We start from the raw sequence: 57,247 nt of genomic DNA, 5'->3' as shown, positions 1-57,247 counted from the left end.
ACAGATGCCCTTCATGCCCGACTCGGCGCCGTCGGCCTTGGCCGCGAGGTCGGCCACCTGGGTCCAGGTGGGGCGATCGGGCATGGTGAGGCCCTTCGCCTCGAACACGTCCTTGCGGTACATCAGGAAGGACGACTCGCCGTAGAAGGGCTGTCCGTAGAGCTTGCCGTCGTCCGCGGTGAGGGACTGGCGCATGGGCTTGAGGACGTCCTGCTCGTCGTACGCCGGGTCCTTCGCGACGTACGAGTCCATCTCGTGCAGCCAGTCGTTCTTGGCGTAGATCGGTATCTCGTAGTTGGAGAGCGTCGCGACGTCGTACTGGCCGGCCTGGTTGGCGAAGTCCTGGCTGATCTTGTCGCGGACGTCGTTCTCCGGCAGCACGGTGAAGTTCACCTTGATGCCGGTCTCCTTGGTGAAGTGGGCGGCGGTGAGCTTCTGCAGCTCCACCATCTGCGGGTTGTTGACCATGAGGACATTGATGGAGTTGCCACCGGAGCCCGCTCCGCCCGCTCCGGCCCAGCAACCGGAGAGCAGCGGGGCGAGCAGCGTCCCTGCGGCGACCGCGACGAGCGTCGCGCGCGGCCTCCGTCGGCTCTGGGTTCGCATGGATCGCTCCTGGATTTTTCAGTACATATGGGATGGCGCGGGGAGTGTGGTGCCTCTGTAGTGGGTCAGTTGGCTTTTCGAACTCTTTGGGGGGACTGGGGTGCGGTCTCTGTTTCAGACCCGGATGACCTGGGGGCCCTGCATCGAGTAGCGGTGGGCCTCGGACGTGGGGAGGAAGGTGCTGGTGACGATCGCCTCCAGCGCACTGATCTCCGCGAACCGGCAGAAGCTCACGGCACCGAACTTGGTGTGCACCCCCGCGAACACCGTGCGCCGGGCGGCCCGGATGGCCTGTGACTTGACCTCGCTGACGGCCGGGTCGGGGGTGGTGAGGCCGTGTTCGCGCGAGATGCCGTTGGCTCCGATGAACGCCAGGTCGATGACGAACCCGGCGAGCATCTTCGTCGTCCAGTGGTCGACGGTCGCGAGGGTGCCGGGCCTGACCCGGCCGCCGAGCAGCAGCACCGTCGTGTTGTCGGCCTCGGCGAGCGCTCCCGCGGTGGCCAGGGACGCGGTGACCACGGTCAGCGGCCGGTCCCGGGGCAGTGATTCGGCGATGAGCTGCGGGGTGAACCCCTCGTCGACGAAGACCGTCTCGGCGTCCCCGAGCAGCTCGGCCGCGGCGGACGCGATCCGGCGCTTCTCGGGCACATGGCTGGTGGCGCGGAAGGCGAGCGTCGTCTCGAAGCCGGCGCTCTCCACCGGATAGGCGCCGCCGTGCGTACGGCGGACGAGTCCGTGGTCCTCCAGGGCGCGCAGATCCCGTCGTACGGTCTCCTTGGCGACGCCCAGCTCGGCGGCGAGCTCGTTCACGTCGACGGCGCCGGTGCGGCGGGCGCTCTTCACGATCTCCCGCTGACGTTCTTCCGCGCTCATGCCCGACACCCGCTCTCCGTGCTCACTGCCCGTTCGGGCCCGGTGGGGCCCATGGGGGAAGTTCTACAGCGGGTGCGCGCCACTGACCAGGTCTGTTGCGAGCCCGATGGCGCCCGTATGTGACCGTAACGAGCGACGGCTGCCCGTGCCGGACCTGCGATGGAGCGGAATTCGGGCAGTGGGCATGCCCGAAAGGCGGGGCGGGCGGGCCCGTTCGGTGCCCGCTCGCCCTGTGAGGCGGTCCTTGCGTGGTGGCCGGACGTGCCGGCGGTGGCCTGTGTGGCCGAACGGGATCCTTGGTCCGGGCGCGAGGGTCAGTACGGCCAGACCGGCGGGTTGGTCACGAAGTGGCCGCCCAGACGGGTGTGGTCCGGGTTCCGCGGGTCCAGCTCGCCCTGCTCGGCGATCAGCTTCTCGGCGTACTGCTCGGAGTCGTCCTGCGGCTCGTAGCCGAGCCCCCGGGCGGTGGTCAGGTCCCACCACAGGCGGGTGTTCGCGGAGGAGCCGTAGACGACGGTGTGCTCGACGTCCTCGGCGGTCAGGGCCGCGTGGAAGAGGCGGGCGCCGTCGCCGGGGCTCATCCAGACGGACAGCATGCGCACACTGGTCGGCTCCATGAAGCAGGAGCCGATCCGCACGGAGACGGTCTCCAGGCCGTGCTTGTCCCAGTAGAACTGCGCCAGGTCCTCGCCGAACGACTTCGACAGGCCGTAGAAGGTGTCCGGGCGGCGCGGGGTGTCGATGGGGATGAGCGTCTCCGGGGCGTGCGGCGCCTCGCCCTCGGGGTGCGGGGCATAGCCGACCGCGTGGTTGGAGGAGGCGAAGACGATGCGCGGGACACCCTCCTCGCGCGCCGCCTCGTACAGGTTGTACGTGCCCTGGATGTTCGCCTGGAGGATCTTCTCGAAGGTGGACTCCAGGGATATGCCCGCGAGGTGGATGATCGCGTCCACGCCCCGCACGGCCTCGCGCAGGGCCTCCTTGTCGCCGAGGTCCGCGGTGACCGCGCCCGGCTCGCCGTCGATCGGGAGCAGATCGAGGAGCCGCAGCTCGTAGCCGTAGGCGGGCAGCAGTCCTCGCATCAGGGTGCCGAGACCGCCGGCGGCGCCGGTGAGCAGAACGGTGCGGGGAGCGGGCATCCTCGGGTCTCCTTGAATCGGCAGCCGTCATCGTGTACGGCATTCACATCCGTGGACACGCTATGGATCGTCGACGGACCGCGTCAAGTGTCGCGCGCAGTGGTGGGATCCGCTCCCCTTCCGTGCTCTTTCTGCTCCCTTGTTGCTCCCGCAATGCATGTTGCCCCGCTTGACCGCCCCCAAGAGGGCGCCTTAGCGTGGAAGTGTTCAGGGATATGGACATGGATCAGAAACGTGCACGAGCCGGCGTGTGCGTGCATGCTCATGCTCTAGGGAGAGCCCGTGACGTCAGCCCCCCTTGCCAGTCGACTCAGTATCCCGAGCGGGCCGCTGTTCTTCCCCGTCACCGCGTACGACCGCGACGGAGCCGTCGACCTCGGCGTCTACCGCGAGCACGTCCGGCGGGGCGTCGAGGCCGGGGCCGCCGCCGTCTTCGCCTGCTGCGGAACCGGGGAGTTCCACGCGCTCACGCCCGAGGAGTTCCAGGAGTGCGTACGGGCGGCCGTCGAGGAGACGGCGGGCCGCGTCCCTGTCGTCGCGGGCGCCGGGTACGGGACCGCGCTCGCCGTGCGGTACGCGCGGCTCGCCGAGGAGGCGGGCGCGGACGGGCTGCTCGCCATGCCGCCCTATCTCGTCGTCGCCGGGCAGGAGGGGCTGCTGCGGCACTACACGGAACTGGCCGCAGCCACCTCGCTCGACGTCATCGTGTACCAGCGGGACAACGCCGTGTTCACGCCTGACACCGTCGTCTCGCTGGCCCGCGCCGAGGGGATCATCGGCTTCAAGGACGGGCTCGGCGACCTCGACCTGATGCAGCGCATCGTGAGCGCCGTGCGGTCCGAGTACCGGGGCGACTTCCTCTACTTCAACGGGCTGCCGACCGCCGAGCTCACCGGTCTCGCCTACCGCGGCATCGGCATCACGCTGTACTCCTCCGCCGTCTTCTGCTTCGCGCCCGAGATCGGCCTCGCCTTCCACCAGGCCCTGGGCTCCGGCGACGACGCCACCGTGAACCGGCTCCTCGACGGCTTCTACCGGCCGCTCGTCGAACTGCGCGCACAGGGCCGCGGGTACGCCGTCTCGCTGGTCAAGGCGGGCGTACGGCTGCGGGGGCTCGACGTGGGCGAGGTACGGCCGCCGCTGCACGAGCCTTCCGAGGACCACGTCAAGCAGCTCGCCCAGCTCATCGAGCGGGGCTACGCGCTTCTGGAGGAGAGCAAGTGAAGGCGTCGACCTTCGTCTATCCGTGGGACGTCAACGGCGACCCCGACGCGGCGGCCCGCATCGCCGGGCTCGGCGTGCGGCAGGCGACGCTCGCCTCCGCGTACCACTCCACGCGCGCCCTGACCCCCCGCCACCCCAGGCACCGCATCGTCACCGCACAGCACGCCTCCGTGCTCTACCCGACGGACGCCGCACGGTGGCAGGGCCGCAGGCTCCGGCCGTACGCCGCCGGGGACTGGGCGCCCGGGGACGCGTACGGGGAGGCCGCGTCGGCTCTCGCGGGGGCGGGGCTCGACGTGCACACCTGGGTGGTGCTCGCGCACAACTCCCGTATGGGCGTGGAGTTTCCGGACACCTCGGTGGTCAACGCCTATGGGGACCGCTATGCGTGGGCGCCCTGCGTCGCGCAGCCCGACACGCGCGCGTACCTCGTCGATCTGGCCGTCGAGGCGGCGATCAGGCCCGGCGCCTCGGGCACGGAGCTGGAGTCCCTCGGCTGGTACGGGCTCCCGCATCTGCACGCCCACGACAAGACGGCGGGCGTGGCACTCGGGGACGCCGGCACGTACCTGATGTCGCTGTGCTTCTGCCCCTCCTGTCGGGACGGCTGTACGCGACTGGGGCTCGACCCCGACGAGTTGGCCGCCTCGGTCCGGCGCGCCCTGGAGCCCGTGTGGCGGGGCGAGGCTCCCGTCGAGGGCTGGGAGGACGTGGAGAAACTGCTCGGCGCCGAGCTCGCGACGGCCACGCGCGCGTGGCGGGACTCGGTCGCCCGGTCCCTCCAGACGGAGGCCGTCCTCGCCGTACGCGAGGCCGCGCCGGAGGGGTTCCAGATCCTGCTGCACGCGGACCCGGTCTCCTACCGCGTCGGTGCGAACGTCGGTGTGGACCCCGGGCACATCCTGTCGGTCGCCGACGGAGTGGTCGTCCCGTGCGCCGCCGGGCCCGAGCCGCTGATCCCCTTCGCCGGGCAGGGAGTTGACGGGGCCGTACTGGCCGCCAACTTCACCGTGGTGAGCGGAATGGGCGGCCGTCCCGCGACGCTCGTCGAGGACGTGACACGGGCCGTCGAGCTGGGAGCCACCGAAGTGCGGCTGTATCACGCGGGGTTGGCGTCCGACGAGGACCTGTCGCTCGTGACGGAGGCGCTCGCGCGGCTCGGCTGAGTTCGGAGCAGGGGCACGACCGTCACGAGCCGTACGAGCCCGAGCACCGCCAACAGCACCCGGTGGTCGACGAGTTCGACCAGACCCGCGCCCAGTGCGAGGCCCACCGCGGTCGGGGCGAACAGCAGTGTGCTGGCGGTCGCCGTCGTACGGCCCAGCAGGGCGTCCGGTGTCTCGCGCTGGACCGCGGTGAGTGCCGCGATCAGTACGCAGGGGAGTCCGACGCCGACCGCCGCGGCCGAGGCGAGGACCACCGCGTCGTAGGGGAGCGCGCGGGCCGTCACGGCCACGGCGGTGAGCGCGATGCCGTATCCGGCGAACCGGCGTTCGCCCAGGCAGCGCAGGAGCGGGCCCGCGGCCAGCCCGACCGCCACCGAGCCGACGCCCTGGGCGACGTACAGGACACCCACGTACGCGGGGGAGTGGCCGAGGCCTTCCACCACCGCGTAGATCAACGCGCCGTTGACACCCGAGAAGAGCATGGTCGTGCCGCCCGCGAGGACCAGCGGGCGCAGGGTCGCGTGGCCCCACAAGTAGCGGGCGCCTTCCGCGGTTTGGGCGCGCCAGCCGCCCGGGGTGGAGGCCGTGAGCGGCTTGGGCTCGTGGACGCGCAGGAGCGTGTAGAGGCCCGCGGCCAGGGCGAACGTGACCGCGTCCAGGAGTGCGACGCGGGCGCCCCCGTACGCCGCGTACAGGCCCGCTCCGGCGAGCGGGGCGAGGAGTTTCATGCCCTCGTTGGCCGTCATGCGCAGGCCGTTGAAGTCGCCGAGGAACTGCTTGTCGACTGCCGTGGCCACCAGGGCCGACTCCGCCGCGTCGTGGACGACACCGGCCGCTCCGTAGACGAGGAGCACGGCGAAGAGGATCCACAGGGTGCCGGGGGAGTCGACGGCGAAGAGGAGCAACAGGAGTGCGGCCAGGCCCAGGTTCGTCCACACCAGCAGGGGCCGGCGGCGGGTGCGGTCCGCGAGGGTGCCGAGGGCCGGGCCGATCAGCGTGGGCGCCCAGAGAGCGAAGACGCAGAGGGCGGCCAGGCCGTCCGAGCCCGTCAGATCCTTCACCCAGATCCCGGACACCAGCCACATCGCCGACGAGCCGAACCCGGAGACCACGACTCCACCGAGATACAGACCCGCGTTGCGGTCTCGCAGGACACGGGTCACCGCCCATGTCCGCGTCCATGTCCTTGTCGTCATGCCTGGTCATCGTGGGGCTAAGGCCCAGGGCCGGGCATCGGGCAGGTGCCTTAGCGCGGACGCCGCGGGAGCGGCAGCGGGGTCGTCGGGATGAGGAGAAGCCCCGCCGGAGCCCCGCCGGGCCCTCGCACGGCTCCCGCCGGGCCCCCACCCGGTTCAGACGGTGAGGACGATCTTGCCCCGGGGATGGCCCTTCTCCAGATGGCGGAGGGCGTCGGCGGCCTCGGCGAGGGGGTACGTGCGGTCGATGGGCGGGGTGATCCTGTCCTGCTCGGCGAGGTCCTTGAGGGTCAGCAGGTCCTCGCGGCGCGCGACCGAGATGAGGTTGCGGAGGTTCTGGCCGACGAACGGTGAGAGCGTGACGGCCCGCAGGCCGCGGCTCATCCCGCCGAAGAAACTGGTCCCGCCCTCCCCGCCGACGATGACGAGGGTGCCGCGCGGAGTGAGGGCGCGGCGGAGGACGGGCAGGGGGCGAAGGCCCGCGTTGTCGACGATGACGTCGTAGCGGTGCGGGCCGTCGGTGATGTCCTCGCGGGTGTAGTCGATGACGTGCGAGGCCCCCTGGGAGCGTACGAAGTCCGCGCCCGTGGGGCCGCAGACGCCGGTGACCTCGGCGCCGTACATCGCGGCGAGCTGGACGGCGTAGCAGCCGACACCGCCGGAGGCGCCGATGACGAGGACCTTCTGGCCCGGCCGCGGACGGCCCTTGCCGCTGAGGGCCTGGAGGGCGGTCATGCCGGAGACGGGGAGGGCGACGGCCTGTTCGAAGGTGAGGTTGGCCGGTTTGGGGGCGATCTTCGCGGCCTTGGCGCGCGCGTACTGGGCGAACGAGCCCTCGCAGTTGCCGAAGACCTCGTCGCCCGGCTTGAACTCGATCACCTTCGCGCCGACAGCCTCGACCCGTCCGGCGCCGTCCCAGCCCCGTACCGGGTTCTTGGGCTTACGAAGTCCGAGGGCGACGCGCGCCACATACGGCCGGCCCGTCATGAGGTGCCACACCTCGGGGCCGACACCGGCCGCGCGGACCTCGACGAGCACCTCGTCGTCGCCGGGCACGGGGCGGTCGATGTCGCGCAGTTCCAGGAGGTCCGCGGATCCGTAGGCATCCTGAACGATCGCCTTCATGGTGTGGCTCCCCTTCGCGGTCCCAGAGTCCGGGTATCCCGGTTGCACCGAGCATCTCGACGGCTCGAACGCCTGACCAGACTCCTGGGCACGATCTTGGCGGCGGCAGCGATGAGTTTTCGTACGGCCGACGGTCTACCCCCTGAAGACCCCCCGACGAGAGGAGCCCGGCATGGGCGACGGCGGCACCACTCCCAGCATCCTTGACCTGGGGCCGCAGGCCCTGATCGTGGCGCGCCTCGCGGAGGAGGTGGGCGAGGAACAGCTGGACGCCGTGACGCCGTGTCCGGAGTACGCGGTGCGCCATCTGCTCGGGCATCTGGCCGGGCTGGCCACGGCCTTCCGGGACGCCGGGCGCAAGGACTTCGGCGCCACCACGGACACCGACCCCACCTCCCGGCTGCCGGACGTGACGCCCGGCTGGCGCGCCGAACTGCCCAAGGTGCTCGGCGAGTTGGCCGAGGCCTGGCGCGATCCGGCCGCGTGGACGGGCGAGACCCGGGCGGGCGGTGTGGACCTGCCCGGCGAGATCGCGGGCATCGTCGCCGCCGACGAACTCGTCGTGCACGGCTGGGACCTGGCCCGGGCGACCGGCCGGCCGTACGCCCCCGACGCGGCGGCCCTGAACGCGGCGTACGCGATGCTCGCCCCGACCGCGGGCGACCCCGACCGCGGCATCTTCGGCCCGGCCGTGCCCGTACCGGAGGGGGCGCCCCTGCTGGACCGGGTGATCGGGCTGAGCGGGCGGGACCCGGGGTGGGGGGCTGGTGGCTGAGTGCGCATACCGTTCATGTGCTGGCCCCCTGCGCCGTCGTCACCTCCAGGGTGAGACTGACCGGGTACTCAGAACTGATTTCCGTCACTTCCATGACGGCGCTGAGTCCTTCATCGGTTTTCACACAGAGGTGGGAACCCGGCGGCAATTCGTCAAGCGGGACGCTGCCCCGCAGATTATTCTGTTCTTTTTCCAACAGTGTTGCGCAGAGTGTCGGGTTAATGGCCGATTCGGACTCGACGAGGAGAATTCGAGGCTCATTGTCCGGAGTGTGCAGTCGCTCCGGCTCCAGAATTAGATCTGCCAGCCTGCCGGGGTTGCTCCGGATCTGAGGTTGGGTTCCATGTCCTGGATCCCCGGTGTCGATGTCGAGCTTGTCTTTATCGGCGGTAAAAGGGTTGTTGGATTCCTGCAACGTGAAGCGCTGGGCGTCAAGTGGTGACTTGTCCGGTTCAGGGCTTCGCGACGCGGAAGGGGATGCGGAATTCGATTTACGCACCAACTTTTCAATGCTTGGCGGAGCATCCACGCCGGCAGAGTCGTACAGCCAGTCGTTGGGATCCCGCTTTTCTCTGTCTGCGGAATGGGCAAGGAAAAAAATGAGCGCGATGAGTGCCCCAATGACAAAGACTGCGAAAGAAATACCCTGAGTGACCCTTTCTAAGCGGGCGAGCGGGCTGTCTCCGGAGTCCGTCTGGGCGGCGGATGGGGGGCCGTATTTCACACCCCTGGCGACCTGTGCGCCGTTCGGTGGTAAACGGGAATCCCGATCGCGCTCCTCGCTCCGGACTCTCTTGATGACTCGTTGCAGCTCTTTGGCCACCTCCACCCAAGCCTTCGCTGTGGCGTTTCCTCGCTCCGTCACGGGTTTATCGGAGGGGAACCATTGGATCTCACAGAGTGGGGATTCGTCGGCCAGGCAGAACGATGCCACCTTCACCGGAAGGATTTCACATGCGCCCGCTGCGTGACGCCTCAGCGCGTGCGGTACTTCCTCTTCCATGCAGAAGCGGGAGGCGATGAACTCAGGAGTCAGCAGAAGAACGATTACGTCTGCGCTCTCCAGATTCTTGAACAGTTTCTCCTTCCATGGCTGCCCGGGGGCGATTCCACGGTCGTCGAAGTATTCAATGCCATGCCGCACCATATCTGCGATGCTCGTCCGGAATTTCTCCCGATGGCGCTCATCTGCGCGCGCATAGAAGACTGCGATGCGAACGGGGTGTTCGGGCACGGTGTTTCCGGTCCTTCCCGGTGACTGAAAGCGGCCAAGCCAGGGAATACAACTCAGAGTGATCTTCAAGCATCACGCTGCGGCGAAGTGGGTGCATCACACTCGACGCCGTAGCGTACGGGACGCGGGGGGCTGCGTGGGGCCGTTGGTAGCCATTACTGGAAGTGTTGATTCCAGGAGGTCGTACGAACCGCCGGTGCGCGAACACGCGCGCGCGGCGGCCGCTGCCGAGGAACTGGGACGGGAACTCGCCGTCCAGGGCTGCCCGATCGCCGTGTACTCGGCTCGTGCCACCTTCGTCGAGGCAGCGGTCGTCGGCGGCTACGTCGCTTCGGGCCAGGCCCGACCAGGCTCGATTCACGTCCATGGCCGCTATGGACGTGACGACGGCTTTCCGGAGATCGAGGAGTTCAGAGAACTGTTTGACATTCGTCCGGAGGCGGCAGCGGATTGGGAGGTCGGCTACTACAGCTCTTTGCTCACGGTCGACGCGGTTCTGATCATCGGTGGTGGCAGGGGTGCCTTCGCCGCGGGAATGCTGGCCCTGTCGCGCCGCATAGCCTTGGCGCCGGTGGCGGCCTTCGGCGGAGCCGCCGAGAAGACCTGGCGCTGTTTCTCCAAGGAGCGCTGCTTCGCGAGCGAGGACGACCTGGCCCTCCTGGCCGCCCGATGGCATCCCGGCTCCGCCGCGGACATCGTCGCCTCGCTCATCGAGCAGCATCGCCGACGGCTCGACGAGCGTGAGGCGCTGGCCCGCAACCAGCGGCACGCCGACCGGCGTACGTCAGCGGGTCTGCTGATCGGCCTGGCCCTGCTGGTGCTCGCCCTTGCCGTCATACCGCTGTCCTACGCCCTGCAGCCCAAAACCGTCGGCAGCATCGCCACACTTGTGACTGCTCCCCTTCTCGCCGCCGTCTGCGGTGCCATCGTCCGCAATACCTTTGACGAGGAGCGCAATTGGCTGCGGACCACCGTCCTGGGAGCAGTGGCCGGAGCGATGACCTTCCTCCTGTTCGTCGCGGCGCAGTTGGTTGCGTCCCCGGACATCCTCAACGGAGAGGGCGCGCGCAGGCTCATCTTCTTCGTGCTGCCGGTGGCGTTCATCGGCGGTCTGACGTTCGATGCGGTCTTCGCGAAACTGAGGTCCGAGGATGCGACACAGACCGCGCCACTGGGCCGTTGACCGGCGGCGAAACCGTAAGCTTCCCGGTTGCTATTGACTCTCACCACCCTCGGCACCGCCTCCCCGCACCCCCGACCGGCGCTCCCTTGCAGCGGCTATCTCCTCAGTGGGGGTTCTTCGGGCGGCCCGACGAAGGCTCCCTGGGCGGAGTCTTCGAGTTCCGGGATCTGGAGGACGGGCAGGAGGCGCGGTTCGGCGGGCTCCGGCTCGCCGCGCATGCCGTCGTGCACGACACCGAGGTGTATGGGCTGCGAGCGGAGTGCGAGGGGCGGGTGCTCGTGGACTCCGGGGACAGCGGGCCGTGCGAGGGGCTCGTCGAACTCGCCCGGGGGCCGACTCGTTCCTCTGTGAGGCCGGCATCGCGAAGGCGAACAGGTTCATCTGACCCCTGAGGACGCCGGTGGGCTGGCCTGGTCCGCCAACGTGGGCGAGCTGATCGTGACCCATGTCGGCGCCACGCTCATCCAGGAAGTGGCCACCGAACGCGCCGCCGCCGTCTTCGGCGGACCCACCTCCATGGCTCGCGAAGGTGACACGAGGGCCGTCTGCGCGAGGGGTCTCCAAGCGGCCACGCCAACTTCTTTTGTCAGAAGCGTTGACGAAACTCTGGGGTGCTCCTACTTTCATCGCGTCGTACTTCGTACGTCATATATGAGACGCGATACGTGAGATCAGATACGCGAGCCCTCGATCCGTTGGGGGCTCCGTTACCCCGAGAGGCGCGCATGACCTCTGTGCCCACGCCGATCCCCTCCCGCACGCAGTTCGTGCTGGAAGGGATCAAACACCGCATCCTCACCGGGCAGTTGACCCCGGGACAGGCTCTGGTCGAGACCGAGCTCGCCGCACAGTTCGGGGTGTCCAAGACCCCGGTGCGCGAGGCGCTCAAGACCCTGGCCGGTACCGGGCTCGTCGTGATGAACCAGTACAAGGGCGTCACGGTGCGCATGGTGGACGCGGACATGGCGCGCGAGGTGTACGACGTGCGGCTGCTCCTGGAGCCGGAGGCGCTGCGGCGTTCCGTCCGGCGCGGCTCCTCCCTCGACACGGCGCGCGAGGCGCTCGAACGTGCCGACGCCGCCACCGACACCGCCCAACGCTCCCTCGCCAACCGCGAGTTCCACCGCTCCCTCTACGTCCGCTGCGGCAACCCGCTGCTCGGCCGGATGCTCGACGAGGTCCGTGACCAGGCAGCCCTGGTCTCCGCGGTCGCCTGGGCCGCCAACCCGTCCTGGGAGCGCGAGGCAACCGAGCACCGGGAGATCCTGCGGCTCGCCCTCGACGGCGACTCGGACGGCGCGGCGCGCGCCCTGCACTCGCACATCGCCTCGTTCGTGCAACGGGCCTTCCCCGAGGCCCAGGGAAAGGGTGAGCAGGAATGACCGCGACCACGACCGCGTTCGACGCCGGGCGGGCCGCTCTCGCCGACGTGGTGGCGATCCCCGTGACCCCGTTCGCCGAGGACGGCTCCATCGACCAGGAGGTCCACCGCGTCCTGCTGCGCCGGGTGCTCGACGGCGGCGTACGCATCCTCACGCCCAACGGCAACACCGGTGAGTTCTACGCACTGAGTCCCGAAGAGCGGCGCACGGTAACGGAGTTGACCATCGAGGAGGCGGGGGACCGGGCGACGATCCTGGTCGGTGTCGGGCACGACGTGCCGACCGCCGTCGCCTCCGCCCGCCACGCCCGCGAGCTCGGGGCACAGATGGTGATGGTCCATCAGCCCGTCCACCCGTACGTCTCGGAGGGCGGCTGGGTCGACTACCACCGGGCCATCGCGGAGGCGGTGCCCGAGCTGGGCGTCGTCCCGTACATCCGCAACCCGGTGCTCGCCGGCGCCCGGCTCGCCGAACTGGCCGACGCCTGCCCGAACGTCATCGGCGTGAAGTACGCCGTGCCGGACGCGGCCCGCTTCGCCGCGTTCGCGCGGGACGCGGGTCTTGAGCGCTTCGTGTGGGTGGCCGGACTCGCCGAACCGTACGCGCCCTCGTACTTCTCGGCGGGCGCGACGGGCTTCACGTCCGGGCTGGTGAACGTCGCCCCGGCCGTTTCGCTGAACATGATCGAAGCGCTTCGGTCCGGTGACTACGCGGGCGCCATGAAGGTCTGGGAGCAGATCCGCCGCTTCGAGGAGCTGCGCGCGGCCAACAACTCCGCCAACAACGTGACGGTCGTGAAGGAGGCCCTGGCCTCGCTCGGCCTGTGCCGCCGCGAGGTCCGCCCGCCGAGCAAGCAGCTCCCCGAGTCCGAACGGGCCGAGGTCGCCGCCATCGCCGCGGGGTGGTCCATATGACCGACGCCAACCCGACGACACCGGGCGCCGGCCCAACCACACCGGACGAGGGCGCCACCCCGGACGAGGGTCAAGTCCCGGACGCCCCACGGCAGTTGCGCAGCCACCAGTGGTACGGCACCGAGGGCCTCCGCTCCTTCAGCCACCGCGCCCGCACCCGCCAGCTCGGCTACCTCCCCGAGGAGCACCTCGGCAAGCCGGTCATCGCGATCCTCAACACCTGGTCCGACATCAACCCCTGCCACGTCCACCTCCGCGACCGTGCCCAGGCGGTCAAGCGGGGCGTGTGGCAGGCCGGCGGCTTCCCGCTCGAATTCCCGGTGTCGACGCTGAGCGAGACCTTCCAGAAGCCGACCCCGATGCTCTACCGCAACATGCTCGCCATGGAGACCGAGGAGCTGCTGCGCTCGTACCCGGTGGACGGGGCCGTCCTCATGGGCGGTTGCGACAAGTCCACGCCCGCGCTGCTCATGGGCGCCGCGTCCGTCGACCTGCCGGCGATCTTCGTGCCCGCCGGGCCCATGCTGCCCGGCCACTGGCGCAACGAGGTCCTCGGCTCCGGCACCGACATGTGGAAGTACTGGGACGACAAGCGCGCCGGGCTCATCGGCGACTGCGAGATGACCGAGCTGGAGAGCGGCCTCGCGCGCTCGCCCGGGCACTGCATGACCATGGGTACGGCGTCCACGCTGACCGCCGCCGCCGAGGCCCTCGGGGTCACGGTCCCGGGCGCTTCCAGCATCCCCGCCGTCGACTCCGGGCACGACCGGATGGCCGCCGCCTCGGGCCTCAGGATCGTCGAACTCGTCCGCAGGGACCGGAAGTTGTCCGACATCCTCACGGCGGACGCCTTCGAGGACGCGGTGACGACGGTCCTCGGGCTCGGCGGCTCCACCAACGCCGTGATCCACCTGATCGCCATGGCCGGACGCGCCGGAGTCCGGCTCACCCTCGACGACTTCGACCGGATCGCCCGTACGGTGCCGGTCCTGGCGAACGTACGGCCCGGCGGCCGGACGTACCTCATGGAGGACTTCCACTTCGCCGGCGGACTGCCCGGGTTCCTCTCGCGGATCACCGACCTGCTGCACCTCGACCGGCCGACCGTCTCGTACGACACCATGCGCGAACAACTCGCGTCCGCGCAGGTGCACAACGACGACGTCATCCGCACCCGCCAGAACCCGGTCGCCGCCGAGGGAGGCGTCGCCGTCCTGCGCGGCAACCTCTGCCCCGACGGCGCCGTCATCAAGCACATCGCCGCCGAGCCGCACCTGCTCAAGCACACCGGTCCCGCGGTCGTCTTCGACGACTACCGGACCATGCAACGCACCATCAACGACCCGGAGTTGGACATCACCGCCGACACCGTGCTGGTGCTGCGCAACTCCGGACCCAAGGGCGGCCCGGGCATGCCCGAGTACGGGATGCTGCCCATCCCCGACCATCTGCTGAAGCAGGGCGTCCGGGACATGCTGCGGATCTCCGACGCCCGGATGAGCGGCACGAGTTACGGCGCCTGTGTGCTGCACGTGGCGCCCGAGTCGTACATCGGCGGGCCGCTCGCCCTGGTCCGCACCGGCGACACCATCACGCTCGACGTCGAGTCGCGCGCGCTCCAACTCAACGTGGACGACGCTGAGTTGGAGCGGCGCCGGGCGGAGTGGACCGCGCCGCCCGAGCGCTACGAGCGCGGCTACGGCGCGCTCTACAACGAACAGATCACCCAGGCGGACACCGGCTGCGACTTCGCGTTCCTCGCGCGGCCGGGCAAGGTGCAGGACCCGTACGCGGGCTGAGGGACCGGCCCATCGGCGCCCTCTTCTGTCCGAGATCTCGAACGACGTATGTGAAGCGCTTCACCCAGTACTGCCCGGATAGCAAGCGCTTCCACGGAAGCGAAGAAACGAACAGAACGAGCGCACAGCACCACCCGCACACCCCCGAGAACGGAGAACAGTCATGGCCCAAGCCGCAGCCGTGGCGAAAAAGCCCGCGCCACCCCGGCGGCGCCGTGGCTCAGCGACGCCCCGCAGGCTCCCGTATCTGCTGATCGCCCCGGCGGGCCTGCTGATGCTGGGCTTCATCGCCTACCCGGTGCTCAGCGTCTTCTACTACAGCCTGCAGAACTACAACCCCACCAAGCCGTGGCGGAACGGCTTCGCGGGCTTCGACAACTTCGTGCACGCCTTCACCGAGGACCCGCAGTTCTGGGACACGCTGGTCTTCAGCGCCAAGTGGGTCGTCGTCGAGGTCGGGCTGCAGCTGCTGTTCGGTCTGGCGCTCGCGCTGATCGTCAACCAGACCTTCGTGGGCCGCTCGCTGGGCCGCGCCCTGGTCTTCTCGCCCTGGGCCGTGTCCGGCGTACTCACCTCCGCGATCTGGGTGCTCCTCTACAACTCCCAGACGGGCATCACTCGTTACCTCGCCGACATGGGCATCGGGGACTACGGCACGAGCTGGCTCTCCGACACCTCAACCGTCTTTCCGGCGGCGGTGGTCGCCGACCTCTGGCGAGGCGTTCCGTTCTTCGCGATCCTCATCCTCGCCGACCTCCAGTCCGTCTCGAAGGACCTGTACGAGGCCGCCGAGGTCGACGGCGCCAGCCGCTTCAGGCAGTTCGTGCACATCACGCTGCCGCACCTCAAGGACGCCATCATCCTCTCCACGCTGCTGCGCGCGGTCTGGGAGTTCAACAACGTCGACCTGCTCTACACCCTCACCGGCGGCGGACCCGCGGGCGAGACGACGACACTCCCGCTCTACATCGCCAACACCAGCGTCGACGCACACAACTTCGGCTACGCCTCGGCCCTGACCACGGTCGCGTTCGTGATCCTGCTCTTCTTCTCGATGGTCTATCTGCGGCTGAGCAAGTTCGGAGGCGGGGACAAGTGATCACCAAGGACATCGACACCGTCGTTCCGGCCGTGCCCGCACCGGTGGCCGACGAGCCGCCGCAGCGCCCGGGAAAGCGCAGGCGCGCCTGGGACGAGGCCCCGCGCTGGCAGATCTACGTCCCGCTCGGCATCTACCTGCTCTTCACGCTCATCCCCTTCTACTGGATCCTGCTCTTCGCCCTGCGCAAGCCCGGCTCGACCTCGCTCGTGCCCTGGCCCATGACCTTCGAGCACTTCGAGAAGGTGTGGAACGAGCGCAGCTTCGGCACGTACTTCGAGAACAGCGTCTACGTCGGCGTCGCCACGCTCTTCATGACCACGCTCGTCGCACTGGCCGGCGGCTACGCCCTCGCCCGCTTCGACTTCAAGATCAAGCGCGCCTTCATGCTGGCGCTGCTCTGCTCCCAGTTCGTGCCGGGCGCGCTGCTCCTGGTGCCGCTGTTCCAGATCTTCGCCGAGCTCCAGATGATCAACTCGCTGGGCAGCGTCATCATCGCCGAGACCGTCTTCCAGCTGCCGCTGTCGATGATCCTGATCAGCGGCTTCATCCGGAACGTGCCGTACTCGCTGGAAGAGGCCGCCTGGGTCGACGGCTGCAACCGCTTCACGGGCTTCCGGGTCGTCGTCCTGCCGCTGCTGCGCCCCGGGTTGATCGCAGTCGGTTCCTTCGCCTTCGTGCACTCCTGGAACCACTTCCTGTTCGCCCTGATGTTCCTCAGCAACCAGGACAAGCAGACGATCCCCGTCGGCCTCAACAGCCTGATGAGCGCCGACAGCGTCGACCTCGGCGCACTCGCCGCCGGCGGCATCATCGCGGCCGTGCCCGTCGTGATCGTCTTCGCCTTCATCCAGAAGTGGCTGATCACGGGCTTCAGCGCCGGGGCGGTGAAGGGATGAGACCTGTACGCACCTTCCTGCCGCGCACGACAAGAGGGCGCCGCGTCCTCCAAGTCACCCTTGCCTGCGGACTGTTGGCCGCACTGGGGGCACCGGCGAACGCCGAGTCGCGGGACATCGGCCGCGACACCCTGCCCGCGAACGACGGCTGGGCCGCCGCCGACGGAGGTACCACGGGGGGTTCCTCCGCAGACGACGCCCACGTCTTCACCGTACGGAACCGGGCCGAGCTGGTCCGCGCCCTCGACGGCGGCAGCGCGACCCCGAAGATCATCAAGATCGCGGGGACGATCGACGCCAACACCGACGACTCCGGGAAGCGGCTGGACTGCGACGACTACGCGACCGACGGCTACGGTCTGAAGAAGTACCTGGCCGCGTACGACCCGCGCACCTGGGGCGCCGCCAAGCCGTCCGGTCCGCAGGAGGAGGCCCGCCAGGCCTCGGCGGCGGCCCAGGCTTCCCGTGTGGAGCTGACCGTCGGCTCGAACACCACCATCGTCGGGCTCGGCGACAGCGCTGTACTCAAGGGCGCGAGCCTCCAGGTCCGCGACGCCGACAACGTCATCGTCCGCAACCTCGAACTCCGGGACGCCTACGACTGCTTCCCCGTCTGGCAGCCCAACACCGGCGGCCTCGGCGACTGGAAGACCGCGTACGACACGCTGTGGCTGCGCGGCGCCACCCATGTGTGGATCGACCACGTCACGGCGTCCGACAAGGGCCACCCCGACGAGGACGAGCCGACCTACTTCGGCCGCAACTACCTTCGCCACGACGGCCTGTTGGACATCACCAACGCCTCCGACCTGGTGACCGTCTCCTGGAGCCGGTTCGCCGACCACGACAAGGCGATGCTGATCGGCAACGGCGACACGGCCACCGGCGACCGGGGCAAGCTGCGTGTCACCCTGCACCACAACGAGTTCGAGTCCGTCGTCCAGCGCGCCCCGCGCGTCCGCTTCGGGCAGGTGCACGTCTACAACAACCGGTACGTCGTCCCGGCCGACGCCCACGACTACCGCTACTCGCTCGGCGTCTCCACCGAGTCGGCGGTCTACGCCGAGAACAACGCGTTCACCACGCCGGGCCACATCGAGGTCGCCGACCTGGTGAAGAGCTGGAACGGCACGGCCCTGCACCAGTCGGGCACGCTCTTCAACGGCTTCCCCGTCGATCTGCTCGCCATCTACAACGCCTACAACTCCGGCAGCGAACGCGACCTGACCGCCGACGTCGGCTGGACGCCCGCCCTGCACGGCACGGTCGACGGCGCCGCGAAGGCCGACCGCGACGTCGAGCGCGGCGCGGGAGCGGGGAGGGTCCGATGAACGCCGCCACCGGCCCGACGAGCACCGCCACAGGCCAGATGAGCACCGCCACCGGTCCCGGAACCGCTTCGATAGGGCCCATGAACTCTTCCTCAGGGTCCCTGCCCTCGCACGAGTCGCCCCTCCCCGTCGTCCTCGCGGGCGCCCGCGGTCACGGCCACTGGCACCTCGCCAACATCCGCCGCCTCCAGGACAAGGGCCTGGTCCGCCTCGCCGGGATCTGCGAGCTGACCCCGCTCACCGAGGCGGAGTTGGACGGCTTCACCGCGCCGGGTGAACTCCCGGAGCAGTCCGCCGACTTCGGCGCCCTGCTGGACTCCACGGGTGCCGCGATCGCCGTGATCTGCACGCCGATCCCCACCCACACCGACCTCGCGCTGACGGCCGCGGCCAGGGGCGTACACGTCCTGCTGGAGAAGCCGCCCGCGCCCTCGTACGCCGAGTTCCGGCGCATGGCCGACGGGGTCGCCGCGGCCGGGGTGGTCTGCCAGATCGGCTTCCAGTCGCTGGGCTCGCAGGCCGTGCCCGCGATCCGGGAGCTGATCGCGCAGGGCGCGATCGGCCGGGTGGACGGCATCGGCGGGGCCGGGGCCTGGGCGCGCGCCGAGGAGTACTACCGCCGCGCGCCCTGGGCCGGGCGGCGCCGGATGAACGGGGCCGACGTCATCGACGGGGTGCTGACCAACCCCCTCGCGCACGCCGTCGCCACCGCCCTCGCGCTCGACGGCGCCACCCGCGCCGAGGACGTCACCCGCATCGAGACCGAGCTGCTGCGCGCCAACGACATCGAGTCCGACGACACCTCCTGCGTCCGTGTCACCACTACGGCCGGCCACCGGATCACTGTCGCCGCGACCCTGTGCGCCGAGCACCCCGACGAGCCGTACGTCCTCGTGCACGGCACCAGCGGTCGGATCACCTTCTGGTACAAGCAGGACCGCGTCCTCGTCCAGCGGTCGGGACACGGCCCGCAGGAGATCACGTACGGCAGGACCGACCTGCTGGAGAACCTCGTCGAGCACCTCGAAGGCCGGGCCGACCTGCTGGTCGCGCCGGACTCGACGGGCGCCTTCATGAAGGTCGTTGAAGCGATTCGACAGGCGCCGGACCCCGTCGCGCTGCCCGCCGACGCCTGGTACCTGAAGGCCGACGAGAACCGCCGGATCGTGCACGGAGTCGACGGACTCGTCACGGCCGCCGCCGACACCCTCGCCCTCTACTCCGAGCTGGGCGCCTCGTGGGCGCTCCCGAAAGAGGTGAGTACCTGATGAACAACGAGTCGCTGGTCCTGCGTGTCGCTGGCCGCCCGGTCGGCCGTTACGTCACCCGGCCCGAGCTGCCGCCGAAGCTGTCGCCGCGTCCGTACTTCCACCCCGTCACCACCCTGGCCGGCACGGCTGTCACGGAGCTCAGCCCCGTCGACCACATCCACCACCTCGGCGTCGGTGTCGCCGTTCCCGACGTCGAGGGGTTCAACTTCTGGGGCGGTCGCACGTACGTACGCGACCAGGGGCCGACCGAGCTGGACAACCACGGGGCCCAGCGGCACTCCACGTTCCAGCTGAGCGACCCGGACGGCTTCGTGGAGGAGCTGCGCTGGGTCGCGGCGGGCGGTGAGCTGCTGCGCGAGCGGCGTACGGCCGCGGCGACCGAACTCACCGACACCGCCTGGGCGTTGGACTTCACGTTCTCGCTCACCAACACGACCGCCGGGCCCCTGTCGATCGGCAGCCCGGCGACCAACGGCAGACCGGGAGCGGCCTACGGCGGCTTTTTCTGGCGGGCCCGCAAGGAGGCCGACGCGCCCGCGGTGTTCACGGCCGGCACCGAGGGCGAGGAGACCGTGCACGGCGTACGCGCCGACTGGCTGGCGCTCGTGGGCGCCAACTGGACGCTGGTGTTCGCCGGGGCCACCGAGCAGACCCGCCGCGACCCGTGGTTCGTGCGCACCGCCGAGTACCCGGGCGTCGGCTCCTCCCTCGCCCACCAGGAACGGCTGCCGATCCCGGCCGGGGAGACCGTCGTACGCCGGGTCGTCACCGTCGTCGCCGACGGCCGCCTCGACCGGGGCGAGGCCGCGGCCCTCGTCCGCAAGGCGGTGAGCCCATGAGCGGCCAGAGCGCACCCGCCTTCACCGCCGACCTCGGCGACGGCACGTACCGCAACCCGGTCCTGAACGCCGACTGGTCCGACCCCGACCTCATCCGCGTCGGCGACGACTACTACCTGACGGCCTCCAGCTTCGGCCGGGTCCCGGGCCTGCCGCTGCTGCACTCCCGCGACCTCGTCAACTGGACGCTCGTCGGCCATGCTTTACAACTCCTCGAACCGGCGCGGGAGTTCAGGAAGCCACGGCACGACCGCGGTGTCTGGGCACCGTCGTTGCGCCACCACGACGACCGCTTCTGGCTCTTCTGGGGCGACCCCGACCACGGCATCTACCAGGTCAACGCCCCAGAGATACGCGGCCCTTGGACCCGCCCTCACCTCGTCAAGGCGGGCAAGGGGCTCATCGACGCCTGCCCCCTGTGGGACGAGGAGACCGGCGAGGCGTACCTCGTGCACGCCTGGGCCAAGTCGCGCTCCGGCGTCAAGAACCGGCTCACCGGCCACCGGATGCGTCCCGACGCGACCGGCCTGCTCGACGACGGCAAGGTGATCGTCGACGGCGACCGCATACCCGGCTGGTTCACGCTCGAAGGGCCGAAGCTGTACCGGCACGACGGCTGGTTCTGGATCTTCGCCCCGGCCGGCGGCGTCCAGACCGGCTGGCAGGGCGCGCTGCGTTCCCGCGACTTCTTCGGACCGTACGAGGAGAGGGTCGTCCTGGAGCAGGGCGACACCGACGTCAACGGCCCCCACCAGGGCGGCTGGGTGACCACCCCGTCCGGCGAGCACTGGTTCGCGCACTTCCAGGAGAAGGGCGCGTACGGGAGGGTCGTCCACCTCCAGCCGATGCGCTGGGGCACGGACGGCTGGCCGGTCCTCGGGGACGAGGGCGCCCCCGTCGCCGTACACCGCAAGCCCGACCTGCCGCGGCAGCCGCTGTCGGCGCCCGCCACCGACGACGACTTCCCCGGCGGGCGGTTCGGACGGCAGTGGCAGTGGACCGCCAACCCGCAGGACGGCTGGGCGACCCAGCACTCGGGCGACGGGCTGCGGCTGGCCTGCGTACGGACGGTCGACGCGCAGGATCTGCGCAAGTTACCGAACGTACTCACCCAGCGGCTGCCCGGGACCCCGTGCACCGTCGAGGTCGGGCTGCGGCTCGACGCCGAGGAACCGGGCGCGCGGGCCGGACTCGCCGTACTGGGCGACGCGTTCAGCTGGATCGGGCTCGAACGGGGGGCCGACGGGACGGTCCACCTCGTGCACCGGTTCGCCGAGTCGGTCGCCGAGCGGGAGAGGGACGCCGCTCATCCCCGGCTCGCGCCCGAGGGACGGGTGCGGCTGCGGATCGAGGCCGGCGCCGGGGCACGCTGCCGCTTCTCGTACGACCTCGGGACCGGCTGGGAGCACTCCGGCCAGGTCTTCGCCGCCACCCCCTGGCGCTGGGTCGGCGCCCTGCTCGGCCTTGTCGCACTCGCGCCGAACGGCGGGGGACACGCCGGGGCGGCCACGTTCACGCAGTTCCGCATCACCGCGCCACCCGCCTGATCGCTGTCACCGCTCCACCTGCCTGACCGCTTCAAGTCATCACCGTTGTAAGCCTGTTGGGAGCCGCAATGACGCACTTCCGTAGCAGCAAGCGCTTGCCCGTACCGGGGCCAGGGCTTGGCCCCGGCCGGGTCCTGATCACGGTCACCGCCCTGGTGGCCGCACTGGGGCTCGGGGTCGTCGCCCCGGCCGAGGCGGTGTCCGAGAGTGCCGGCCGGACCGCCGAGGCCCACGGTTTCGCGTCCCTGGAGGGCGGTACGACGGGAGGCGCCGGCGGCAAGGTCGTCACCGTGACCACCCAGGCCGACCTGGAGCGCTACGCGGCGGCCGAGGAGCCGTACGTCATCAGGGTCGCCGGGACTATCAAGGTCGAGCCGTTCGGCGCGAACGTCGTCGTGGCCTCGGACAAGACCATCATCGGCGTCGGCACGGCCGGGGAACTCGTCCAGGGCGAGCTGCACCTCACGCCCGGCACCCACAACGTGGTCATCCGCAACCTGACGATCCGTGACTCGTACGTCGAGGGCAACTGGGACTGCAAGGACACCGACTTCGACGGCATCCAGATGGACACCGTCCACCACGTCTGGGTCGACCACAACCGCTTCTCGCGGATCTGCGACGGGCAGCTCGACATCCGCAAGGACAGCGAGTACGTCACCGTCTCGTACAACCGCTTCGAGAACAACAACAAGACCTTCGGCATCGGCTGGACGCCGAACGTGAAGACGCAGATCACCATCGACCACAACTGGTTCCGCGGCACGAAGCAGCGCAACCCGTCGGCGGACAACTGCGCCTACGCACACCTCTACAACAACTACATGACCGCCCAGGCGGACCCCGGCGACCCCGTATGGACGTACGGCAACTGGTCGCGCGGCAAGACAAAGATGGTCATCGAGAACAGCTACTACCAGGACGTCCAGCACCCCTATCAGGCCGACACCACGGCCGAGTTGGTGCAGCACGGGTCGATCCTGAAGAACACCAGCGGACGGCAGGAGACGTGGGGCACGGCCTTCGACCCGCGGGACTTCTACGACTACCGGCTCGACCCGGCGGCGGCCGTTCCCGCGCTCGTGTCCAAGTTCTCCGGTCCGCAGAAGCGACTCGGTGCCCACACCGTCGCAGACCGTTCCGCCGCCGGGACCGGCAACCGGGCGCCCCGCGCCCGCCATTGACCCCCACAGCTTCACAACGTCACAGCGACACAACCCTCGTTGGATCCAGAAGAAGAGAGCCGATGATGAAGACCAGCATTCACAGGAGCAGCAGAGGCGGGCGCCGCTCGGTAGCCGCCGTCGCCCTGAGCGCGGTGCTCGCGCTGACCGCCACCGCCTGCGGTGACGACGGCAGCGGGTCGGCCGGTGACAAGGGTGCCGACGGCAGCGGCAAGGGCGAGATCGTCTTCTGGGACAACAACGGCGGTATCCGGACCGAGGTCTGGAAGAAGATCATCGCCGACTTCGAGAAGGCGAACCCGGACATCGACGTCAAGTACGTCGGGATCGCCGCCACCGAGTACCAGTCCAAGGTCGACACCGCCCTCCAGGGCGGCGGGCTGCCGGACGTCGGCGGTGTCGGCGCTGCGATGCTCGCCGGGTTCGCCGCCCAGAACGCGCTGGAGCCGCTGGACGACCGCCTCGGCAAGTCCTCCCTCAACGGCAAGCTCAACGAGGACATGGTCAAGTCGCTGAAGGCCGCCGGTGGCCGGGACGACACGCTGTACTCGATCCCGACCTCCGCCAACAACGGCGTCCTCTATTACCGCACCGACCTGTTCAAGCAGGCGGGCCTGGACGAGCCGACCACCTGGGAAAACTTCTACGAGGCCGCCGACAAGCTCACCGACAAGGGCAAGAACGAGTTCGGCTACACCATCCGCGGTGGCGCCGGCTCCATCGCCCAGGCCCTCGACGCGATGTACGGCCAGTCCGGCATCACGTCCTTCTGGGACGCCGGCAACGAGAAGACCACGGTCAACGACCCGAAGAACGTGGCGGCCCTGGAGAAGTACGTGGGCCTCTTCAAGAAGGTCACTCCGGCCGCCGACCTCAACAACGACTTCACCAAGATGGTCGCCCAGTGGGACTCCGGAACGATCGGAATGCTGAACCACAACCTGGGCTCCTACCAGGACCATGTGAAGGCGCTCGGCGTCGACAAGTTCCGCGGTATTCCGCAGCCGGTCGGACCCGGTGGCAAGCGGGTCCAGGTCTCCAACCCCGTTGACGGGCTGGGCATGTTCAAGAGCTCCAAGAACAAGGACGCCGCCTGGAAGTTCATCGACTTCGCCACCTCGAAGGCGGAGAACTCCATGTTCAACGAGGCCGCTGGGCAGGTGCCGTCGAACAACGACGCCGCGAAGGACGCGTGGGTTTCGAAGGCCGAGCCCACGAAGCTTGCCGCCGAGGCGCTGAGTGACGGGTCCACGACCATCGTTCAGCTGCCGTACTACCTGCCCGACTGGAACACCATTTCCAAGACGGACAACGAGCCGGCGTTCCAGAAGGTCATGAACGGGTCCATGAGCGCCAAGGACTTCCTGAACACCCTGGCCGATCAGCTCAACGAGGCTCAGACGGAGTGGAACGAGCAGAAGGGGTAGCCCTTCTGCTCGTTCCTTCGCAGGGGTCGATCGTGGGGTGCTGCGGGGCCGTTGTGCTGGTCGCGCAGTTCCCCGCGCCCCTGATGGGGCGCGATTTGGGCGCCACCTCCTGCACCAACCGCAGCTTTTCCATGTCCGAAAGGCACATCGTCGTGTCACTCACCCGCAGACAGGTCACCACCGCGGCGCTTGCCGCCGTTCCCCTCGCCGTCGCGGCGACGGGGCCCGCTGCCGCCGCCTCCCCGCAGGGGCGGCCCCACGGACGCACGCGCACTCTCTATATCGCCGGTGATTCCACCGCCGCCCAGAAATACGCCGATGCCGCGCCCGAGACCGGTTGGGGCATGGCCCTTCCGTTCTTTCTGCGGGAGCCGTTGGCTGTCGCCAACCATGCTGTGAACGGGCGTAGTTCGAAGAGTTTCATCGACGAAGGACGTCTCGACGTCGTTCTCGCCGCGATCCGGCCCGGTGATCTCCTTCTCGTCCAGTTCGGGCACAACGACTCCAAGGTCGCCGATCCCACGCGGTACACCGAGCCGTGGACGACGTATCAGGACTGTCTCCGTCAGTACGTCGACGGGGCACGGGCGCGGGGGGCGCGGCCGGTGCTGGCCACGTCCGTGGAGCGGCGGAAGTTCGACGCCGACGGGAATGCCGTGGGGACCCATGGCGACTATCCCGCGGCCGTTCGGGCCCTCTCCCAGGAGGAGGGGGTGGCGTTGCTCGATATTCAGGCGCTGTCGATTGCCCTCTGGCAGCGGCTCGGTGTCGAGGAGACCAAGAAGTACTTCAACTGGACCGATGTCGAGCAGGACAACACGCATTTCAATCCGCCGGGGGCCATTGCTGTGGCTCGGATGGTGGCGGGGGAGTTGCTGCGTCGGCGGGTTCTGGCTCGTCGGGATGTTCGGCGGCTTGACGAAGTGATTCCTGAGTCGTGGATCAGTTGGCCTGAGTCGTAGTGCCGCAGCCGAAGGTTCGTTTGTAGCCGTCCGTCCGTTGTGGCTGGTCGCGCCCACGCGGCGGAGCCGCAAATCGATACAGCCCCGCGCCCCTAAAAACGTAGGCCCTCCCCCTGTTTGGAAGGAACCCCGCACTCATGCGTACCCGTATGTGGCATGCCCATGTCATGACATCCTTTGTTGGATGCACCGCCCTCGTCCTCGGTGTCACCGGGACCGTCGCCCATGCCCAGGCCGCCGAAGCCCCTCAGGCCGCTCAGGGTCGTGACCTCGGGCGCGAGACCCTCGCCGTCGGTGACGGCTGGGGGTCCGAGGGGACCGGCACCACGGGCGGTGCCGCCGCCACCGCCGAGCACGTCTACACCGTCACCAACTGGGCAGAGTTCAAGGCCGCGTTGAAGGCCGGTGGGGACGCGCCGAAGATCATCAAGGTCAAGGGGGTCATCGATCCGGTGGCCGAGGGGTGTGCTTCCTTCGCGGCGCCGGGGTACGACTTCGACGCGTATCTGGAGAAGTACTCGCCGGAGAACTGGGGGCTCGACAAGGACCTGTCCGGGGAGCCCGCCGACAGCCCGGAGGGCCTGCGGGCCGCCTCCGCCGCCAGCCAGGACAAGGCGATCAAGGCGAACGTGCCGGCCAACACCACGATCGTCGGGGTCGGCAAGAACGCCGGGATCAGAGGCGGCAGCCTGCAGATCAAGGGCGTCGACAACGTCATCCTGCGCAACCTCACCATCGAGGCCCCGCTGGACTGCTTCCCGCAGTGGGACCCGACCGACACCGACACCGGTGCCTGGAACTCCGAGTACGACGCGGTCGTCGTCTACGGCTCCACCCATGTGTGGGTCGACCACAACACCCTGACCGACGGCCGCTACCCGGACAGCACCCTGCCGACGTACTACGGCCAGACCTACCAGCAGCACGACGGTCTGCTCGACGTCGTGCGCGGCGCCAACTACGTGACGGTGTCCTGGAATTCGGTCGAGGACCACGACAAGACGATGCTGATCGGCAACAGCGACAGCGCCGGCTCGACCGACACCGGCAAGCTCAAGGTCACGCTCCACCACAACCGCTTCGAGGGCATCGTCGAGCGTGCCCCGCGCGTGCGATTCGGGCAGGTCGACGCGTACAACAACCACTTCGTGGTGGCGAAGGGGCAGTCGTACGGATACACCTTCGGCATCGGCGCCTCCTCGCAGCTGTACGCCTCGGACAACGCGTTCTCGCTGCCCGCCGGTGTCAGCGCCGCCAAGACCCTGAAGAAGTGGAACGAGGCGCCGCTCACCGCCGAGAACAACTACGTCAACGGGAAGTTGACCGATCTCATCGCCGTCCACAACGCGGAGATCCCGGGGGAGACCCTCCAGTCGGGGGCCGGGTGGACCCCGACCCTGCGGACGAAGGTCGACTCGCCGCGGGCCGTGCCCGGCATCGTCGGCGGCCGTGCCGGTGCGGGTGCCGGAAAGGTCTGCTGACCATGACCCTTCCGGTACCGGTCAGTAGACGGTCGTTCGTCGTCGCGAGTGTGGGAGCCGCGCTCGCGCTGGGGGTCTCCTCCCAGGCCCAGGCGCGTGGGCGGGCCCCCTTCGGGCGGTACGGTTCGCCGTCGGCCCGGTTGGACGAGCGCACCCTGTACGTCCACCCCGGCGGCCTCGGCGACCACACCACCGTCCAGGCCGCCGTGAACGCCGCGAGCGGCAGCGGGTACACGCTCGTCATCGCCCCGGGTACGTACCGTGAGACGACCGCCGTGAGTGCCGCCCGTACGGAGATGACCTGGATCGGGGCCTCCGGCGAGGCGCGGGACGTCGTGGTCGTGTACGACAACGCGGCCGGTACTCCGAAGCCCGGCGGTGGCACGTACGGTACGACCGGGTCGGCGACCACCCTCGTGCAGGCCGACGGGTTCACCGCGCGGGACCTCACCTTCGCCAACGACTGGCTGCGCGCCGAGCACCCCGGGATCAGCGGCACCCAGGCCGTCGCCATCAAGGTGCAGGGCGACCGGTCGGTGTTCCTGCGCTGCCGGTTCCTCGGCCACCAGGACACCCTGTACGCCGACTCGATGGCGCTCGGCACCTTCGCCCGGCAGTACTACCGGGACTGTTACGCCGAGGGTGACGTGGACTTCGTGTTCGGGCGGGCCACGGCCGTCTACGAGAACTGCCACTTCCGGACGCTGACCAGGGACGACCTGACCAGCGCCCCGTACGGGTTCGTGTTCGCGCCTTCCACCGCGGGCGTCAACCCGCGTGGCTACCTGGTGACCGGTGGCCGGATCTCCAGCGAGGCACCGGACGCCTACTACAAGCTGGCCCGCCCATGGGTGCCCAGCTCCGACACCACCGCACGGCCCATGCTCACCGTGCGCGGGACCCGTATGAGCGCTGGCATCGACGCCGTGGCGCCCTACACCAACATGTCGTCGGGCTTCCCGTGGCAGGACCAGCGGTTCGCCGAGTACCGGAACACGGGACCTGGTGCCGTGGTCTCCGTGCCGGAGAACCGGCCCCAGCTCACCTCTGCGGAGGCCCGGTCGCACACCCGGGAGGCCTACCTCGGCGACTGGACCCCGTGGAAGGGGTGCTGACATGCGCCGGCGCACACTGCTCACCGGGATCGCCGGTGGCCTGGTGGCCGTCGGCACGACCCCCGCCTTCGCGGAGGCCCGCCGCCGCGTCCTGCACGTCCGCCCCGGCGGCTCCGTCCAGGACGCGGTGGACGCCGTGGAGGGGGAGGGCTGGACGATCGTCGTGCACCCGGGTACGTATCGCGAGGTCGTCAACATCCCTGCGGAGAAAGGGGAGTTGACGCTTCGCGGTGCGGCCCGCGATCCGCGGGCCGCCGTGGTCGTCTTCGACAACGCCAACGGCACCCCCAGGCCCGGCGGCGGCACCTACGGCACCGCGGGCTCCGCCACCCTCACCTCGGCGGCGCCCGGCCTGACCGTGCGGGACCTCACCCTGGCCAACGACTGGCTGCGCGCCGACCACCCCGACATCACGGGCACCCAGGCCGTGGCGGCGTACGTCACCGGGGACCGGTCGCACTTCGAGCGCGTGCGGTTCCTCGGTCACCAGGACACGCTGTTCGCGGACACCACCGCGCTCGACGCCTTCGACCGGCAGTACTACCGGGACTGCTATGCCGAGGGTGACGTGGACTTCGTGTTCGGGCGGGCACGGGCGGTCTTCGAGCGGTGCCATTTCCACACGCTCGACCGGGAGGTGGACTTCAGGCCCGAGGGCATGGTGTTCGCCCCGGCCACGGCCCGCGCGAATCCGTACGGCTTCCTCGCCGAGCGGTGCCGGATCACCTCGGGTGCCGAGGACGCCGCGTACAGGATCGCCCGGCCGTGGGTGCCCTCGTACGAGACGACCGCCTGGCCCTCGCTCGTCGTGCGGGACACCTGGCTGGGGCCCGGCATCGACGCCGTGGAGCCCTACATCAACATGCGCGAGGCGTATCCGTGGCAGACCATGCGCTTCCGCGAGCACGCCAACTCCGGTCCTGGCGCAGTGATTTCGGTGCCGGAGAACCGGCCGCAGCTCACGGAGGCGGAGGCGCGATCGCACACCCGGGAGGCGTATCTCGGGGACTGGAGGCCTTATGAGTGCCGGTCCTGAGTGGCCCCCCGGCATGAGTGCCGGTCCTGAGTAGCCCCTGGCCCCAGCAGGACGGGGTTCCCGCATGGCTGAACCCCGCCCTGTGACCTGCAATCTCCCCACACCACTCGACGAAAGGTCCCCACACCCATGTCCCGTCGAACCGCTCTGTCCTTAGGCGCAGTTCTCGCCCTCGGTGCCGGACTCGCCGTGATCCCCACCCAGGCCCACGCCGCCACCGTGGTCGTCAGCAACTCCACCGACCTGTCCAACGCCATCAAGAACGCCACCGCGGGCACCACGATCCAGGTGCGCGCCGGCACCTACTACCCGACGGCGACCCTCCAGTCGACCGCCAACGGCACGTCGTCCAGCCGTATCTACCTCCAGCCGTACGGCTCCGAGACCGTGAAGATCGACGGCTCGAACCTTCCCGACGGGGACTGGATCTTCAAGCTGACCGCCGACTACTGGACCGTCTCGGGGATCACCTTCCAGAACTCCCCGGACAGCGCGGTCGTCTGCCAGTCCTGCGCCTCGACCGTCTGGGACAACATCAAGACGATCAACGGCGGTGACTCCGGCTTCACGCTCACCGGGGACAGCACCACCAACAACACCGTCCGGAACATCGACAGTTACGGCCACTACGACGCCGCCACCCACGGCGAGAACGCGGACGGCATCGCCATCAAGTTCGGCTCGGGCAGCGGCAACCTCGTCACCGGGGCGCGCCTCTACAACAACTCGGACGACGGACTGGACTTCTGGTCGTTCTCGTCGCCGGTCACCGTCGAGCACACCTGGGCCATGGGCAACGGAAAGAACCGGTGGTCGGACTCGGCGTTCGCGGGTGACGGCAACGGCTACAAGCTCGGTGGCGACGGCGAGGTCGTCGCCCATGTCGTCAACAACTCCGCGGCCTGGGACAACGCGGGCAACGGCTTCACCGAGAACAGCAACAAGGGCGCCATCGTCATCAACCGCACCACCGCCTACGCCAACGCCAAGTGGGGCTACTACTTCGCCACCGGCGCCGCCAGGCTCGGCAAGAACCTGGCGGTGAGCAACAGCGGCGGCTCGGTGAGCAAGGGCGCGTCGGTCGTCTCGTCCGGCAACAACTGGGACTCGGGCATCTCGACGCCCGCCTTCCGGTCCACCAGCGCGACGACCACGTACAACGCCCGCCAGTCGAACGGCGCGCTGCCCGTGACCACGTTCCTGACCACGGGCAGCACCACCATCGGCGCGACGATGGACTGAGACCGACCGGGACTGCGCCTCTCAGTCCCTTCGTACCGGCCTGATCGACTCCAGGGTCGGCACCACCGGCAGAATCGTGCCGTCGGCCGCGAACTTCATGCGATCGATGGTCGTCTCCCTGTGTGTGCCGTCCCCGCCGGCCAGCCCCGGCCCGTTCAGGCCGAACCGGTGGTAGACCATGTACCAGTCGTCCGTGCCGGGCGCGTTGACCACCGAGTGGTGGCCCGTGGCGAGGATGCCGTACTCCGGCCGCTTGGACAGGATCGTGCCCTGCTTGGTCCACGGGCCGAGCGGGGACGGGCCGGTCGCGTAGGCGACGTGGTAGTTCTCGCTGCGGGTGTCGTCCTCGGACCACATGAAGTAGTACGTGCCCTTGCGCTTGACCACGAAGGACCCCTCCCGGAAGTTGTCCGGGGTGATGTCCTGGATCTTCGACGCGTCGAACGACACCATGTCGTCGTTCAGCGGGACGACGTACCCGTGGCCGTTGCCCCAGTAGAGGTACGACGTCCCGTCGTCGTCCGTGAAGACCGCCGGGTCGATCATCTGGCCCTGCAGCGAACCGCCCTTCGCCACCAGGGGTTTGCCGAGGGCGTCCTTGAACGGGCCGGCGGGGGAGTCGGCCACGGCCACGCCGATCTGCTGCTCGGCGCAGAAGTAGAAGTAGTACTTGCCGTCGCGCTCGGCGATCGCGGGCGCCCAGGCATTCTTGTCCGCCCAGGACACATCAGGACCCAGGTCGAGGATCTCGCCGTGGTCCTTCCAGTGGACCAGATCCTTCGAGGAGAAGGCCTTGAACTTCGTGCCGCTCCAGCCGGGGAAGCCGTCGGTGGTCGGGTAGATCCAGTAACGGCCGTCCAGGTACTGGATGTCGGGGTCCGCGTACAGCCCCGGCAGGACCGGGCTGCGGGTGGGCACGGCCTCGACGGTCCAGGTGCGGGTCGTGCCGTCGGCCGCCGTCACCTGGTACTTCTGCGGCTTGCGGAAGTCGCGGCGCGTGCCGGACGCCGGGCTCACCGTGGCGCCCTCGCCGAGCCAGAGTTTCGGCGCGATCCGCGAGAGGTTCTCGCCCGGCTTCATCGGCAGCACGACCTTCGAGGCCGCCTCGGTGACGATCGCGTACCCCTTCTGGTCCTTCACCGTCGCGTCCACGACCGAGGTGCCGTCGGCTGGATAGGCGGCGAGCAGCCGGTCGTACTCCGCCTGCGTGACGGGCATGACCGTGCCGTGCCGCGGGCTCGCGGGCAGCTGGTAGTTCTCCGACATCGTCCACCGGCCCGAGTCGAGATCGGTCGTCTCGAAGGGCACGTAGCCGCGACCGCCGTACTCGTCGATGAACAGGTACCACTTCTCCTCGGTGTTGGACTTGAAGACCGTCGGCCCCTCACCGCGGTCGATCGAGCCACTGCCGATGCAGTCCGACACGAAGTCGTACGAGGTGTCCGTGAGGGAGGTCGACTTCTCCGCGGTGATGAACTTCGAGCAGGGGCTGGAGGACGTGGGGTCCCGCTCGTCCTTGGTGTATCGGTAGTAAGTGCCCTTGTTCTTCACGACGGTCGAGTCGATCACCGAGTAGCCGGGGTCGTCCCAGACCTTCGGCTCGCTGAAGGTACGGAAGTCCTTCGTCGTCGCGTACATCATCTTGTTGTACGTGGAGCCGGTGTGGTCCGGGTCGTCGTCGGCGTACAGCTTGGACGCCCAGAAGACGACGAACTCGCCGAGCTTGTCGTCCCAATAGGCCTCCGGCGCCCAGGTGTTGCCCGCGCTGTCGGGGGAGACCCTCACCAGGCGCTGGTCGGTCCAGTGGACCAGGTCGGTGGACTCCCAGACCATGATGGACCTGCTGCCGTGGCGCTGGACGTCGTCCCAACTGCCGCTGGAGTTCTGGTACATGCGCAGATCGGTCGCGATCATGAAGAACTTGTCGCCCTTGGGGGAGCGGATCACGAACGGGTCGCGCAGGCCCTTCTCGCCGGTCGTGGACGTGAGGACCGGCTTGCCGCTGTTCAACTCCCGCCAGTGCAGCGGGTCGTTGCCGCGGCTGAGGGCGTAGCGGATCTGCTCACCGTCCGCCGTGCCCTCGCCGGTGAAGTAGGCGAAGAGATAGCCGGCGTACTTCTGTTTGGTCACGTGAGGTGCTCCGGATGGGGCTTCGGGCGGGGCCTGGGGCTGGGCCGCCGGGCTCGGTGGGGCGGCGAGCAGGCTCAGGAGGAGGGCGAGGAGGGGGATCAGGAGCGTTCGCACGGTGCGGGGGCGCATGACACATCCTGTGGGGGTCTGGTGGATTCTGTTGGGATGGACTGCCCTCGGAGTGTCACCAGTGGCGGACGGGGCCGTCAATCGGTGGAAGCGGCCCCGGGGCGAGCGAAAGTTTCGATTCGTTTCGCGCTGGCCCGGCAACCTTTTGAGGGCAGGCGGCGACCAGGGATCAGAGGCGGGGCCGAGTAAAGAAAGCGGCCCCGGCCCCGCCTCTCTCCCCGTTCCCCAGGAAAGGAACGTCCCCGTGCGTCTCGGCACCGGACGGCACCGCAGGACCGGCACCCTCTCCGTCGCCACGGCGGTGGTCGTCGCCTCCGGGGCGGGAGGCGTCTACCTCGGCCTCGCGCCCGACGGGGCGAGCGCCGCCGGCACGACGGTGACCGTGTCGACCTCGGCGCAGCTGGAGTCCGCCGTCAGGAACGCCACGGCAGGCACCACCATCGAGGTGCGCGGCGGCACGTACTATCCGACGCGGACCCTCAAGTCGGCCGCGAACGGCACGAGTTCGGCCCGGATCACGCTCCGGGCGCACGACGGCGAGAAGGTACGGATCGACGGGGCGAAGCTGACCGCCGGATCCCCGCTCGCCGGTATCGACGGCGACCACTGGACCGTCCAGGACATCACCTGGCAGAACTCGCCGGCCCTCGGCTTCGTCGCCACCTCGTCCGTCGGCGGCGTCTTCAAGAACCTGGTCACCGCGGACAACGGCGACTCCGGATTCACACTGCGCGGGGACGGTACGACGGACAACCTCGTCCAGAACCTGCGCAGTTACGGCAACTACGACGCGGCGGGGCACGGCCGGAACGCGGATGGCATCGGGGTGAAGTTCGGTTCCGGCACGGGCAACAGGATCATCGGAGCCCGGCTCTACGACAACTCCGACGACGGCCTGGACCTCTGGCAGTTCTCCAGCCCGGTCACCGTGGAGCACTCGGTGGCGTACGGGAACGGGAAGAACCGCTGGAAGGACCGTGCCTTCGAAGGCGGCGGCCACGGGTTCGAACTCGGCGGAGGAGGCGCTTCGGTCGCTCATGTCCTCGACGACAACGAGGCCCACGGCAACAGCTCCGCCGGGTTCTACGTCCCTGGCGCGCGAGACGGGCTCTGAGTTCAGGACAGCAGGTCCAAGCAGTCGAAGGACGTGCCCGGACTCAGGAATGCCGAGCCCGTCGATCCGCTGACCACGTTCAGCTTGAGGACGTTGTACTGACTCGTGTCCGACTTCCAGGCGGTCGCCGGGATGTTGTAGGTGAACGTGTGGTTGTTGCCCCGGTACGAGCCCGTGGTGAGGGACCGTGTCGAGGGCTGTGACGGAGCGGCCGGGATCGCCGACACCCAGTCGTTGACCGTCACGCGCGGGCGGCCGTTGATGTACGCGGTCGTCACCCCGACGCGCAGGGTGTGCGCGGCTGCCGCCTGCGTGGCCGTCAGCTTGAAGTAGACGAGGATGCCGTCGTTGACGTCCTTCCAGATGTAGCAGGGGAAGGACGCGGCCTCGCCGCCGCTGCCGATGGTGACGTTGCCCGTCCACTTCGAGGCACGGCCGTCGGACGGATGCGCGTACGTCATCAGGTCGGCGTTCTTGAACTCGCCGGGCGTGCCGTCCCAGTCGCCGAGCCGCCAGATGGTGCCCGCGGTGCTCGGGTCACCGCTGATCGTGATGCTGTTGAGGGCCGTCGTACCGCCCGCCGTGACCGTCACCTCCCGGGTGTGGACGGCGAGTTCGCCCTTGTGGACCATCAGTGTGTACGTGCCCGGGAGCATCCCCGGGCACGAGAAGGCACCCGTGCCGGCGGCGGCCTTCGCCCAGTACTGGGCCGCGGAGTTGGCGAAGCCCACGGTGTACGCGTACTCCGCGTCCATGCCCTTGAGGCCGACGCCCGCCACCTTGCCGCGCCCCGCCTTGCCCACCCAGCCGGTGATGCCCAGACCGTCCACCCAGGACGTGTCGAGGTTGGCGTGGAACAGCGAGGAGGAGGGCGCGCCGCCGTCCGTGAAGCTCAGCACGTACGGGCCCTGCAGCCCGTACCGCTCGGGCTCCGTCTGCGACTGGTTGTAGTGCAGGATCTCGTACAGAGCCGCGCTGGTGGAGTTGGTGTGCCGCAGGAGCGAACGGTAGAACGGGCCGCCGGAGGCCTTCTCGTGGTTGGAACGCACCAGCCACAGCGCGGCCGAACCGGTCGTGAAGCCGATGTGCTCGTAGTCCATGACGCGCTTGCCCGAGTAGTGCTTGGAGTGCGTCGTGCCGTCCGAGCGGGAGAAGACGTCCGAGGCCTCGATGGTCGTGTCGGACGAAGTCCAGGCGTCGGCACCCGAGTTGGGGAAGATGCCGGGCTTGATCCGGACGATGAACCGGGTCGCCGTGAAGGACGAGTCCGCCTTGTCGGTCCACAGGTAGACGTTGTTCTGGCCGCTGCGGGCCGCTATCCACTGGGTGATCGATCCGTGGGCGACCTTCACCAGGATCGTCGTGCCGACCTGCTTGATGGTGACGGTGGACGCGCCGAGCCCGGTCTCGACATGCGAGTGCTTGCCCTCGAAGCCCTCGTACTCCTTGCCCTTGTAGACCAGCGAGTTGAGGTCGCCGGTCGACTTGGACACCTTGAGGACGAGTGAGGCGCCCGTGTCGATCACGTAGTTGGAGCCGTCGTCCGTGTACCCGAACGTCGCGGCCGACGCCGAGGACAACAGCCCGGTGCCGGTCACGACGGCCGCGCCGGTGCCGGCCACGCCCACGGCGGACGAGGCGAGCAGCCGACGACGGGTGAGGTGCTTCTTGTGCGTGCTCAAGTGCGGAGCTCCTGGTCGTACGTCACTGGTAGGTGAGGTCGGAGGTGGTGTAGTTGCAGTGCGTGCCGTCGGGCCCCGAGCCGTTCGTCGGCGGCTCGGCACCGGTGTTGTTGCCGATGTACTTCTGGCACGGGACGATCTTCTTGCCGCTGTCGCCGATGATCGTGATGCCCCGAAGGGCCGCGGTGTCGCCGTAGTTGGTGTTGATGCCGACCAGCCGCGAACCGGGCGCGGTCACCTCGATGGTGTTGAAGATCGAGGTGCGCTTGTACTGCGTCGAGCAGTTGCCGCAGGAGCGGTACAGGGTCTTGAAGTCCTGGGCGGCGAACTTGGAGACGACGAGCTTGCCGCCGCCGTTGTGCTGGAAGACCTTGTCCGCGGCCTTCTTCGCACCACCGCCGTACACGGTGTAGGTGGCCGAGTTGCCGCCCCGGAAGGTGGCCGCGTCCTCGCCGACGTCCTCCCACCAGACGTTCTGCAGATTGCAGCTGCCCTGGCAGTGGATGCCGTCGGCGCCGGGCTTGCCGATGATGACGTTCTTCAGCGTCGCGCCGTCGGCGAGCCGGAAGATCGGGTCCTGGCCCTCCTCCTGGCCGTCACCGGCCAGATCGCCGCTGCCGTAGTAGCGCTTCATACCGCCGTCCCGGGTCCCCGACACGGGGATCGTCGCGGAGACGGCCTCGCTGCCGTTGGCGGTCGGCCAGGTGGTGGCGGCGCTCGCCGACGACGACATCATCGTGCTGGTGACGATGGCGGCCCCGGTCAGGGCGAACGCGGAGAGCCCGCCGACGACGGCACGCCTCCGGCCGGCCCTGCGACGGTGACGGTGACGTGCAGGGCGTTCCGGTTCCACGCGTGAAGTCATGTCCCGGTTCCTTCAGGTGGGGGGAGAGTGACCTTGCGTCTCCTGGTCGCCACCCGGAGGGCGGGGGTTGCCGCCCGGCGGAACTTTTTTACGAGTCGTCGTCTACGCGCCGTCGTTTACGGGTCGCTGTCTACGAGTCGCCGTCGTCGTCGGACGCGTCGCGCGCGAAGTCGCCCGCCACGCCCAGCTGTTGGTCCCCGGCCTGCGCGCCGACCGCGTACGTGTCGTCACCGGCGTCGCGCCCGCCGCGGTCGTGGTCGTACTGGCCCGCGAACACCCACTCGCCCGGCCACACCGTGCGGCCCGACTTGAGCACCCACGTGTAGACGAGGAAGCCGTCCTTCTCGGCGACCGTCACCGTGAAGTCGTCCTCGGGCGCCGAGCGCCAGGCACCCGCCGACGTGACCCCGCCGGTCTGCTTGACCTTCAACACGACGGTGAGCGCGGTGAGTTGCTTGCTCGTCTTCAGGGTCACATTGCTCTGCGCCCAGAACTCGTTGCTGTGCGGGTCGACCGAGCCGTCCGACCACAGCGGGCCGTCCTCGTCGTCCGCCTTCGCGGGCGGGTCGACCGGAGCGGTCCGAGTCGGCCCGGCCGTCGGGGAGTTCGGCGTGCTCGGCCTGTCCGGCGGGGGCGACGACTTGACCGGGTCCGGCGGGACCGGGGCACGGCTCGTCGCCTCCGGCGAGGGGTCGGGGGTGGGCGAGACCGCGACCGTCTGGTCGGCCGCCTTGTCGTCCTTCACCGCGGACGCGACCGCGTAGCCGCCCACCGCGAGCACACCGGCGGCGGCAGCCGTGGCACCGACGACACGGAACCAGCCGAGCGGGGACGACCTCGGTGAGGGGTACCGGGCACTCTCCGTGCCGGCCATGCCGCGTTCGACACGGGCCAGGATGCGCGCGCGGTCGGGCTCATGCGCCTCGGCCGCGTCCCGCAGCGTGGCGCGCAGCTCCTCGTGCACGTCCTTCATCGTTCCCTCCCTTCGGCTCCGGTGGCACGCAGTACCGCCGCGTGCATCCGCCGCGGAGCCTCCTGGGACCCCAGCAAGCGCTGCAGCTCCGCCATCCCCTTCGACGTCTGGCTCTTCACCGTACCGACCGAGATTCCGAGGGCGAGCGCGGTGTCCTTCTCCGAGAGGTCGAAAGCATGCCGCAGAACCACGCACGCCCGCTTGCGGAACGGCAGTCTGCGCAGGGCCTCCTGGACATCGACCATGCCCGGTATGTCGGGGTTTTCGGTCTTGTCCTCGCGCTGCGACCAGAACAGCGTGATCCGTCTGCGCTCACGCACCGCGCTGCGGATCCGGCTCCTGGCCAGATTGGCGACCACGCCACGCGCGTACGCCACCGGGTGGTCCGCCGCGCGCACCCGGTCCCAGCGGTGCCACAGCGCGAGCAGCGCGTCCGCCGCGAGATCGTCGGCGGCGTCCGACTCGCCGGTCAACAGATGGGCCAGGCGGGCCAGTTCGGCGTAGTGGCGCTCGAAGAAATCGTGGAACTCCACGGAGGCGGCGTCGTCGACGACAGTGCCCACGGGCGACCTCTCCCTGTCGGTTCCTGCGCGGTTCGCCTGACGGCTCTCACGGGGGTACGTGCGTATACGGCCCCTGCGTTGCGGGTGTGAAGGAACGGTGTCCTGTGGGGCGAGATCCGAGAGAGTATCAGGCGCTCGTACAGCGCTTCGAACATCGTATGGCGGGCCGAACTCGATTCCGTAACACGGGGAAAACCTGAAAACGGTTCAACGAGGGAACAATCCAGCCAGCATCCGCACTCTGAACACGCAGGTAACGAGGAGCATCCGCCATGTCCGAAACTGAGAAGGTGGCAGACCGGCCGAGCGTCGGACCACCCCCGGCGAACAGCGTCGACCGGTACTTCAAGATCTCCGCCAGGGGCTCCACCTTCGCCCGTGAGGTACGCGGCGGCTTCGCCACGTTCTTCACGATGGCCTACATCCTTGTCCTGAACCCCATCATCCTGGGAAGCGCCAAGGACAAGTTCGGTGACCAGCTCGACACCGTCCAGCTGGTCACCGCCACCGCACTGGTGGCCGCCGTGATGACGATCATCATGGGCGTCGGCGGCAACCTGCCGCTCGCGCTCGCCGCCGGGCTCGGCCTCAACGCCGTCGTGGCCTTCCAGATCGCCCCGCTGATGAGCTGGGACGACGCGATGGGCCTGATCGTCCTTGAGGGCCTGCTGATCTGTGTCCTGGTGGTGACGGGTCTGCGCGAGGCCGTCATGCACGCGATACCGCAGCCGCTCAAGCAGGCGATCAGCGTCGGCATCGGCCTGTTCATCGCCTTCATCGGCTTCGTCGACGCCGGGTTCGTCACCCGCATACCCGACGTCGCGAACACCACGGTCCCGGTGCAGCTCGGCGGCACCGGCGCGCTGGCCGGCTGGCCGGTCCTCGTCTTCTGCCTCGGCGTGCTGCTGACCATCGGACTGCTCGCCCGCAAGGTCAAGGGCGCGATCCTGATCAGCATCGTGACCATGACGATCGTCGCGATCATCATCAACGAGATCGCGGACATCAAGAGCTGGGGCCTGACCACACCGAAGATCCCCGACGACATCGTGGCCTCGCCCGACTTCGGGCTGCTCGGCGACTTCAGCCTGTTCGGCGCCTTCGGTGAGGCCAGCGTGATCACCGTCGTGCTGCTGGTCTTCACGCTGATCCTGTCGGACTTCTTCGACACCATGGGCACGGTCGTCGGCATCAGCGCCGAGGCCGGACTCCTGGACGAGGAGGGCAAGGTCCCCAACCTCGGCCGAGTCCTGCTCATCGACGGCGCCGCGGCGGTCGCGGGCGGCGCGGCCTCCGCCTCCTCCTCGACCTCGTACATCGAGTCGGCGGCGGGCGTCGGCGAGGGTGCGCGCACGGGCTTCGCGAACCTGGTCACCGGCGGGCTCTTCGCCCTCGCCCTGTTCATGACCCCGCTGCTGACGATCGTCCCGCTCCAGGCGGCGGCGCCCGCGCTCGTCGCGGTCGGCTTCCTGATGATGACCCAGGTCAAGCACATCGACTGGGACCGCTACGAGATTGCCATCCCGGCGTTCCTGACGATCGCCGTGATGCCCTTCACCTACTCGATCACCAACGGCATCGGCGCGGGCTTCCTCGCCTACGTCCTGATCAAGACGGTCCTCGGCAAGGCGAAGGAGGTCCACTGGCTGCTGTGGGGAACGTCGGTGCTGTTCCTGATCTACTTCGCGATCGACCCGATCGAGCAGATCCTGGGCGTGAAGTAACGGTCACCCCAACGACTGCGCAGTTCCCCGCGCCCCTGATAAGGGGCGCGGGGAACTGCGCAGTCTTTTAGGGGCGCGGGGAACGGCGCGGCCAGCCTCCACCGGCCCGCAGCCGACCAACCGACCGGAACCGTCAGTCCTGAAGCGCGGCCCGCATCATCGCCTTCGCAACAGGCGCGGCCAGACCATTGCCGCTGACCTCAGACCGTGCCGCATCCGACTGCTCGACCAGCACAGCCACAGCAACTTCCTTGCCGCTGGAGTCGTCCTTCGCATAGGACGTGAACCACGCGTACGGCGTCTTGCTGTTGTTCTCGCCGTGCTGAGCCGTACCGGTCTTGCCGCCCACCGTCGCCCCGGAGATCTGCGCGTTCGTCCCCGTGCCCTCCTCGACGACCGTCTGCATCGCCGACTGCAACTGCTCGGCCGTGGACGAGCTGACGATCTCCTTCGAGTCCGTCGAGTCGTCGTAGTTCTCCAGCACGTTGCCGTCCGAGTCGCTGATCTGCGACACCATGTGCGGCGAGACCAGCTTCCCGCCGTTGGCGATGGTGGCCGACACCATGGCCATCTGCAACGGCGTCGCGGTCACGTCGAACTGGCCGATGCCCGTCAGCGCGGTGGACGACTTCTCCATGTCCGACGGATACACGCTCTCGTACGCCCGCACGGGCACGTCCTGCGACTTGTCGTTGAAGCCGAACTTCTCGGCCATCGCCTTCAGCTTGTCCTGGCCCAGGTCGACGGCCATCTTCGCGAAGACGTTGTTGCACGAGTACTGGAGGGCGACCCGGATCGTCGCGTTCTCACAGGGCGCGGACTTGCTCTCGTTCGCCAGGACCCTGGTCGTGCCCGGCAGCGTGTACGGGTTCTCGCTGTCGGTCTTCGTGTCCACCGAGGAGTACAGGCCGTCCTCCAGCGCGGCGGCCGCGACGACCAGCTTGAACGTCGAGCCCGGCGGCAGCGGCTGGCGCAGCGCCCGGTTCGTCATCGGCTTCTCGGGGTCCTTCGTCAGCTTCGTCCACGCGTCGGAGTCGCCGGCGCTGATCACCGAGGGGTCGTACGACGGGGTGGACACGACGCCGAGGATCTTGCCCGTCTTCGGGTCGATCGCGACGGCAGCGCCCTTCTTGTCGCCGAGCGCCTCGTACGCCGCCTTCTGCACGGCCGGGTCGATCGTGGTGACCACGTCACCCGGGTCGGCGCGCTTGCCGGTGACCGTGTCGAGGGGGTTCTTCAGGCGGTTGTCCGTGCCGTCGAGCAGGTCCTGGTAGATGCCCTCCAGCTGCGTCGCCCCGAACACCTGCGAGCTGTAGCCCGTGACCGCCGAGTAGAGGCTGCCGTCGGTGTACGTGCGCTTGTACTTGAGGTCGCCGCCCTTCGTCTGCGCGGAACCGGTGATCGCGTCCCCGGCCACGATGATGTTCCCGAGCGGGTACGCGTACTGCTCGATCGCGTTCCGTCGGTTGTCCTTGCTGTCCGCGAGCGCCTGGCCTTCGTAGAACTGCACCCAGGTCGCCCGGACAAGCAGGGCGAGGACGAGCAGCAGGGTGAAGACGGAGGCGCGCCTGATCGTTTTGTTCATCCCATATGGACGACGACCAGGACGGACCCGATCGTTCCCACCCACCCGGATTTTTCATACGTCCTTCATGAAGCCGGCCTCGTACGCCGCGATCACCGCCTGTGTACGGTCCCGGGTCGCCGTCTTCGCCAGGACGGCCGCCACGTGCGTCTTCACCGTCGCGGGCCCGACCCCCATGCGACCGGCGATCTCGGCGTTGGTGAGCCCGGCGGCCATCAGCCGCAGGACCTCGCTCTCCCGGCCGGTGAGCCTCGCCACCCAGGCCGGCGGTGCCGTCTTCGCCCGCCCGTACTCGGTGGCGAGCGCCCGCACCGCCGCCGGGAACAGCAGGCAGTCGCTGTGCGCGACCAGCCGTACAGCCTGGACCAGTGCATCGGCGTCGGCCCGCTTGAGCAGGAACCCGGACGCCCCGGCGCGCAGCGCCTCGTACACGTACGCGTCGTTCTCGAAGGTCGTCACCACGACGATGCGTGGGGGATCGGGAAGCGTCGCCAGGATCTGCTCGGTGGCGCGGATGCCGTCGATCTCGGGCATGCGGACATCCATGAGGACGACGTCCGGTGCCAGCTCGCGGACGACGGACACCGCCTCGGCGCCGGTGGCCGCCTCGCCGACGACCTCCAGACCGGGCTCGGCCGTCAGGATCGCGCGCAGCGCGGTGCGCACCATGCGCTCGTCGTCGGCGAGGACGATCCGGATGGTCATACGGGTCCTTCCAGGGGGAGTCGTACGTGCAGCCGCCACACCCCGTCCACCGGCCCGCACTCCGCGGTGCCGCCCAGCAGCCGGGCCCGGTCGGCGATGCCGCGCAGACCGTGGCCGCCGCCGGGACGGGGGACCACGGCCGTCGGCGCGGGATTCTCGGCGGTGATGGCCAGCTCCCTGCCGTCGGGGACCACCCTGATCCGGAGCGTCACGGAGGTACCGGGCCCGGCGTGCTTGAGGGCGTTGCTCAGGGCCTCCTGCACGATGCGGTACGCCTCCCGGGAGACGAGCGGGGGCAGCGCCTCGGGGCCGGCCTCCACGGCGGCGGCCACGCGCAGCCCGCCCGCGCGGGTGCGACGGAGCAGACCGTCGAGGTCGGCGGCGAGGGTGGGCGAAGGAGCGGGGGTCGTGCCGGGGAAGCCCGGCGCGCCGCCGGGGGAGTCGGCATCGCGCAACACCCCCAGTACGGCGTCGAGTTCGCCCACCGTGCGCCGCGTGGTGTCCTCGATCACGGCAAGCGCCTCGCGCACGAACTCCGGGTCGCTGTCCAGGACCCGGCGGGCCGCACTCGCCTGCAGCGTGACGGCGCTCAGCGCGTGGCCGACGGAGTCGTGCAGCTCGCGAGCCAGCCGGTTGCGTACGGCGAGGTCGGCGGCGTGGGCCTCCGCGGCGGCGAGCCGGTCCTCGGGCGTGGGCCCGAGCAGCTCCGGCGCCCAGCGGGCCAGCAGCGCGCCCGCGCCCGCCGCGCAGCCGGCGAGAGCCGCCAGCGTCGCCGCGCCCGCGACCGGGGAGAGCGCCAACACCCAGGTGTGGTCGAGGAGTTCGGGCAGATCGGGCCGTGAGTCGCGCAGCCCCACGTAGAGCGGCAGCACGATCAGCACCACCGCGAAGGGCGGCGTCGCGAGGGACATCCCGGCGATGACTCCGCCGAACCCGAGGTGCAGCGTGAACCACACCGCCGTACGCCCCTTCGCCTGCCGGGTGCGCGCGGGTCCGTCGGCGAGGCGGTCGCCGTCGACCCCGCACAGGGCCCGGACCACGGCCACCGACATCGGCCGGGTCAGCGGGAACAGCCCGGTGATCGCGGCGAGCGGCAGCCCGGCACCGAAGGCGAGCAGCTGGTGGGGCAGCGAACTGAACAGGTTCTGGGAGTTGGTGAACGGGCCGACGATCAGCTCGCCGACGAAGACGTACGGCATGGCGAGCGCGCCGCCGAGGATCAGATGGATCCACCGGCGCCGCGTCCGCCTCCCGAACAGGATCCGGGCGAGTGCGATCACGTCGGCCGCTCGGCGACGGCGCACACCATCCGGCGAAACGTCTGCGTCATGTCCCCCAGGCTCCCGCCCCACTCCGCCGGACCACGTCCTGCGCGACGACGATCCGCCTCCGCCGCACGGGGGAGGGAGGAGGACGCGATGTCAGCCCCGACGGTGCCCCGGCGGAGCTCATCCCTCCAACGTCAGCACAACCTCGTCGATCTCCTCGCCCCGCGCGTTCGCGAACCCCCTGTCCTGCGCGGAGACGCGGAACCCGCACTTCTCCAACACCCGCAACGAGCCCATGTTGTCGGCCGCCGCCCGAGCGAACAACGGACGCTCGGGCACGGCAGCGAGGAGCGCCCGCAAGGCACCCGTGGCGATCCCGCGCCCCCAGTACGCCCTGTCGATCCAGTACGTCACTTCGCGCTCTTCGGGCGGGCCGTACACCGCCGCGTTGCCGACCACGTCACCGTCGACGAGGACCGTACGGTTGACGACGTCGGGCAGGCTGCGGATCCGCTTCCAGTGGGCGTCGAAGGCGTCCCGGTCGGTCGGGTCCTTCGCGGTGAACGCGGCCATCCGCACCGACTCGGGATCCATCATCTGCCGGAAGAACACCGGCAGATCGCTGTCGTGGATCTCGCGGAGCACGACCTCCGGGTGGGACATGTCAGAGCCTCCGGGTGGCGAGCGTCAGTCGGTCCCGCGCGTCGAACAGCGCGTCCTTCACCATCTGCTCGTGCGCGGGCGTCAGCCGTGCCACCGGCACCGAGCAGCTGATGGCGTCCCGCGCGGGCGTCCGGTAGGGGATCGCGACGCCGAAGCAGCGCAGCCCCAGCGTGTTCTCCTCGCGGTCCACCGCGAAGCCCTGCTCCCGCACCTGGTGCAGCTCCTCGATGAGCTTCTCCCGGTCGGTGATCGTGTGCTCCGTCAGCGCGGGGAGCGTCTCCGGGAGCAGCTTCCGTACCTGCTCGTCGGTGTGCGTGGCGAGCAGCGCCTTGCCGAGCGACGTGGAGTGCGCGGGCAGCCGGCGGCCGACGCGCGTGAAGGGGCGGAGGTAGTGCTGGGACTGGCGGGTCGCGAGGTACACGACGTTCGTGCCGTCGAGGCGCGCCAGGTGGATGGTCTCCGTGGTGTCGTCGGAGAGCCGGTCCAGCGTCGGCCGGGCCGCGGCCACGACCTCGTCGCCGTCGATGTACGACGTACCGACGAGCAGGGCCCGTACGCCGATGCCGTACCGCGTGCCCGTCGCGTCCGTCTCGACCCAGCCGAGCTCGACGAGGGTGCGCAGCAGCATGTAGAGACTCGACTTGGGGTACCCGACGGCCTCCTGCACGGCGGCCAGGGAGTGCATGCCCGGGCGTCCGGCGAAGTACTCGAGCAATTCAACCGTCCGCACCGCGGACTTGACTTGCGCCCCGCCGCCCGTCTCGACTGCCGACATCGCCTTGACCCCCTAGTTGGCCGGGAAATAGTCTCCACAGCATATTCACCACCAGAGACAGCGTTCAGCATATCGAACGCCGCTGGTGAGTGGCACATGTACTGCGGCATTACATCTGGAGGGACCCGCGGTGGCAGCAGCACCAGTCTGGAGTGTCGACCCCCGAACCGGGAAGCAGCGCGAGCAGGTTGCGGTGGAAGCCACAGCCCAGGAGGTGGACGCGGCCGTCCGCGCGGCCCACGCCGCCCGGGGAGCACTCGCCGACCGCACCGTCCGCGCGGCCTTCCTGCGCTCCGCGGCCGACCAGCTCGAAGGCGCCAAGGAGTACCTGGTCGAGGCAGCGGACGCGGAGACCGCGCTCGGCCCGGTCCGGCTGACCGGCGAGCTCGCCCGCACCTGCTACCAGCTGCGGGCCTTCGCGGACATCGTCGACGAGGGCGAGTTCCTCGGGGTCGTGATCAACCACCCCGACGACACCGCGACCCCGCCGATCCCGGACCTGCGCCGCTACAAGGTGCCGCTGGGTGTCGTCGCCGTCTACTCGGCCTCGAACTTCCCCTTCGCCTTCTCCGTGCCCGGCGGCGACACCGCGAGCGCGCTCGCCGCGGGCTGCCCGGTCGTCGTCAAGGCGCACCCGGACCACCCGGGCCTGTCCGAGCTGGTCGCGTCCGTCCTGCGCCGGGCCGCCGCCCTGCACGACATCCCGGACGGCGTCCTCGGCCTGGTGCACGGCTTCGACGCGGGCGTCGAGCTGGTCAGGCACCCGCTGGTCACGGCCGCCGGATTTACCGGTTCGGTACGCGGCGGACGCGCCCTCTTCGACGCGGCTGCCGCCCGGCCCGCGCCGATCCCCTTCCACGGCGAGCTGGGCTCCCTGAACCCCGTCGTCATCACCGAGGCCGCGGCTGCCGAGCGCGCCGAGGCGATCGGTACGGGACTCGCGGGCTCCATGACGCTGGGCGTCGGCCAGTTCTGCGTGAAGCCAGGCCTGGTGCTGGCGCCGGCCGGTGCGTCCGGTGACCGCCTGATCAAGTCCCTCACGGACGCGGTGAGCGACACGGACGCGGGCGTTCTCCTGGACCATCGCATGCGCGACAACTTCGTCGCGGGGGTCGCCGAGCGGGCCGAACTCCCCGACGTGGACGCCCCGGTGACCCCGGGCGCGGGCAGCGAGCACACGGTGAGCCCCGGCTTCCTGACGGTTCCGGCCGAGCGGCTCGCCGCCGAGGGGGAGTACGACCTGCTCCTTGAGGAGTGCTTCGGGCCGGTCACCGTCGTCGCGCGCTACGAGGACGAGGCCGAGGCGAACGCGGTGCTCGCGCGGCTGCCCGGCAACCTCACCGCCACCGTCCATCTCTCCACGGAGGAGACCGCGGGCGAGGGGCGTGGCGCGGAGATCCTCGCCGAGCTGACGCCGCTCGCGGGACGGGTCCTGGTCAACGCGTGGCCGACCGGTGTCGCGGTCGCGCCCGCCCAGCACCACGGGGGGCCGTACCCGGCGACCACCTCCACGTCCACGTCGGTCGGCGGTACGGCCATCGAGCGGTGGCTGCGGCCGGTGGCGTACCAGAACACACCGGAGGCGTTGCTGCCGGCGGAGCTCCGCGACGACAACCCGCTGGGGCTGCCGCGGCGGTACGACGGCCGCTTGGAGCGGTAGCGCTCCGCTTGGAGCGCCGTCGGGCCCGTGGTCGGTTTGCGACTGCGGGCCCGCTGGGGCTGCCGCGGCCACGCGGCGGAGCCGCACATCGATACAGGCCCGCGCCCCTGATGGGGCGCTCCCACTCGCCGCGCCCCATGACAGGACCACGCATCAATACGGCCTCGCAGGATCGTGCCACCTGGGACAATCTCTCAATGGACTTGGAACTTCCTGAACTTCCCTTTTCCCTCCGGACGTACGGGCCCGACGGGCACTGGTCGTACGAGGACGGGGTGCTCACCGGGTGGGCCGGAGCGCGGCAGGACCGGTTCGTGCCGCCGACCGACGAGGGGCTGGACCCCGCGTCCGACGCGCCCCGGCTGCTCGGGTCGCCTGAGGGGGACTTCCAGCTCATCGCCCGGGTCACGGTCGGTTTCGCCGGGGCCTTCGACGCGGGTGTGCTGTACGCGCATGTGGGCGAGCGGGCCTGGGCCAAGCTCTGCCTGGAGAACTCGCCGGACGTGCCCACCGTCTGCACGGTCGTCACCCGGGGCCACTCCGACGACGCCAACTCCTTCACGGTGGACGGCAGTTCGGTCTGGCTGAGGATCAGCCGCACCGGCCGCGCCTTCGCCTTCCACGCGTCCAAGGACGGCAAGCGCTGGACCTTCGTCCGCCTCTTCACCCTGGCCGACGAGAAGGAGACCGGCGCCGCCCTGATCGGCTTCATGACCCAGTCCCCGATGGGCGAGGGCTGCGTGGTCACCTACGACCACATCGAATTCCGCCCGGACTGGCCGGCGGACCTGAGAGACGGCACCTGAGCCTCGGCCGGCGGGGTCGTACCGGCGGGCGCCCGGTGTCATGCTGCCGGGCATGACCACCGACACGTACCGGACCCTGCCGGACGGCCGCCCCCTCCCGCTCATGACCGGGGCGGAGCGGCCCATGCTGGAGAGCTGGCTCGCGTTCCACCGGGCCACCCTGGAGTCGAAGTGCGTGGGGCTGGACGACGGCCAGGTGCGGCTGGCGTCCGCCGCGCCGTCGGAGCTGACGCTGCTCGGGTTGGTGCAGCACCTCGCCGAGGTGGAGCGGAACTGGTTCCAGTCGGTGTTCGCGGGACTCGACGTGCCGACGCTGTACGAGGACGGCGCCGGCGGGTACGCCCTCGACCCGGAGCGCGGGCTCGACGAAGCGCTGGCGGACTGGCGCCGCGAGGTCGAGCGCGGGCGGGAGCTGTCCGCCGGGCGCTCGCTGGACGACACCGGCCGAATCGCCGCGGGGCCGATGGCCGGGCTTGAGGTCAGTCTGCGCTGGATCCTTGTCCATCTGATCGAGGAGTACGCGCGGCACAACGGTCACGCGGACATCGTCAGGGAGCGGATCGACGGGGCAACAGGCGCCTGACCAGCGGGGCGGTGGATGATCGGGGAATTCCGGTCCGGCTTATCCGGGGCTATTTCTGAGCGCTTTTCCGGGGCCTTATTCAGTGCAGCTCCCCGTATTCTTCTGCCCGCTTTCCCGGAACCTAAACGCTAAGATTTCGCGAACACCAACCTCTTAATTCGGGCAGATCTCGTGGTGATTACGCGGCTGTGACGGAACACACAGAGCGCCCGGTTTCTCCCATATTTTCATGACAAAGCGGCAGCTTCGGGTCGGTGCTACGCGGCGTCCGCGCCCGCGTGATAACACAGCAGGCGCGTCGACGTAACCCCCTCCGACGATGCAATTTGAACTTTCGCTGGGTAAATTCAATCCGCATGACCGCCGCACAAGCAGACCTGCAAGCGGAATTCCTGGAAATGCCGGAAGGGCTGCGGATCGACCGTCCGCACGTGGTGGACGGAGCCGCACTCTGGCGCATTGCCAAGGACTCCGGGAACCTCGACCTGAACTCCTCCTACAGCTACCTGCTGTGGTGCCGTGACTTCGCCGGCACCTCCGCGGTGGCGCGCACGGCCGACGGCGAGCCGGTCGCCTTCGTCACCGGTTACATCCGGCCGGAGCGCCCGCACACGCTTCTCGTGTGGCAGGTGGCCGTCGACGCGGACCAGCGCGGACGCGGCCTCGCCGCAGCGCTCCTCGACGGACTGACCCTGCGGATCGCCCGCACACACGAGCTGACCACCGTCGAGACCACCATCACCCCGGGCAACACCGCCTCCGAGCGGCTGTTCACGTCGTACGCCGGACGCCACGGAGCGACCGTCGAGCGCGAGGTCCTGTTCGACACAGCGCACTTCCCCGACGGACCGCACGACCCAGAGGTGCTGTACCGCATCGGCCCCCTGTCGCACTGACGAACCCCCCACGCCTTGAGGAGCAACTCCGTGAGCATCACCCAGCCCGACCTGAGCGTCTTCGAGACCCTGGAGTCGGAGGTGCGCAGCTACTGCCGCGCCTGGCCCACCGTCTTCGACCGCGCGCAGGGCAGCCGCATGTTCGACGAGGACGGCCATGAGTACCTCGACTTCTTCGCCGGCGCCGGATCACTCAACTACGGCCACAACAACCCCGTACTGAAACGCGCCCTCATCGACTACCTGGAACGCGACGGCGTCACGCACGGTCTCGACATGTCGACGACCGCGAAGCGCGGCTTCCTGGAGTCGTTCCAGAACCTGGTGCTGCGGCCCCGCGACCTGCCGTACAAGGTCATGTTCCCGGGCCCGACCGGCACCAACGCCGTCGAGTCCGCGCTGAAGCTGGCCCGCAAGGTCAAGGGCCGGGAGTCCATCGTCTCCTTCACCAACGCCTTCCACGGCATGTCGCTCGGCTCGCTCGCCGTGACCGGCAACGCCTTCAAGCGGGCCGGCGCCGGTATCCCGCTCGTGCACGGCACGCCGATGCCCTTCGACAACTACTTCGAGGGCCAGGTCGAGGACTTCCTCTGGTTCGAGCGGCTCCTGGAGGACCAGGGCTCCGGCCTCAACAAGCCCGCCGCGGTGATCGTCGAGACCGTGCAGGGCGAGGGCGGCATCAACGTCGCCCGCCCGGAGTGGCTGCGCGCCCTCGCCGAGCTGTGCGAGCGCCAGGACATGCTGCTGATCGTCGACGACATCCAGATGGGCTGCGGCCGGACCGGGGCGTTCTTCTCCTTCGAGGAGGCGGGCATCACCCCCGACATCGTCACCGTCTCCAAGTCCATCAGCGGCTACGGACTGCCCATGTCCCTGTGCCTGTTCAAGCCCGAGCTGGACATCTGGGAGCCGGGCGAGCACAACGGCACGTTCCGCGGCAACAACCCCGCGTTCGTGACGGCCGCCGCCGCCCTCGAGACGTACTGGTCCGACGGCCCCGCCATGGAGAAGCAGACCCGCACCCGTGGCGAGCAGGTCGAGGAGGCGTTCATCTCGATCACCGAGGAGAACCTCGCCGACGTCAAGGAGTACCGCGGCCGGGGCCTGGTCTGGGGCATGGAGTTCCACGACAAGGCGCGCGCGGGCCTGATCGCCAAGCGGGCCTTCGAACTCGGCCTGCTCATCGAGACGTCGGGCCCGGAGAGCGAGGTCGTGAAACTCCTCCCGGCGCTCACCATCACCCCCGAGGAACTGGACGAGGGCCTGCGCATCCTCGCCCGCGCGGTCCGCGAGACGGCCTGAACCACCCCTGAACGACCCCTGAAACACAGCGGCCACATCGACCGCACCAGCCGCACATCAGCCTGAAGGAGGCTTCGCAGCACCGTGATAGTCCGTTCGTTCAAGGAGATCGAAGGCACTGACCGACACGTGAAATCGGCGTCGGGTACCTGGGAGAGCAAGCGCATCGTCCTCGCCAAGGAGAGGGTCGGCTTCTCCGTGCACGAGACGATCCTCTACGCGGGTACCGAGACGTCGATGTGGTACGCGAACCACATCGAGGCCGTCGTCTGCGTCGAGGGCGAGGCCGAACTCACCGACGACGAGACTGGCGAGAAGTACACGATCACGCCGGGAACCATGTACCTCCTCGACGGGCACGAGAAGCACACGATGCGGATCAAGCAGGACTTCCGCTGCATCTGTGTCTTCAATCCGCCGGTGACCGGACGGGAGGACCATGACGAGAACGGCGTCTACCCCCTGCTGACCGAGCCCGAGGAGGTCTGAACCGATGGCGACCATCACCGACCTGTATCCCAGCCGCGGCACCAGCGAGGTGTCCGTGCCCCGGCAGGACCCGGTCGTCTGGAGCGAGCCCGGCACGCCGGGACCGATCCCCGGGGCCGACCTGCAGTCGTACGAGCGTGACGGTTTCCTCGCCGTCGACCGGATCATCGGCGAGGACGAGGTCGCGCTCTACCACGCGGAGTTGGAGCGCCTGGTGACGGACCCGGCGATCCGTGCCGACGAGCGCTCGATCGTGGAGCCGAAGTCGCAGGAGATCCGCTCGGTCTTCGAGGTCCACAAGATCAGTGAGATCTTCGCCCAGCTCGTACGCGACGAGCGGGTGGTCGGCCGCGCCCGGCAGATCCTCGGCTCCGACGTGTACGTCCACCAGTCGCGGATCAACGTCAAGCCCGGCTTCGGTGCGAGCGGCTTCTACTGGCACTCGGACTTCGAGACCTGGCACGCCGAGGACGGCCTGCCGAACATGCGGACCGTGTCCGTCTCGATCGCGCTGACCGAGAACCACGACACCAACGGCGGTCTCATGATCATGCCGGGGTCGCACCACACGTTCCTCGGCTGTTCCGGAGCCACGCCGAAGGACAACTACAAGAAGTCGCTGCAGATGCAGGACGCGGGCACGCCCTCCGACGAGGCGCTCACCAAGTTCGCGTCCAAGCACGGCATCAAGCTCTTCACGGGCAAGGCGGGCTCGGCCACCTGGTTCGACTGCAACTGCATGCACGGCTCGGGCGACAACATCACGCCGTTCCCGCGCTCGAACGTCTTCATCGTGTTCAACAGCGTGGAGAACGCGGCGGTGGAGCCGTTCTCGGCACCGGTACGCCGGCCCGAATTCATCGGGGCACGGGACTTCACCCCGGTGCAGTGACATACGTCTGAAGCGACGTACACCTGAAGTGACGTACGCCTGAGGGTGATTGGCCCGGTGTCCGACTCATGGAGTCGGACACCGGGCCAACTGCCTTACAGCGCCGGGTAGTCCGTGTAGCCCTTCGCGTCCCCGCCGAAGAACGTCGCCCCGTCGGGCTCGTTGAACGGGCCGCCGGTCCGCAGACGGGCGGGCAGGTCCGGGTTGGCCAGGAACAGTTGGCCGTACGCGACGAGATCGGCGACGCCGTCCTCGACGAGGGCCAGGGACTCCGGCCCGGTCGGCCCCTCGGTCGCCGGGTTCAGGACGAGGGCCCCGCTGAACCGCTTGCGCAGCGCGAGGGTCAGCTCACGCATCTCGACCGCCTCGGTGACGTGCAGATACGCGAGGCCCAGCGGCTCCAGCTCGGCCACCAGCGCGGTGTACGTCGGCTCCGGCTCGGGCTCCTGGATGTCGTTGTACGGGTTGCCGGGCGAGAGCCGGATGCCGGTGCGCCCGGCACCGATCTCGGCGGCGACGGCCTTCACGGTCTCGACGGCGAACCGTATGCGGTTCTCGACGGAGCCGCCCCACTCGTCGGTGCGGTGGTTGGAGCCGGGGGCGAGGAACTGGTGGATCAAGTAACCGTTGGCGCCGTGCAGTTCGACCCCGTCGAAGCCCGCCTCGACGGCGCCCCGCGCGGCGGTCACGAACTCCGCGATGGTGGCGCGGACCTCGTCGCCCGTGAGCTCGCGCGGGGCGATGAAGTCGAGGGGGCCCTCGTGCGTGTAGACCTGCCCCTGGGCCGGTACGGGGGACGCGCCGACGTTGACGAGTCCGTCGGGCAGCAGGGTGGGGTGGCCGATCCGGCCCGCGTGCATGAGCTGCGCGAAGATCCGGCCGCCGGCGGCGTGCACGGCGTCGGTCACCTTCCGCCAGGCGGCGATCTGCTCGTCGCTGTGCAGGCCCGGGGTGTCCGGGTAGCCCTGGCCGATCGCGGACGGCTGGATGCCCTCGGTGATGATCAGCCCCGCGGAGGCGCGCTGGGCGTAGTACTCGACGGTGAGGTCGGTGGGGGTGCCGCCCTCACCCGCCCTGCTGCGGGTCATCGGCGCCATGGCGATGCGGTTGGCGAGGGGTGTGCCGGACAGGTCGATCGGGTCGTACGCAGTGGTCACAAGAGCTCCCGGGGGGATTTATATGGTCGGCCAATCATCTGAACCGAGAGCCACCCTAAACCATTCCTTGGTCGACCAAGGTAATCTCGTTGGAGGAAGGTCGGAAGACAGCCGGAAAGCAGCCGGAACACGGCCGGGAGAAGACGCGAGAAGGTGCGAGAAGGCGGGGGAGGCGGTGGGACGTACGGTGGACAGCACGTCCGCACGAACCGGGGAGTCGAGATGAGTGCCAGCCAGGAGGTCGCGGCCCCGCAGGCCGACCCCGTCTGTACCGACAAGCTGCCCTCCGCGGCGCGCGGCGGCCCGGTCGGCCACGCCATCTCTCGGGTCGCCCGGCTGCACCGCACGACCGCGGCCAAGCTGCTGCGCGGGGCCGGGCTCTACCCCGGGCAGGAGTTCGTGATGATGCACCTGTGGGACCGGGGCCCGGTGCGTCAGTCGGACCTCATCAAGGCGGTCGAACTCGACCCGTCCACGATCACGAAGATGCTCCAGCGCCTTGAGCAGTCCGGGCACGTGACCCGCAGCCCGGACCCGAAGGACCGGCGCGCGGTGCTCGTCGAGGCGACCGAGAAGAGCTGCGGACTGCTCGATGAGGTCACACTCGTCTGGGCCGGCCTGGAGGAGCACGCCCTCGCGGGCCTGAGCCAGGCCGAGCGGACCCAGCTCGTCGCTCTCCTCTCCCGGGTCGAGGCGAACCTCTGCACGGAGACGGGGGGCTGCCCGGCTCCGGGCTCATAGCTCCCCATCCCCAGGGCCGGGGGCGCGCTCCCCGGACCCGCGGGAGCCGAGCTACAGCCAGGACAGGTCGGCAGCCCGCTCCAGTACGCCGCGTACGACGTCCTCGTCGCCCGCAACACCCCTCGGTACCTCGTCGGGTGTGTACCGGCCGCCCACGAGGAGGCAGAAGTCCACGGCGTCCAGGACGAGTTCACCCCGGACGGCCTCGTCCTCGGAGCCGAGTACCCACTCGGTGGAGCTCTCGCCGGCGGTCACCGCGAACAGCACCGGCGGTGCCGTGGGCCCCAGCGCCATGCCGAGGATGCGGACGGCGAGCCGGACCAGCTGCCACAGATGGGCGTCCGGGGGCGGCGGCACGGCGAGACCGAGCGCGCGGCCGATGTCGTCCGTGTGGATCCACGCCTCGAAGCCGCGCACGACGAAGTGGTCGGCGACCGGCAGCCGTACACCCATCAACGTCGTCGCGTGCGCGGCCCGTTCGGGATCCCGCGCCTCGGGCGTGGCCAGCAGCGCGGCGGCCCGCTCGGCCCACGCGGTCACCGTCTCCTGGGGGTCGCGCGTCCGCTCGTACGCGATGACGTCGGCGGTCCGCGTGTTCCAGGCCTCCTCCCACGGTGTGTCCTCGGTGATCCGGGAGGGAGGTGTGTGGGTCCGAAGGCCCAGGCGCACGGCCAGTTGCTCGTCGGCGGCGATCAGATGGCCGACGGTGTCGCGGACGTCCCAGTCGTGCACGACGGGCGTGCCCCACGGCCCGTGGCCGTCCACCTCCCGCAGCAGCGCGCGCAGTCCGGCGACGGCTGCCGCGTACGGGGCCGCGTGCGCGGCGACCCGCGGCAGGGCGGGCCGGGACCGCAGGGCGAGGGCGAGCACACCGTCCGCTCCGGCCGGACCGCCGCCACCGACGACGGACGCTTCCGCGGATCCGGCGCCCGTCACCCCGCCGCCCGTCATCCCGGCGGCCGAACCGTTCTGCGAGACCGCGGCCGAACCGTTCTGCGAGACCGCGGCCGAACCGTTCCGCGCGGCGGGCGATCCGTTGCCGGCGGCGGCCGTCCCCGGTGGCACGTCCAGCAGCCGTACGGTCTCGCGGAGCCGTTCCGCCTCCGCCGCGCAGCTCTCGCAGCCGGCCAGATGCAGCGGTACGACCTTCTCGTCCGCGGGCTGCAGCGCGCCGAAGGCCCAGGCGGCCAGCAGCTCGGGCACACCGTCGTGGTCGTCGGTCACCGGACGCCTCCTTCCCCTGTCGCCATCATGCGCCCCTTTCCCACGCCGGATCCGGCGGCTCGGCCAAAGTCTCGGCCAACTTGCGCAGCGCGGACCGTAGGCGGGTCTTGGCGGTGCCCTCCGGGATGCCGAGCTCGACGGCGGCCTGGCGGTAGGTGCGGCCCGCGAAGTAGGCGAGGTGGACCACCTCCCGCTGTGGCTGCGGGAGTTCGGCCAGCGCGGAGTGCAGCAGCAGCGAGCGCTCGCGGTCGACGACCGCCTCGTCGGGGCCCGGTCCGGTGTCGGGGATGGCGTGCAGCGCGGAGTCGTCCGCCCCGGCGGCCTTGCGATGCCGGGCCTCGCTGCGCACCCAGTCCACGGCCCGCCGGTGCGCGAGCACGGACAGCCAGGTGCGCAGCGAACCGCGGCGCGCGTCGAACGCGTACGGCCTGCTCCACAGCTGGGCGAAGACCTCCTGCGCCACGTCCTCGGCGGCTGCCGGGCTGTTCGTGACGCGCCCGGCGATCCGCCGCACGAGCCCGCCGTACGCCGCGTAGGCCTCGGACAGCGCGGACTCGTCGCCGTACACCAGCCGCCGATGCAACTCCGCATCCGCGGGCGGCCGTTCGGACTTGTGGAGAGTTGGCTCCACCGGCACCACCACCTCGTGGTGCCCTTCCTAGCGTCCCCGTGGACCCCGCGCCAGTGGGTCGCGCAATCAGCCCGACAGGACGTCCAGCAGACGATCGACATCCGCGGCCGTGTTGTACAGGTGGAACGCGGCCCTCAAGTTGCCCGCGCGGTCCGAGACTTCGATCCCCGCCCGGCTCAACTCCGGCTGCCTGTGGCCGAGTCCGGGCACGGAGACGATCGCCGAGCCAGGCGCCGGAACGGGCTCCTGCCCCAGTCCGGCCAGGCCCGCGCGGAAGCGGTCGGCGAGCGCGAGGTCATGGGCGTGCACGGCGTCCACGCCCAACTCCTCGATCAGCTCCAGCGAGTGACGGGCGCCCGCGTACGAGAAGAGGCTCGGGCTCTCGTCGAACCGCCGTGCGGAGTGGGCGAGTTCCTCGACCGGCCCGTAACAGCTGTCCCAGGGGTGCTCTCCCGCGACCCAGCCCGCGAAGATCGGATTGAGTCCTCCCAGGTCCTCCGGAACGACCAGGAAAGCCACGCCCCGGGGGCAGACGAGCCACTTGAAGGCGACGGAGGACACATAGTCGTACGCGTCCGCCTCGATCGGCAGCCATCCGGTGGCCTGGGACGCGTCGATGTACGTACGGGCCCCGTGCTCGCGCGCTGCCTCGCGCAGCGCCGGCAGATCGACGATCCGGCCGTCCGCGGACTGTGCGGCGCTGACCGCGACGAGCGCGGTGCCGGGGCGCACCGACTCGGCGATCCGCTCCAGCGGCACGGTGCGCACCTTGAGGTCGCTGCGCACGTGGAAGGGGTTCACCACGGAGGTGAAGTCGGCCTCGGCGGTGAGGACTTCGGCGCCCTCGGGCAGCGAGGCGGCGATCAGTCCGCTGTAGACGGCGACGGAGGCCCCGGCCGCGACACGGCGGTCCGGGACTCCCACGAGGCGGGCGAAGGCGGCGCGGGCCGCCTCCACGTCGGCGAACATGTCCTGCGGCTGCCCGGCCGCCACGGACTCTACGCCGGCCCGCATGGCGTCGACGGCGCGGGCCGGGAGCAGCCCGGTGCTCGCGGTGTTGAGATAGGTGTTCTTCGCGGCGAACTCGGCTCGGACGAGGGTCTCGAAGGTCTCCATGGGACCACTCTGCGGCCCGGGAATCTCCCCGTCCATTGCCGACTTCTACGTGGTTTCGCCAAGCAACGCTTATGGATCCGCCCCGACCTGCGCTTTTGCCGTCCCCGTCAGTTCTGCGGGACCGCGCATCCGTCGGGGCCGCACGCCTCGGCGTCGTCCTGCTGGATCAGCTTGAGCGGCGAGTGGCTGCCCCATGCCTGCTCCAGGGCCTGCGCGAAGACCTCGGCGGGCTGGGCGCCGGAGACGCCGTACTTCCGGTCCAGGACGAAGAACGGCACGCCGTTCGCGCCCAGCTCGGCCGCCTCGCGCTCGTCGGCGCGGACCTCGTCGGCGTACGCGGCCGGGTCGGCGAGCACCTTGCGGGCCTCGTCGGCGTCGAGCCCGGCGGCGACGGCCAGCTCCACGAGCCGCTCGTCGTCGCCGAAGACGGACCGCTCCTCGGCGAAGTTCGCCTTGTAGAAGAGCTGGATCAGCGCGTCCTGCCGGCCCCGCTCCTTGGCGAGGTGCAGCAGCCGGTGCATGTCGAAGGTGTTGCCGTGGTCGCGGTCCCGCGTGCGGTACTCCAGACCCTCGGCCGCGGCCTGCGTGCCGAGGTTCTCCTCACCGGCCTGCGCCTGCGCCTCGCTCATCCCGTACTTCTTGGTGAGCATCCTGATCACCGGCTGGATGTCCGTCTTGGCGCGCCCCGGGTCGAGCTCGAAGGAGCGGTGCACCACCTCGATGTCGTCGCGGTGCGGGAAGGCGTCGAGCGCCTTCTCGAAGCGGGCCTTGCCCACGTAGCACCACGGGCAGGCGATGTCGCTCCAGATCTCGACGCGCATGTCTTCGGCTCTTTCGGCTCGTACGGACACGGAGGCACCCTCCGCTCAGTACGTGAACGTTCAATGGTCTTGGATCATTCCCGGGCGGGGGCCGCGCCCACCGGGTACCGCAGGAAGAGATGGTGATCGCCCGCGACCGGCGGTTTCTCCGGATCCGGCACCCAGCCGCGGCGGGCGTAGAAGTCCCGGGCCCGCTCGTTGTCCACGTGCACGTCGAGCGTGGCGGTCCGCCTGCCGTCGGCCCGCCACTGCTCCACGCACTCGGCGTGCAGGGCGGTCCCGAGGCCCGTACGCCAGTGGTCCGGGTCGACGTGCAACTGGAACAGCCGCACGGTGTCGGCGGGTGCGTCCTCCGCTGTGCGGAACGAGGCGATGGCGACGATGCGGCCCTCGTGGACCGTGCACAGCACGTGTCCGTCGGGGCGCTCGATGGCGCGGCGCCAGGCCGCGACCCAGTCCGTGCCGTCCTGAGGCGCCGCCCCGGCCGGGTAGTAGGTCGACCGTGCGCGGGAGTGCAGCTCCGCGACGGTCTCGGCCTCTACGGACAGCACGGTTCTGGTCACTCGGCGGCCGGTCACACGGGTTCTGATCATGCCGGTCATGCCGCCAAGGACGCGGGTCGCCTCCGGCGTGGTTCCTTGGGTGTGCGGGTTCGTATTGGGGTTGGGTGCGCGGTTCCTCGCGCCCCTGGGTGGGTGGGG

At 69.6% G+C, this 57,247-nt stretch carries 50 protein-coding genes and 2 pseudogenes (1 of these 52 cut by a window edge); 30 read left to right on the top strand and 22 right to left on the bottom strand.

Annotation, left to right across the window (positions count from 1 at the left end):
- The 3 genes from AOK17_RS34320 to AOK17_RS34310 all read right to left on the bottom strand — a co-directional run.
- Nucleotides 1-606, bottom strand: the beginning of a protein-coding gene (locus tag AOK17_RS34320) for an ABC transporter substrate-binding protein (RefSeq protein WP_055616489.1). 765 nt of this gene lie to the left of the window's left edge; only the first 606 of its 1,371 coding nucleotides appear in the window; its start codon is at nt 604-606; its stop codon lies beyond the left edge, outside the window.
- A gap of 114 nt (nt 607-720) precedes the next feature.
- Nucleotides 721-1,491 (bottom strand): DeoR/GlpR family DNA-binding transcription regulator, encoded by a 771-nt coding sequence (locus tag AOK17_RS34315; RefSeq protein WP_055616488.1) that lies wholly within the window; start codon nt 1,489-1,491, stop codon nt 721-723.
- A gap of 305 nt (nt 1,492-1,796) precedes the next feature.
- Nucleotides 1,797-2,621: an NAD-dependent epimerase/dehydratase family protein gene (locus tag AOK17_RS34310; RefSeq protein WP_055616487.1), complete on the bottom strand. Its 825-nt coding sequence runs from the start codon at nt 2,619-2,621 to the stop codon at nt 1,797-1,799.
- Nucleotides 2,622-2,903: 282 nt separating this feature from the next.
- Between AOK17_RS34310 and AOK17_RS34305 the strand changes: the two genes are divergently transcribed.
- Together AOK17_RS34305 and AOK17_RS34300 are read left to right on the top strand one after the other, a co-directional pair.
- Complete coding sequence (locus AOK17_RS34305) at nt 2,904-3,845, top strand: 5-dehydro-4-deoxyglucarate dehydratase (RefSeq protein ID WP_055616486.1); 942 nt, start codon at nt 2,904-2,906, stop codon at nt 3,843-3,845.
- Complete coding sequence (locus AOK17_RS34300) at nt 3,842-5,011, top strand: hypothetical protein (protein ID WP_055616485.1); 1,170 nt, start codon at nt 3,842-3,844, stop codon at nt 5,009-5,011. The genes AOK17_RS34305 and AOK17_RS34300 overlap by 4 nt, the downstream gene beginning before the upstream one ends.
- On the opposite strand, the gene AOK17_RS34295 is transcribed toward AOK17_RS34300, so the two are convergent.
- Entirely contained in the window at nt 4,945-6,207 is a 1,263-nt protein-coding gene (locus AOK17_RS34295; RefSeq protein WP_055616484.1) for an MFS transporter, read from the bottom strand. The two genes, AOK17_RS34300 and AOK17_RS34295, sit on opposite strands and share 67 nt — an antisense overlap.
- Before the next feature lie 156 nt (nt 6,208-6,363).
- Nucleotides 6,364-7,332, bottom strand: a complete 969-nt coding sequence (locus tag AOK17_RS34290) for an NAD(P)-dependent alcohol dehydrogenase (RefSeq protein ID WP_055616483.1) — start codon at nt 7,330-7,332, stop codon at nt 6,364-6,366.
- Between the two features lie 172 nt (nt 7,333-7,504).
- Between AOK17_RS34290 and AOK17_RS34285 the strand changes: the two genes are divergently transcribed.
- A complete protein-coding gene (locus AOK17_RS34285) occupies nt 7,505-8,107 on the top strand; it encodes a TIGR03086 family metal-binding protein (RefSeq protein ID WP_055616482.1) in 603 nt (200 codons plus the stop codon).
- Nucleotides 8,108-8,120: 13 nt separating this feature from the next.
- On the opposite strand, the gene AOK17_RS49130 is transcribed toward AOK17_RS34285, so the two are convergent.
- Nucleotides 8,121-9,341, bottom strand: coding sequence for a toll/interleukin-1 receptor domain-containing protein (locus tag AOK17_RS49130; RefSeq protein ID WP_157881450.1), 1,221 nt, complete (start codon nt 9,339-9,341; stop codon nt 8,121-8,123).
- Nucleotides 9,342-9,399: 58 nt separating this feature from the next.
- Between AOK17_RS49130 and AOK17_RS34280 the strand changes: the two genes are divergently transcribed.
- The 17 genes and pseudogenes from AOK17_RS34280 to AOK17_RS34200 all read left to right on the top strand — a co-directional run bounded on the left by AOK17_RS34280 (nt 9,400) and on the right by AOK17_RS34200 (nt 30,052).
- On the top strand, nt 9,400-10,524 hold the full coding sequence (locus tag AOK17_RS34280) for a hypothetical protein (RefSeq protein WP_157881449.1): 1,125 nt from the start codon (nt 9,400-9,402) through the stop codon (nt 10,522-10,524).
- Between the two features lie 725 nt (nt 10,525-11,249).
- Nucleotides 11,250-11,906, top strand: coding sequence for a GntR family transcriptional regulator (locus tag AOK17_RS34275; protein ID WP_055616480.1), 657 nt, complete (start codon nt 11,250-11,252; stop codon nt 11,904-11,906).
- The gene (locus tag AOK17_RS34270) at nt 11,903-12,820 is read left to right on the top strand and encodes a dihydrodipicolinate synthase family protein (protein ID WP_055616479.1); all 918 of its coding nucleotides are present in this window, start codon (nt 11,903-11,905) and stop codon (nt 12,818-12,820) included. Before AOK17_RS34275 ends, AOK17_RS34270 begins: the two co-directional genes overlap by 4 nt.
- Nucleotides 12,817-14,619 (top strand): L-arabinonate dehydratase, encoded by a 1,803-nt coding sequence (araD, locus tag AOK17_RS34265; protein WP_245697553.1) that lies wholly within the window; start codon nt 12,817-12,819, stop codon nt 14,617-14,619. The genes AOK17_RS34270 and araD overlap by 4 nt, the downstream gene beginning before the upstream one ends.
- Before the next feature lie 163 nt (nt 14,620-14,782).
- Complete coding sequence (locus AOK17_RS34260; protein WP_055616478.1) at nt 14,783-15,718, top strand: carbohydrate ABC transporter permease; 936 nt, start codon at nt 14,783-14,785, stop codon at nt 15,716-15,718.
- On the top strand, nt 15,715-16,617 hold the full coding sequence (locus AOK17_RS34255; protein WP_055616477.1) for a carbohydrate ABC transporter permease: 903 nt from the start codon (nt 15,715-15,717) through the stop codon (nt 16,615-16,617). The genes AOK17_RS34260 and AOK17_RS34255 overlap by 4 nt, the downstream gene beginning before the upstream one ends.
- Complete coding sequence (locus AOK17_RS34250) at nt 16,614-17,948, top strand: pectate lyase family protein (protein ID WP_055616476.1); 1,335 nt, start codon at nt 16,614-16,616, stop codon at nt 17,946-17,948. The genes AOK17_RS34255 and AOK17_RS34250 overlap by 4 nt, the downstream gene beginning before the upstream one ends.
- 80 nt (nt 17,949-18,028) lie before the next feature.
- Entirely contained in the window at nt 18,029-19,216 is a 1,188-nt protein-coding gene (locus AOK17_RS34245) for a Gfo/Idh/MocA family protein (RefSeq protein WP_107102571.1), read from the top strand.
- The gene (locus tag AOK17_RS34240) at nt 19,216-20,058 is read left to right on the top strand and encodes a DUF6807 domain-containing protein (protein ID WP_055616475.1); all 843 of its coding nucleotides are present in this window, start codon (nt 19,216-19,218) and stop codon (nt 20,056-20,058) included. The genes AOK17_RS34245 and AOK17_RS34240 overlap by 1 nt, the downstream gene beginning before the upstream one ends.
- Nucleotides 20,055-21,605 (top strand): glycoside hydrolase family 43 protein, encoded by a 1,551-nt coding sequence (locus AOK17_RS34235; protein ID WP_055616474.1) that lies wholly within the window; start codon nt 20,055-20,057, stop codon nt 21,603-21,605. Before AOK17_RS34240 ends, AOK17_RS34235 begins: the two co-directional genes overlap by 4 nt.
- Nucleotides 21,606-21,673: 68 nt before the next feature.
- Nucleotides 21,674-22,735: pseudogene (locus AOK17_RS34230) on the top strand (pectate lyase family protein); the annotation flags it as partial.
- A 119-nt stretch (nt 22,736-22,854) separates the two neighbouring features.
- Complete coding sequence (locus AOK17_RS34225) at nt 22,855-24,216, top strand: ABC transporter substrate-binding protein (RefSeq protein ID WP_055616496.1); 1,362 nt, start codon at nt 22,855-22,857, stop codon at nt 24,214-24,216.
- Between the two features lie 152 nt (nt 24,217-24,368).
- Complete coding sequence (locus tag AOK17_RS34220) at nt 24,369-25,178, top strand: rhamnogalacturonan acetylesterase (protein WP_055616495.1); 810 nt, start codon at nt 24,369-24,371, stop codon at nt 25,176-25,178.
- 137 nt (nt 25,179-25,315) lie between these two features.
- Nucleotides 25,316-26,659, top strand: a complete 1,344-nt coding sequence (locus AOK17_RS34215; protein ID WP_055616472.1) for a pectate lyase family protein — start codon at nt 25,316-25,318, stop codon at nt 26,657-26,659.
- Between the two features lie 2 nt (nt 26,660-26,661).
- The gene (locus AOK17_RS34210; RefSeq protein WP_055616471.1) at nt 26,662-27,774 is read left to right on the top strand and encodes a pectinesterase family protein; all 1,113 of its coding nucleotides are present in this window, start codon (nt 26,662-26,664) and stop codon (nt 27,772-27,774) included.
- A 1-nt stretch (nt 27,775) separates the two neighbouring features.
- A complete protein-coding gene (locus AOK17_RS34205) occupies nt 27,776-28,810 on the top strand; it encodes a pectinesterase family protein (RefSeq protein WP_055616470.1) in 1,035 nt (344 codons plus the stop codon).
- 129 nt (nt 28,811-28,939) lie between these two features.
- Nucleotides 28,940-30,052, top strand: coding sequence for a right-handed parallel beta-helix repeat-containing protein (locus AOK17_RS34200; RefSeq protein WP_055616469.1), 1,113 nt, complete (start codon nt 28,940-28,942; stop codon nt 30,050-30,052).
- A 21-nt stretch (nt 30,053-30,073) separates the two neighbouring features.
- Here AOK17_RS34200 and AOK17_RS34195 read toward each other — a convergent pair whose 3' ends face one another.
- Nucleotides 30,074-32,311 carry a glycoside hydrolase family 43 protein gene (locus AOK17_RS34195; RefSeq protein WP_055616468.1) on the bottom strand — a complete coding sequence of 746 codons (2,238 nt, stop codon included), beginning with the start codon at nt 32,309-32,311 and terminating at the stop codon, nt 30,074-30,076.
- A 244-nt stretch (nt 32,312-32,555) separates the two neighbouring features.
- On the opposite strand from AOK17_RS34195, the pseudogene AOK17_RS34190 reads away from it, so the two are divergent.
- Nucleotides 32,556-33,395: pseudogene (locus AOK17_RS34190) on the top strand (right-handed parallel beta-helix repeat-containing protein); the annotation flags it as partial.
- 32 nt (nt 33,396-33,427) lie between these two features.
- Here the strand turns inward: AOK17_RS34190 and AOK17_RS34185 are convergent.
- The 4 genes from AOK17_RS34185 to AOK17_RS34170 all read right to left on the bottom strand — a co-directional run bounded on the left by AOK17_RS34185 (nt 33,428) and on the right by AOK17_RS34170 (nt 37,508).
- A complete protein-coding gene (locus AOK17_RS34185; RefSeq protein WP_055616467.1) occupies nt 33,428-35,107 on the bottom strand; it encodes a rhamnogalacturonan lyase B N-terminal domain-containing protein in 1,680 nt (559 codons plus the stop codon).
- A 22-nt stretch (nt 35,108-35,129) separates the two neighbouring features.
- Nucleotides 35,130-35,972: a pectate lyase gene (locus AOK17_RS34180; RefSeq protein WP_055616466.1), complete on the bottom strand. Its 843-nt coding sequence runs from the start codon at nt 35,970-35,972 to the stop codon at nt 35,130-35,132.
- A 130-nt stretch (nt 35,973-36,102) separates the two neighbouring features.
- Nucleotides 36,103-36,945, bottom strand: coding sequence for a hypothetical protein (locus AOK17_RS34175; protein WP_055616465.1), 843 nt, complete (start codon nt 36,943-36,945; stop codon nt 36,103-36,105).
- Nucleotides 36,942-37,508 carry a SigE family RNA polymerase sigma factor gene (locus AOK17_RS34170; RefSeq protein ID WP_055616464.1) on the bottom strand — a complete coding sequence of 189 codons (567 nt, stop codon included), beginning with the start codon at nt 37,506-37,508 and terminating at the stop codon, nt 36,942-36,944. Before AOK17_RS34170 ends, AOK17_RS34175 begins: the two co-directional genes overlap by 4 nt.
- Nucleotides 37,509-37,780: 272 nt before the next feature.
- Between AOK17_RS34170 and AOK17_RS34165 the strand changes: the two genes are divergently transcribed.
- Entirely contained in the window at nt 37,781-39,232 is a 1,452-nt protein-coding gene (locus AOK17_RS34165) for an NCS2 family permease (protein ID WP_055616463.1), read from the top strand.
- A 133-nt stretch (nt 39,233-39,365) separates the two neighbouring features.
- Here AOK17_RS34165 and AOK17_RS34160 read toward each other — a convergent pair whose 3' ends face one another.
- From AOK17_RS34160 to AOK17_RS34140, 5 genes are all read right to left on the bottom strand, one after another.
- Nucleotides 39,366-40,817, bottom strand: a complete 1,452-nt coding sequence (locus AOK17_RS34160) for a peptidoglycan D,D-transpeptidase FtsI family protein (RefSeq protein ID WP_055616462.1) — start codon at nt 40,815-40,817, stop codon at nt 39,366-39,368.
- A gap of 54 nt (nt 40,818-40,871) precedes the next feature.
- Nucleotides 40,872-41,522, bottom strand: coding sequence for a response regulator transcription factor (locus tag AOK17_RS34155; protein ID WP_055616461.1), 651 nt, complete (start codon nt 41,520-41,522; stop codon nt 40,872-40,874).
- Nucleotides 41,519-42,802, bottom strand: a complete 1,284-nt coding sequence (locus tag AOK17_RS34150) for a sensor histidine kinase (RefSeq protein WP_055616460.1) — start codon at nt 42,800-42,802, stop codon at nt 41,519-41,521. The genes AOK17_RS34155 and AOK17_RS34150 overlap by 4 nt, the downstream gene beginning before the upstream one ends.
- Before the next feature lie 168 nt (nt 42,803-42,970).
- Entirely contained in the window at nt 42,971-43,453 is a 483-nt protein-coding gene (locus AOK17_RS34145; RefSeq protein WP_055616459.1) for a GNAT family N-acetyltransferase, read from the bottom strand.
- A 1-nt stretch (nt 43,454) separates the two neighbouring features.
- Nucleotides 43,455-44,228, bottom strand: a complete 774-nt coding sequence (locus AOK17_RS34140) for an IclR family transcriptional regulator (protein WP_055616458.1) — start codon at nt 44,226-44,228, stop codon at nt 43,455-43,457.
- 130 nt (nt 44,229-44,358) lie between these two features.
- Here AOK17_RS34140 and AOK17_RS34135 point away from each other — a divergent pair, with 130 nt between their 5' ends.
- The 7 genes from AOK17_RS34135 (at nt 44,359) to thpD (ending at nt 50,856) form a co-directional block, all read left to right on the top strand.
- Nucleotides 44,359-45,888 carry an aldehyde dehydrogenase (NADP(+)) gene (locus tag AOK17_RS34135; RefSeq protein ID WP_079053434.1) on the top strand — a complete coding sequence of 510 codons (1,530 nt, stop codon included), beginning with the start codon at nt 44,359-44,361 and terminating at the stop codon, nt 45,886-45,888.
- Nucleotides 45,889-46,085: 197 nt separating this feature from the next.
- A complete protein-coding gene (locus AOK17_RS34130; protein ID WP_055616456.1) occupies nt 46,086-46,694 on the top strand; it encodes a DUF1349 domain-containing protein in 609 nt (202 codons plus the stop codon).
- Between the two features lie 52 nt (nt 46,695-46,746).
- Entirely contained in the window at nt 46,747-47,277 is a 531-nt protein-coding gene (locus AOK17_RS34125) for a DinB family protein (RefSeq protein WP_055616494.1), read from the top strand.
- Between the two features lie 356 nt (nt 47,278-47,633).
- Entirely contained in the window at nt 47,634-48,173 is a 540-nt protein-coding gene (gene ectA / locus AOK17_RS34120) for a diaminobutyrate acetyltransferase (protein ID WP_055616455.1), read from the top strand.
- 30 nt (nt 48,174-48,203) lie between these two features.
- On the top strand, nt 48,204-49,475 hold the full coding sequence (ectB, locus tag AOK17_RS34115) for a diaminobutyrate--2-oxoglutarate transaminase (protein ID WP_055616454.1): 1,272 nt from the start codon (nt 48,204-48,206) through the stop codon (nt 49,473-49,475).
- Between the two features lie 84 nt (nt 49,476-49,559).
- Nucleotides 49,560-49,964: an ectoine synthase gene (locus tag AOK17_RS34110; RefSeq protein ID WP_055616453.1), complete on the top strand. Its 405-nt coding sequence runs from the start codon at nt 49,560-49,562 to the stop codon at nt 49,962-49,964.
- Between the two features lie 4 nt (nt 49,965-49,968).
- Entirely contained in the window at nt 49,969-50,856 is an 888-nt protein-coding gene (thpD, locus tag AOK17_RS34105; protein WP_055616452.1) for an ectoine hydroxylase, read from the top strand.
- Between the two features lie 95 nt (nt 50,857-50,951).
- Here the strand turns inward: thpD and AOK17_RS34100 are convergent, their stop codons facing one another.
- On the bottom strand, nt 50,952-52,013 hold the full coding sequence (locus tag AOK17_RS34100; RefSeq protein ID WP_055616451.1) for an alkene reductase: 1,062 nt from the start codon (nt 52,011-52,013) through the stop codon (nt 50,952-50,954).
- Between the two features lie 222 nt (nt 52,014-52,235).
- Between AOK17_RS34100 and AOK17_RS34095 the strand changes: the two genes are divergently transcribed.
- Nucleotides 52,236-52,754 carry a MarR family winged helix-turn-helix transcriptional regulator gene (locus AOK17_RS34095; RefSeq protein ID WP_055616450.1) on the top strand — a complete coding sequence of 173 codons (519 nt, stop codon included), beginning with the start codon at nt 52,236-52,238 and terminating at the stop codon, nt 52,752-52,754.
- Nucleotides 52,755-52,805: 51 nt separating this feature from the next.
- Here AOK17_RS34095 and AOK17_RS34090 read toward each other — a convergent pair whose 3' ends face one another.
- The 5 genes from AOK17_RS34090 to AOK17_RS34070 all read right to left on the bottom strand — a co-directional run bounded on the left by AOK17_RS34090 (nt 52,806) and on the right by AOK17_RS34070 (nt 57,139).
- Nucleotides 52,806-53,978 (bottom strand): maleylpyruvate isomerase family mycothiol-dependent enzyme, encoded by a 1,173-nt coding sequence (locus tag AOK17_RS34090; RefSeq protein ID WP_055616449.1) that lies wholly within the window; start codon nt 53,976-53,978, stop codon nt 52,806-52,808.
- Between the two features lie 25 nt (nt 53,979-54,003).
- The gene (locus tag AOK17_RS34085; RefSeq protein WP_055616448.1) at nt 54,004-54,621 is read right to left on the bottom strand and encodes an RNA polymerase sigma factor; all 618 of its coding nucleotides are present in this window, start codon (nt 54,619-54,621) and stop codon (nt 54,004-54,006) included.
- 54 nt (nt 54,622-54,675) lie between these two features.
- Nucleotides 54,676-55,725: an aminotransferase class V-fold PLP-dependent enzyme gene (locus AOK17_RS34080; protein ID WP_055616447.1), complete on the bottom strand. Its 1,050-nt coding sequence runs from the start codon at nt 55,723-55,725 to the stop codon at nt 54,676-54,678.
- Between the two features lie 107 nt (nt 55,726-55,832).
- Nucleotides 55,833-56,546, bottom strand: a complete 714-nt coding sequence (locus AOK17_RS34075; protein WP_055616446.1) for a DsbA family oxidoreductase — start codon at nt 56,544-56,546, stop codon at nt 55,833-55,835.
- Nucleotides 56,547-56,620: 74 nt separating this feature from the next.
- On the bottom strand, nt 56,621-57,139 hold the full coding sequence (locus AOK17_RS34070; RefSeq protein ID WP_206190882.1) for a GNAT family N-acetyltransferase: 519 nt from the start codon (nt 57,137-57,139) through the stop codon (nt 56,621-56,623).
- Between the last annotated feature and the right edge of the window lie 108 nt (nt 57,140-57,247).

It is taken from the genome of Streptomyces phaeochromogenes (assembly GCF_001418655.1).
Classification (GTDB): Bacteria; Actinomycetota; Actinomycetes; order Streptomycetales; family Streptomycetaceae; genus Streptomyces; species Streptomyces phaeochromogenes.
Note: the sequence above shows the minus strand (reverse complement) of the source record. Positions and strands in the feature narration are given on the sequence as shown.

Excerpts from the sequence above, each read along its gene's own strand:
- AOK17_RS34310 (WP_055616487.1), bottom strand. The coding sequence starts at position 2,621 with ATGCCCGCTCCCCGCACCGTTCTGCTCACCGGCGCCGCCGGCGGTCTC.
- AOK17_RS34295 (WP_055616484.1), bottom strand. The coding sequence starts at position 6,207 with ATGACGACAAGGACATGGACGCGGACATGGGCGGTGACCCGTGTCCTG.
- AOK17_RS34290 (WP_055616483.1), bottom strand. The coding sequence starts at position 7,332 with ATGAAGGCGATCGTTCAGGATGCCTACGGATCCGCGGACCTCCTGGAA.
- AOK17_RS34285 (WP_055616482.1), top strand. The coding sequence starts at position 7,505 with ATGGGCGACGGCGGCACCACTCCCAGCATCCTTGACCTGGGGCCGCAG.
- AOK17_RS34275 (WP_055616480.1), top strand. The coding sequence starts at position 11,250 with ATGACCTCTGTGCCCACGCCGATCCCCTCCCGCACGCAGTTCGTGCTG.
- AOK17_RS34270 (WP_055616479.1), top strand. The coding sequence starts at position 11,903 with ATGACCGCGACCACGACCGCGTTCGACGCCGGGCGGGCCGCTCTCGCC.
- araD (WP_245697553.1), top strand. The coding sequence starts at position 12,817 with ATGACCGACGCCAACCCGACGACACCGGGCGCCGGCCCAACCACACCG.
- AOK17_RS34260 (WP_055616478.1), top strand. The coding sequence starts at position 14,783 with ATGGCCCAAGCCGCAGCCGTGGCGAAAAAGCCCGCGCCACCCCGGCGG.
- AOK17_RS34250 (WP_055616476.1), top strand. The coding sequence starts at position 16,614 with ATGAGACCTGTACGCACCTTCCTGCCGCGCACGACAAGAGGGCGCCGC.
- AOK17_RS34245 (WP_107102571.1), top strand. The coding sequence starts at position 18,029 with ATGAACTCTTCCTCAGGGTCCCTGCCCTCGCACGAGTCGCCCCTCCCC.
- AOK17_RS34240 (WP_055616475.1), top strand. The coding sequence starts at position 19,216 with ATGAACAACGAGTCGCTGGTCCTGCGTGTCGCTGGCCGCCCGGTCGGC.
- AOK17_RS34235 (WP_055616474.1), top strand. The coding sequence starts at position 20,055 with ATGAGCGGCCAGAGCGCACCCGCCTTCACCGCCGACCTCGGCGACGGC.
- AOK17_RS34225 (WP_055616496.1), top strand. The coding sequence starts at position 22,855 with ATGAAGACCAGCATTCACAGGAGCAGCAGAGGCGGGCGCCGCTCGGTA.
- AOK17_RS34215 (WP_055616472.1), top strand. The coding sequence starts at position 25,316 with ATGCGTACCCGTATGTGGCATGCCCATGTCATGACATCCTTTGTTGGA.
- AOK17_RS34210 (WP_055616471.1), top strand. The coding sequence starts at position 26,662 with ATGACCCTTCCGGTACCGGTCAGTAGACGGTCGTTCGTCGTCGCGAGT.
- AOK17_RS34205 (WP_055616470.1), top strand. The coding sequence starts at position 27,776 with ATGCGCCGGCGCACACTGCTCACCGGGATCGCCGGTGGCCTGGTGGCC.
- AOK17_RS34200 (WP_055616469.1), top strand. The coding sequence starts at position 28,940 with ATGTCCCGTCGAACCGCTCTGTCCTTAGGCGCAGTTCTCGCCCTCGGT.
- AOK17_RS34195 (WP_055616468.1), bottom strand. The coding sequence starts at position 32,311 with ATGCGCCCCCGCACCGTGCGAACGCTCCTGATCCCCCTCCTCGCCCTC.
- AOK17_RS34180 (WP_055616466.1), bottom strand. The coding sequence starts at position 35,972 with ATGACTTCACGCGTGGAACCGGAACGCCCTGCACGTCACCGTCACCGT.
- AOK17_RS34175 (WP_055616465.1), bottom strand. The coding sequence starts at position 36,945 with ATGAAGGACGTGCACGAGGAGCTGCGCGCCACGCTGCGGGACGCGGCC.
- AOK17_RS34165 (WP_055616463.1), top strand. The coding sequence starts at position 37,781 with ATGTCCGAAACTGAGAAGGTGGCAGACCGGCCGAGCGTCGGACCACCC.
- AOK17_RS34160 (WP_055616462.1), bottom strand. The coding sequence starts at position 40,817 with ATGAACAAAACGATCAGGCGCGCCTCCGTCTTCACCCTGCTGCTCGTC.
- AOK17_RS34155 (WP_055616461.1), bottom strand. The coding sequence starts at position 41,522 with ATGACCATCCGGATCGTCCTCGCCGACGACGAGCGCATGGTGCGCACC.
- AOK17_RS34145 (WP_055616459.1), bottom strand. The coding sequence starts at position 43,453 with ATGTCCCACCCGGAGGTCGTGCTCCGCGAGATCCACGACAGCGATCTG.
- AOK17_RS34140 (WP_055616458.1), bottom strand. The coding sequence starts at position 44,228 with ATGTCGGCAGTCGAGACGGGCGGCGGGGCGCAAGTCAAGTCCGCGGTG.
- AOK17_RS34130 (WP_055616456.1), top strand. The coding sequence starts at position 46,086 with ATGGACTTGGAACTTCCTGAACTTCCCTTTTCCCTCCGGACGTACGGG.
- AOK17_RS34125 (WP_055616494.1), top strand. The coding sequence starts at position 46,747 with ATGACCACCGACACGTACCGGACCCTGCCGGACGGCCGCCCCCTCCCG.
- ectA (WP_055616455.1), top strand. The coding sequence starts at position 47,634 with ATGACCGCCGCACAAGCAGACCTGCAAGCGGAATTCCTGGAAATGCCG.
- thpD (WP_055616452.1), top strand. The coding sequence starts at position 49,969 with ATGGCGACCATCACCGACCTGTATCCCAGCCGCGGCACCAGCGAGGTG.
- AOK17_RS34095 (WP_055616450.1), top strand. The coding sequence starts at position 52,236 with ATGAGTGCCAGCCAGGAGGTCGCGGCCCCGCAGGCCGACCCCGTCTGT.
- AOK17_RS34080 (WP_055616447.1), bottom strand. The coding sequence starts at position 55,725 with ATGGAGACCTTCGAGACCCTCGTCCGAGCCGAGTTCGCCGCGAAGAAC.
- AOK17_RS34075 (WP_055616446.1), bottom strand. The coding sequence starts at position 56,546 with ATGCGCGTCGAGATCTGGAGCGACATCGCCTGCCCGTGGTGCTACGTG.
- AOK17_RS34070 (WP_206190882.1), bottom strand. The coding sequence starts at position 57,139 with ATGATCAGAACCCGTGTGACCGGCCGCCGAGTGACCAGAACCGTGCTG.